This window comes from Roseateles violae (assembly GCF_030410485.1).
In the GTDB taxonomy this organism is placed as follows: Bacteria; Pseudomonadota; Gammaproteobacteria; order Burkholderiales; family Burkholderiaceae_C; genus Roseateles_D; species Roseateles_D violae.
In genome coordinates, this window is sequence record NZ_JAUHHC010000007.1 from 57,038 (window position 1) to 114,410 (window position 57,373).

47 protein-coding genes and 1 other RNA gene (2 of these 48 cut by a window edge) are annotated in these 57,373 nt (G+C 68.5%); 27 read left to right on the forward strand and 21 right to left on the reverse strand.

What is annotated here, in order from left to right:
• The 8 genes from bamA to QWJ38_RS22435 all read left to right on the forward strand — a co-directional run.
• Positions 1-475, forward strand: the end of a protein-coding gene (gene bamA / locus QWJ38_RS22400; protein ID WP_290361361.1) for an outer membrane protein assembly factor BamA. Its footprint begins 1,832 nt before the window's first position; 475 of the gene's 2,307 nt are visible here — the last part of the coding sequence; its start codon lies beyond the left edge, outside the window; the stop codon is at positions 473-475.
• Complete coding sequence (locus QWJ38_RS22405; RefSeq protein WP_290361362.1) at positions 475-984, forward strand: OmpH/Skp family outer membrane protein; 510 nt, start codon at positions 475-477, stop codon at positions 982-984. The genes bamA and QWJ38_RS22405 overlap by 1 nt, the downstream gene beginning before the upstream one ends.
• 14 nt (positions 985-998) lie before the next feature.
• Positions 999-2,054, forward strand: coding sequence for a UDP-3-O-(3-hydroxymyristoyl)glucosamine N-acyltransferase (lpxD, locus tag QWJ38_RS22410; protein WP_290361363.1), 1,056 nt, complete (start codon positions 999-1,001; stop codon positions 2,052-2,054).
• A gap of 66 nt (positions 2,055-2,120) precedes the next feature.
• Positions 2,121-2,561: a 3-hydroxyacyl-ACP dehydratase FabZ gene (gene fabZ, locus QWJ38_RS22415; protein WP_290361364.1), complete on the forward strand. Its 441-nt coding sequence runs from the start codon at positions 2,121-2,123 to the stop codon at positions 2,559-2,561.
• Positions 2,562-2,573: 12 nt separating this feature from the next.
• Complete coding sequence (lpxA, locus tag QWJ38_RS22420; RefSeq protein WP_290361365.1) at positions 2,574-3,344, forward strand: acyl-ACP--UDP-N-acetylglucosamine O-acyltransferase; 771 nt, start codon at positions 2,574-2,576, stop codon at positions 3,342-3,344.
• A complete protein-coding gene (lpxB, locus tag QWJ38_RS22425) occupies positions 3,344-4,465 on the forward strand; it encodes a lipid-A-disaccharide synthase (RefSeq protein WP_290361366.1) in 1,122 nt (373 codons plus the stop codon). Before lpxA ends, lpxB begins: the two co-directional genes overlap by 1 nt.
• Positions 4,437-5,066, forward strand: a complete 630-nt coding sequence (gene rnhB, locus QWJ38_RS22430; RefSeq protein WP_290361367.1) for a ribonuclease HII — start codon at positions 4,437-4,439, stop codon at positions 5,064-5,066. Before lpxB ends, rnhB begins: the two co-directional genes overlap by 29 nt.
• Positions 5,063-5,842, forward strand: a complete 780-nt coding sequence (locus QWJ38_RS22435) for a TrmH family RNA methyltransferase (protein WP_290361368.1) — start codon at positions 5,063-5,065, stop codon at positions 5,840-5,842. The genes rnhB and QWJ38_RS22435 overlap by 4 nt, the downstream gene beginning before the upstream one ends.
• Here the strand turns inward: QWJ38_RS22435 and QWJ38_RS22440 are convergent.
• Together QWJ38_RS22440 and ppsR are read right to left on the reverse strand one after the other, a co-directional pair.
• A complete protein-coding gene (locus QWJ38_RS22440; RefSeq protein WP_290361369.1) occupies positions 5,837-6,718 on the reverse strand; it encodes a DMT family transporter in 882 nt (293 codons plus the stop codon). The two genes, QWJ38_RS22435 and QWJ38_RS22440, sit on opposite strands and share 6 nt — an antisense overlap.
• Before the next feature lie 4 nt (positions 6,719-6,722).
• Complete coding sequence (gene ppsR, locus QWJ38_RS22445) at positions 6,723-7,544, reverse strand: posphoenolpyruvate synthetase regulatory kinase/phosphorylase PpsR (RefSeq protein ID WP_290361370.1); 822 nt, start codon at positions 7,542-7,544, stop codon at positions 6,723-6,725.
• Between the two features lie 224 nt (positions 7,545-7,768).
• Between ppsR and ppsA the strand changes: the two genes are divergently transcribed.
• From ppsA to QWJ38_RS22490, 9 genes are all read left to right on the forward strand, one after another.
• Entirely contained in the window at positions 7,769-10,180 is a 2,412-nt protein-coding gene (gene ppsA / locus QWJ38_RS22450) for a phosphoenolpyruvate synthase (RefSeq protein ID WP_290361371.1), read from the forward strand.
• 69 nt (positions 10,181-10,249) lie between these two features.
• Complete coding sequence (locus tag QWJ38_RS22455) at positions 10,250-12,352, forward strand: VC_2705 family sodium/solute symporter (protein WP_290361372.1); 2,103 nt, start codon at positions 10,250-10,252, stop codon at positions 12,350-12,352.
• 168 nt (positions 12,353-12,520) lie between these two features.
• On the forward strand, positions 12,521-12,883 hold the full coding sequence (rpsF, locus tag QWJ38_RS22460) for a 30S ribosomal protein S6 (RefSeq protein ID WP_290361373.1): 363 nt from the start codon (positions 12,521-12,523) through the stop codon (positions 12,881-12,883).
• A gap of 56 nt (positions 12,884-12,939) precedes the next feature.
• Positions 12,940-13,221 (forward strand): primosomal replication protein N, encoded by a 282-nt coding sequence (gene priB / locus QWJ38_RS22465; RefSeq protein WP_290361374.1) that lies wholly within the window; start codon positions 12,940-12,942, stop codon positions 13,219-13,221.
• 52 nt (positions 13,222-13,273) lie between these two features.
• Positions 13,274-13,564: a 30S ribosomal protein S18 gene (rpsR, locus tag QWJ38_RS22470; protein ID WP_137941787.1), complete on the forward strand. Its 291-nt coding sequence runs from the start codon at positions 13,274-13,276 to the stop codon at positions 13,562-13,564.
• A 13-nt stretch (positions 13,565-13,577) separates the two neighbouring features.
• Positions 13,578-14,030: a 50S ribosomal protein L9 gene (gene rplI, locus QWJ38_RS22475; protein ID WP_290361375.1), complete on the forward strand. Its 453-nt coding sequence runs from the start codon at positions 13,578-13,580 to the stop codon at positions 14,028-14,030.
• 169 nt (positions 14,031-14,199) lie between these two features.
• Positions 14,200-15,627 carry a replicative DNA helicase gene (dnaB, locus tag QWJ38_RS22480; protein WP_290361376.1) on the forward strand — a complete coding sequence of 476 codons (1,428 nt, stop codon included), beginning with the start codon at positions 14,200-14,202 and terminating at the stop codon, positions 15,625-15,627.
• Positions 15,628-15,634: 7 nt separating this feature from the next.
• Positions 15,635-17,593, forward strand: a complete 1,959-nt coding sequence (locus QWJ38_RS22485) for a 3'-5' exonuclease (protein WP_290361377.1) — start codon at positions 15,635-15,637, stop codon at positions 17,591-17,593.
• 43 nt (positions 17,594-17,636) lie between these two features.
• On the forward strand, positions 17,637-18,782 hold the full coding sequence (locus tag QWJ38_RS22490; protein WP_290361378.1) for a PA0069 family radical SAM protein: 1,146 nt from the start codon (positions 17,637-17,639) through the stop codon (positions 18,780-18,782).
• 14 nt (positions 18,783-18,796) lie between these two features.
• On the opposite strand, the gene QWJ38_RS22495 is transcribed toward QWJ38_RS22490, so the two are convergent.
• From QWJ38_RS22495 to QWJ38_RS22515, 5 genes are all read right to left on the reverse strand, one after another.
• Positions 18,797-20,473 carry a phosphoethanolamine transferase gene (locus QWJ38_RS22495; RefSeq protein ID WP_290361379.1) on the reverse strand — a complete coding sequence of 559 codons (1,677 nt, stop codon included), beginning with the start codon at positions 20,471-20,473 and terminating at the stop codon, positions 18,797-18,799.
• Positions 20,474-20,588: 115 nt separating this feature from the next.
• Positions 20,589-21,737 carry a molecular chaperone DnaJ gene (gene dnaJ / locus QWJ38_RS22500; protein WP_290361380.1) on the reverse strand — a complete coding sequence of 383 codons (1,149 nt, stop codon included), beginning with the start codon at positions 21,735-21,737 and terminating at the stop codon, positions 20,589-20,591.
• A 134-nt stretch (positions 21,738-21,871) separates the two neighbouring features.
• Entirely contained in the window at positions 21,872-23,836 is a 1,965-nt protein-coding gene (dnaK, locus tag QWJ38_RS22505) for a molecular chaperone DnaK (RefSeq protein ID WP_290361381.1), read from the reverse strand.
• An 81-nt stretch (positions 23,837-23,917) separates the two neighbouring features.
• Positions 23,918-24,445: a nucleotide exchange factor GrpE gene (gene grpE, locus QWJ38_RS22510; protein WP_290361382.1), complete on the reverse strand. Its 528-nt coding sequence runs from the start codon at positions 24,443-24,445 to the stop codon at positions 23,918-23,920.
• 103 nt (positions 24,446-24,548) lie between these two features.
• The gene (locus QWJ38_RS22515) at positions 24,549-24,974 is read right to left on the reverse strand and encodes an RNA-binding S4 domain-containing protein (protein ID WP_290361383.1); all 426 of its coding nucleotides are present in this window, start codon (positions 24,972-24,974) and stop codon (positions 24,549-24,551) included.
• Between the two features lie 114 nt (positions 24,975-25,088).
• Here QWJ38_RS22515 and QWJ38_RS22520 point away from each other — a divergent pair, with 114 nt between their 5' ends.
• Genes QWJ38_RS22520 through QWJ38_RS22530 form a run of 3 tightly spaced genes read left to right on the forward strand, consistent with a single transcriptional unit; the run spans position 25,089 to position 28,079 of the window.
• Complete coding sequence (locus QWJ38_RS22520) at positions 25,089-26,051, forward strand: tripartite tricarboxylate transporter substrate binding protein (RefSeq protein ID WP_290361384.1); 963 nt, start codon at positions 25,089-25,091, stop codon at positions 26,049-26,051.
• Between the two features lie 5 nt (positions 26,052-26,056).
• Positions 26,057-26,584, forward strand: coding sequence for a tripartite tricarboxylate transporter TctB family protein (locus QWJ38_RS22525; protein WP_290361385.1), 528 nt, complete (start codon positions 26,057-26,059; stop codon positions 26,582-26,584).
• Positions 26,585-26,594: 10 nt separating this feature from the next.
• The gene (locus tag QWJ38_RS22530) at positions 26,595-28,079 is read left to right on the forward strand and encodes a tripartite tricarboxylate transporter permease (RefSeq protein ID WP_290361386.1); all 1,485 of its coding nucleotides are present in this window, start codon (positions 26,595-26,597) and stop codon (positions 28,077-28,079) included.
• Positions 28,080-28,104: 25 nt separating this feature from the next.
• On the opposite strand, the gene hemH is transcribed toward QWJ38_RS22530, so the two are convergent.
• From hemH to argA, 8 genes are all read right to left on the reverse strand, one after another.
• A complete protein-coding gene (hemH, locus tag QWJ38_RS22535) occupies positions 28,105-29,190 on the reverse strand; it encodes a ferrochelatase (protein WP_290361387.1) in 1,086 nt (361 codons plus the stop codon).
• 19 nt (positions 29,191-29,209) lie between these two features.
• Complete coding sequence (locus QWJ38_RS22540) at positions 29,210-30,175, reverse strand: adenylate/guanylate cyclase domain-containing protein (RefSeq protein WP_290361388.1); 966 nt, start codon at positions 30,173-30,175, stop codon at positions 29,210-29,212.
• A 285-nt stretch (positions 30,176-30,460) separates the two neighbouring features.
• Positions 30,461-32,686 carry an RNA polymerase sigma factor RpoD gene (gene rpoD, locus QWJ38_RS22545; RefSeq protein ID WP_290361389.1) on the reverse strand — a complete coding sequence of 742 codons (2,226 nt, stop codon included), beginning with the start codon at positions 32,684-32,686 and terminating at the stop codon, positions 30,461-30,463.
• A gap of 339 nt (positions 32,687-33,025) precedes the next feature.
• A complete protein-coding gene (gene dnaG, locus QWJ38_RS22550; RefSeq protein WP_290361390.1) occupies positions 33,026-34,948 on the reverse strand; it encodes a DNA primase in 1,923 nt (640 codons plus the stop codon).
• Positions 34,949-34,962: 14 nt separating this feature from the next.
• A complete protein-coding gene (locus QWJ38_RS22555) occupies positions 34,963-37,230 on the reverse strand; it encodes a putative bifunctional diguanylate cyclase/phosphodiesterase (protein ID WP_290361391.1) in 2,268 nt (755 codons plus the stop codon).
• 277 nt (positions 37,231-37,507) lie between these two features.
• Positions 37,508-37,804 (reverse strand): H-NS histone family protein, encoded by a 297-nt coding sequence (locus tag QWJ38_RS22560; protein ID WP_290361392.1) that lies wholly within the window; start codon positions 37,802-37,804, stop codon positions 37,508-37,510.
• Positions 37,805-38,107: 303 nt separating this feature from the next.
• A complete protein-coding gene (locus QWJ38_RS22565) occupies positions 38,108-38,380 on the reverse strand; it encodes an oxidative damage protection protein (RefSeq protein WP_290361393.1) in 273 nt (90 codons plus the stop codon).
• Between the two features lie 64 nt (positions 38,381-38,444).
• Positions 38,445-39,785 carry an amino-acid N-acetyltransferase gene (gene argA / locus QWJ38_RS22570; RefSeq protein WP_290361394.1) on the reverse strand — a complete coding sequence of 447 codons (1,341 nt, stop codon included), beginning with the start codon at positions 39,783-39,785 and terminating at the stop codon, positions 38,445-38,447.
• On the opposite strand from argA, the gene hrpA reads away from it, so the two are divergent.
• The 3 genes from hrpA to QWJ38_RS22585 all read left to right on the forward strand — a co-directional run bounded on the left by hrpA (position 39,784) and on the right by QWJ38_RS22585 (position 48,196).
• The gene (hrpA, locus tag QWJ38_RS22575; protein WP_434064022.1) at positions 39,784-43,737 is read left to right on the forward strand and encodes an ATP-dependent RNA helicase HrpA; all 3,954 of its coding nucleotides are present in this window, start codon (positions 39,784-39,786) and stop codon (positions 43,735-43,737) included. The genes argA and hrpA overlap by 2 nt on opposite strands.
• A gap of 167 nt (positions 43,738-43,904) precedes the next feature.
• Entirely contained in the window at positions 43,905-45,743 is a 1,839-nt protein-coding gene (locus tag QWJ38_RS22580) for a serine/threonine protein kinase (RefSeq protein WP_290361395.1), read from the forward strand.
• Positions 45,740-48,196, forward strand: a complete 2,457-nt coding sequence (locus QWJ38_RS22585) for a serine/threonine protein kinase (RefSeq protein WP_290361396.1) — start codon at positions 45,740-45,742, stop codon at positions 48,194-48,196. Before QWJ38_RS22580 ends, QWJ38_RS22585 begins: the two co-directional genes overlap by 4 nt.
• Before the next feature lie 26 nt (positions 48,197-48,222).
• Here the strand turns inward: QWJ38_RS22585 and QWJ38_RS22590 are convergent, their stop codons facing one another.
• The 4 genes from QWJ38_RS22590 to QWJ38_RS22605 form a co-directional block, all read right to left on the reverse strand.
• Positions 48,223-48,825 (reverse strand): 2-hydroxychromene-2-carboxylate isomerase, encoded by a 603-nt coding sequence (locus tag QWJ38_RS22590; protein WP_290361397.1) that lies wholly within the window; start codon positions 48,823-48,825, stop codon positions 48,223-48,225.
• A 68-nt stretch (positions 48,826-48,893) separates the two neighbouring features.
• A complete protein-coding gene (locus tag QWJ38_RS22595; RefSeq protein WP_290361398.1) occupies positions 48,894-50,153 on the reverse strand; it encodes a TAXI family TRAP transporter solute-binding subunit in 1,260 nt (419 codons plus the stop codon).
• 150 nt (positions 50,154-50,303) lie between these two features.
• Positions 50,304-50,400, reverse strand: an RNA gene (gene ffs / locus QWJ38_RS22600) — signal recognition particle sRNA small type.
• Between the two features lie 147 nt (positions 50,401-50,547).
• A complete protein-coding gene (locus QWJ38_RS22605; RefSeq protein WP_290361399.1) occupies positions 50,548-51,672 on the reverse strand; it encodes an AIR synthase related protein in 1,125 nt (374 codons plus the stop codon).
• 67 nt (positions 51,673-51,739) lie between these two features.
• Here QWJ38_RS22605 and dnaX point away from each other — a divergent pair, with 67 nt between their 5' ends.
• The 4 genes from dnaX to QWJ38_RS22625 are packed head-to-tail and all read left to right on the forward strand — an operon-like array spanning position 51,740 to position 55,099.
• Positions 51,740-53,734, forward strand: coding sequence for a DNA polymerase III subunit gamma/tau (gene dnaX, locus QWJ38_RS22610; protein ID WP_290361400.1), 1,995 nt, complete (start codon positions 51,740-51,742; stop codon positions 53,732-53,734).
• Positions 53,735-53,767: 33 nt separating this feature from the next.
• A complete protein-coding gene (locus QWJ38_RS22615) occupies positions 53,768-54,094 on the forward strand; it encodes a YbaB/EbfC family nucleoid-associated protein (protein WP_290361401.1) in 327 nt (108 codons plus the stop codon).
• 4 nt (positions 54,095-54,098) lie between these two features.
• The gene (recR, locus tag QWJ38_RS22620; protein ID WP_290361402.1) at positions 54,099-54,680 is read left to right on the forward strand and encodes a recombination mediator RecR; all 582 of its coding nucleotides are present in this window, start codon (positions 54,099-54,101) and stop codon (positions 54,678-54,680) included.
• A 26-nt stretch (positions 54,681-54,706) separates the two neighbouring features.
• Positions 54,707-55,099, forward strand: coding sequence for an MAPEG family protein (locus QWJ38_RS22625; protein ID WP_290361403.1), 393 nt, complete (start codon positions 54,707-54,709; stop codon positions 55,097-55,099).
• On the opposite strand, the gene QWJ38_RS22630 is transcribed toward QWJ38_RS22625, so the two are convergent.
• Positions 55,089-56,696, reverse strand: coding sequence for a transglycosylase SLT domain-containing protein (locus QWJ38_RS22630; RefSeq protein ID WP_290361404.1), 1,608 nt, complete (start codon positions 56,694-56,696; stop codon positions 55,089-55,091). The genes QWJ38_RS22625 and QWJ38_RS22630 overlap by 11 nt on opposite strands.
• On the reverse strand, positions 56,693-57,373 hold the 3' portion of the coding sequence (gene gloB / locus QWJ38_RS22635; protein ID WP_290361405.1) for a hydroxyacylglutathione hydrolase. The gene runs 99 nt beyond the window's last position; only the last 681 of its 780 coding nucleotides appear in the window; the start codon falls outside the window, past its right edge — the gene reads right to left on this strand; it ends in the stop codon at positions 56,693-56,695. The genes QWJ38_RS22630 and gloB overlap by 4 nt, the downstream gene beginning before the upstream one ends.

A 57,373-nucleotide genomic window follows, 5' to 3' on the forward strand; every position in this document is an offset into this window, starting at 1 on the left:
CAATCTGCAGTACCAGCAGTTCTTCCCGATCACCAACAAGATCTCGCTGGGCGTCAACGGCGAACTGGGCTGGGGCGTCGGCATCGCCGGCAAGCCCTATCCGATCTTCAAGAACTTCTACGCCGGCGGCCTCGGCTCGGTGCGGGTGTTCGAGGCCAACTCGCTGGGCCCGGTCGACGTGACCGGCACCTACACCGGCGGCAACCGGCGCCTGAACGTCAACACCGAGCTCTACCTGCCGGTGCCCGGTGGCGGCAACGACAAGACCTTCCGCCTGTTCGGCTTCATGGACGTCGGCAATGTCTGGGCGCAGCACGAGCAGGTGACGGTCGATTCGCTGCGCGCTTCGGCCGGCGTGGGTATCAGCTGGATTTCGCCGATGGGCCCGCTGCGCCTGTCCTACGGCACGCCGATCCGCAAGCAACCCACGGATAGAATCGAGAAATTCCAATTCCAGATCGGGACTGCATTCTGATGAAGAGCAAGCTGTTGAAGGCGGTGGCGCTGGCCGCCACGATGTCCATGGCGGCCATCGCCGCCCAGGCGCAAGATATCAAGATCGGCTACGTCAATAGCGAGCGCGTGCTGCGCGAGTCCAACCTCGCCAAGGCCGCGCAGGCCAAGCTGGAAGCGGAATTCGGCAAGCGCGAGAAGGACCTGAAGGATCTGGAAGGCCGTCTGCGCGGCGCCGCCGAGAAGCTCGAGAAGGATGCCCCGACCCTGGCCGAGACCGAGCGCAACCGCCGCCAGCGCGACCTGATCGAGCAGGAGCGCGATCTGCAGCGCAAGCGCCGCGAGTGGCAGGAAGACCTGACCCAGCGCAAGCAGGAAGAGCTGTCGGCCGTGGTCGAACGCGCCAACCGCATCATCAAGCAGATCTTCGATGCCGAGAAGTACGACCTGATCCTGCAGGACGCGATCCACTTCAGCCCGCGCGTGGACATCACCAAGAAGGTGATCGACGCGCTGAACGCGCAGAAGTGAGCGGAGGAGATCGGGTGAGCCCGGTTTCCCTCAGTGAGATCATCGCCGCCCTGGGCGGCGATCTTCATGGTGCGCCCGAAACGGCGATCGCCCGCATCGGCCCCCTGGCCAGCGCCGACGCGACGACGCTGGCCTTTCTGTCGAACCCGCGCTACCAGTCGCAGCTGGCCACGACGGCCGCCGCCTGCGTGATCGTCGCGCCGGCCTTCGCCGAGGCGGCGACCCAGCGCGGTGCCGCTGCCGGTGGCAGCGCGGCGGCCATCGTCACCCCCGATCCCTATCTTTACTTCGCCCGCCTGACCCAGTGGTGGGCGGCGCGCGTGCGGCCGCAGCCCGTGGCGCGCATCCATCCGAGCGCCGTCATCGATCCGAGCGCGACGCTGGGCGAGGGCGTCGACATCGGCCCGCTGGCCGTGATCGAGGCCGGCGCGCGCATCGGCGACGGCGCGCGTATCGGCCCGCATTGCGTGATCGAGCGCAATGCCGCGGTCGGCCCCGGCACGCGCCTGGCCGCGCGGGTGACCTTGGGCTACGACTGCCGCATCGGCGCGCGCGGCATCGTCCATGGCGGCGTCGTCATCGGCGCCGACGGCTTCGGCTTCGCGCCGAACAAGGGGGCCTGGGAAAAGATCGAGCAGCTGGGCGCCGTCGTCATCGGCGACGATGTCGAGATCGGCGCCAACACCTGCATCGACCGCGGCGCGCTCGACGACACGGTGATCGAGGACGGCGTCAAGCTCGACAACCAGATCCAGATCGGCCACAACGTGCGCATCGGCAAGCACACGGCCATGGCCGGCTGCTCGGCGATCGCCGGCAGCACGACCATCGGCGCCCATTGCACGATAGGCGGGGCGGCGATGATCATCGGCCACCTGACCCTGGCCGACCATGTCCACATCTCGATGGGCACGGCGATCACGCGCAGCATCAGCAAGCCGGGCCAGTACAGCGGTGTCTTCCCCTTCGACGACAATGCGAACTGGGAAAAGAACGCGGCGACCTTGCGCCAGCTGCATTCTTTGCGAGAGCGCCTGCGGGCGCTTGAGAAAAAAACGAACAGCGACTAGGCCTGAGGCCCGAGAAATCATTGGCGGCGCGCCCTGCGCCGCGAGACAAGCGAACGAATCGACATCATGGACATCCACGACATCCTCAAGCGCCTGCCGCACCGCTACCCGATCCTGCTGGTCGACCGCGTGCTCGAACTGGACAAGGGCCAGCGCATCCGCGCGCTGAAGAACGTGTCGATCAACGAGCCGCATTTTCTCGGCCATTTCCCGCATCGGCCGGTGATGCCGGGGGTGCTGATCCTCGAGGCGCTGGCCCAGGCCGCGACCTTGCTGGCCCTGCACAGCATGGACACGGTGCTGGACGACAAGTCGGTCGTCTATTTCGCCGGCATCGATGGCGCCCGCTTCAAGCGTCCGGTCGAGCCGGGCGACCAGCTCTTCCTCGACGTGACGCTGGACCGCGCTAAGGCCGGCATCTACAAGTTCACGGGCCGCGCCCTGGTCGGCGAGCAACTGGCCGCCGAGGCGCAGCTGATGTGCACGATGCGCCGCATCGCTGAGTAAGAGAAGAAGACCATGAGCCGGATTCATCCCACGGCCATCGTCGATCCGGCGGCCCAGCTGGACGGCTCGGTCGAGGTCGGCGCCTACACGCTGATCGGCCCGCATGTGAAGATAGGCGCCGGCACCGTCGTCGGCCCGCATTGCGTGATCGAGGGCCACACGAGCATCGGCGAGAGCAACCGCTTCTACCAGTTCAGCTCGATCGGGGCAGCCAACCAGGACATGAAGTACGCCGGCGAGCCGACCGAGCTGGTGATCGGCGACCGCAACACGGTGCGCGAGTTCTGCACGCTCAATATCGGCACCGTGCAGGACAAGGGCGTGACCCGCGTCGGCCACGACAACTGGATCATGGCCTACTGCCACCTGGCCCACGACGTCGTGCTCGGCAACCACAATGTGCTGGCCAATGGCGCGACCCTGGCCGGCCATGTCGAGGTCGGCGACCATGTGACCATCGGCGGCCTGACCGGCGTGCTGCAGCGCATGCGCATCGGCTCGCAGGCGATGATCGGCTTCCAGGCCCATGTGGCGCAGGACGTGCCGCCCTTCATGACGGTCGACGGCAACCCGCTGACCGCGCGCGCGGTCAATGTGGTTGGCCTCAAGCGCCGCGGCTTCTCCGACGAGCGCATCGCCACGATCCGCCAGATCCACAAGCTGATCTACCGTTCGGGCCTGACCCTGGCCCAGGCGATTGCCGAGATCGAGACCCTGGGCGGGGAGGATGCCTTGCTGATGCGCGACTTCCTCGCCGCCGCGACGCGCGGGATCGTGCGCTGATGAAGCTCGGAATGGTCGCTGGCGAGGCGTCCGGCGATCTGCTCGGCGGGCTGCTGCTGACCGGATTGCGGCAGCGCTGGCCCGAGCTGCAGAGCGCGGGCATCGGCGGGCCGAAGATGATCGCCCAGGGCTTCGAGACCTGGTGGCCGCACAGCAAGCTGTCCATCTTCGGCTATGTCGATGCGCTCTTGAACATCCGCGAGCTGCTGGCCATCCGCAAGCAGCTGGGCAAGCGGCTGCTGGCCGAGCGACCGGCCGCCTTCATCGGCATCGACGCGCCGGACTTCAATTTCGGCCTCGAGGAACGACTGAAGCAGCAGGGCGTCAAGACCATCCATTTCGTCTGCCCCTCGATCTGGGCCTGGCGCGCCGAGCGGGTCCACAAGATCAAGCGCTCGGCCGACCATGTGCTGTGCCTGTTCCCCTTCGAGCCCGAGATCCTGCACAAGGAAGGCATCGGTGCCAGCTATGTCGGCCATCCGCTGGCCGATGCGATCCCGCTGGAGCCACCGAGAGCCGCCGCCCGTGCGGCACTGGGCCTGGGCGAAGCGGATACCGTCGTCGCCCTGCTGCCGGGCAGCCGGCGCAGCGAGATCAGGTACATCGCGCCGGCGATGCTGGGTGCTGCCCAGCTGATGGCCCAGGCGCGTCCCGGCTTGCGCTTCGTGATGCCCATCGCGCCGGGCCTGCGCGAGATGCTGGCGCCGCTGCTGCCCGCCGGGCTGAATATCGAACTGCTGGACGGCCGCTCGCACGAGGCGCTGGCCGCTTGCGACATCACCCTGGTCGCCAGCGGCACGGCGACCTTGGAGGCGGCGCTGTTCAAGCGGCCGATGGTCATCGCCTACCGCATGCATGCGCTGAACTGGTGGCGGATGAAGGGCAAGAACTACCAACCCTGGGTCGGCCTGCCGAACGTGCTGGCGCGCGACTTCGTCGTGCCCGAGCTGATCCAGGACAGGTGCACGCCGGAGAACCTGGCCCGCGAGGGCCTGGCCTGGCTTGTTGAGCCCGAGCGCTATGCGAAGGCGCAGGCCATCTTCCAAGAGCAACACCTGACGCTGCGCTGCAATACCGCGCAAAGAGCCAGCGATGCGATCGCGCAAGTCATCGCTGCTTGAGTCCGCCCCTGAGCAACTCGGGCTGAGCTGGGACGCGATCGGTCTGATGGCCGGCGTCGACGAGGCTGGCCGCGGCCCGCTGGCCGGCCCGGTCGTCGCCGCGGCGGTGATCCTCGACGACCAGCAACCGATCCGCGGCCTGGCCGATTCCAAGATCCTCAGCGAAAAGAAGCGCGAGCAGCTGTTCGACGAGATCCACGCCAAGGCGCTGTGCTTCTGCATCGCCGAGGCGACGGTCGCGGAGATCGACACGCTGAACATCCTGCAGGCGACGATGCTGGCGATGCGCCGCGCGGTCGAGGGCCTGCGGCTGAAGCCGATCAAGGTGCTGGTCGACGGCAACCGCATCCCGGTGCTGCGCATCCCGGCCGAGGCCATCGTCGGCGGCGACGCGACGGTGCAGGCGATCTCGGCCGCCTCCATCCTGGCCAAGGTGCACCGCGACCGCCAATGCCACGCGATGCACGAGGCGCTGCCGCATTACGGCTTTGCCAGCCACAAGGGCTATGGCACGGCCGAGCATCTGGCGGCGCTGCGCGAGCATGGCCCCTGCGCCTGGCACCGCCAGAGCTTCGCGCCGGTGCGGGAGTGGCAGCGATGAGCAGCGCGACCGTCCTGCATATCACGTCCAAGGACAACCCGGTGCTGCAGCGCCTGCGCAAGCTGAGCCAGGACGGCGGCGCCTACCGCAAGCTCGGCTCGGTCTGGCTGGAAGGCGACCATCTGGTGCGCGCCTGCCTGCAGCGCGGCCATGCGGTGACGCAGGCGGTGCTAACCGAGGCGGCCGCCGCCGATCCGGCGCTGCGCGCGCTGGCCGAGGCCGCGCCGCGCATGCTGGTCGTGCCGCTGGCGCTGTTCAAGACCATCAGCGGCCTGGAGTCGCCGGCGCAGATCGGCTTCGAGGTACCGCATGCCGCCGGGCAAGCTTTGACCCCGGGGCTGGACTCGGTCGTGCTGGACCGGCTGCAGGATGCCGGCAATGTCGGCACCATTCTGCGCAGTGCGGCGGCCTTCGGCTTCAGGCAGGTGCTGGCGCTGAAGGGCACGGCGGCGCTGTGGAGTCCGAAGGTCTTGCGCGCCGGCATGGGCGCGCATTTCGGCCTGCGCCTGATCGAGGGCCTGGCGCCGGCCGATCTCGATGCGCTGGCCGCGCCGCTGATCGCGACCAGCTCGCATGCAGAGAAGCAGTTGCACCAGATCGTGCTGCCGCAGCCCTGCGCCTGGGTGATGGGTCACGAGGGGCAGGGCGTGCAGGCCGAGCTGATGGCGCGCTGTGCGCTGACGGTCGGCATTCCGCAGCCGGGCGGCGAGGAGTCGCTGAACGTCGGAAGCGCGGCGGCGATCTGCCTGTACGAGTCGGCGCGCCAGCGCTTATAGCGCCAGCGCGATCACGCCGGCCGCGATAAAGGCCGCGCCCAGCAGGCGCCAATGGCGCTCGCCCTCCTGCAGCAACTGGCCGCCGAGCAGGGCGGCGACCAGCATCGACAGCTCGCGCATCGGCGCGACCCGCGAGACCGGCGCCAGCTGCATCGCGTAGAGCACCAGGATGTAGGCGGCCGGCGAGCAGACCGCCATCAGCAGCACATAAGGCCATTGGCGGCGCAGCGCGGGCATGAAGCCGGCGCGGTCGCGCAGCACGGCGGGCAGCGAGAAGGGCACGCGCAGCACATTGCCGACCCAGTCGATCAGCAGCGGCGAGACCAGCAGCACCTTGACCGCATAGCCGTCCACCAGCGTGTAGCTGGCGATCAGCAGGCCGGTCAGACCGCCCCATAGCACGCCCAGGCGTCGCTTCTCGCGCGCCGCGGCATCGCCGCCGGCGCGGAAGAACAAGGCGGGGCCGCCGGCGATCAGCACGATGCCGCCGACGATGGCGGTCAGGCCCGCCAAGCCGGCCAGGCCCAGCCGCTCGCCGAAGACCAGCACCGCGGCCAAGCTGGAAACCAGCGGGCCGCTGCCGCGCGCGACCGGATAGACGACGTTCAGGTCCGATACCCGGTAGCCCTTCAGCAGGCAGCTGAAGTACAGCATGTGGATGGCCGCGCTGGCCAGCGCGCAGACCCAGGCGGTCGGCGGCCATTGCGGGATCTGCCGCCAGCCGAGGTAAAGCGCCGCCGGTCCCCACAAGAGGCTCACGCCGATCGCGCTGGCCAGCACGAAGTGATGGTTGCCGCCGGCCTTCTTGGCGCCGAGGTTCCAGACGGCATGCAGCAGCGCGGCGCACAGCACCAGCGCCAGGGCGGTGATCGGCACGGCTTCAGTAGACCAGGCGGTCCGGGCGGATGTCGCGCAGGATCGTCGTCGCGATCTCCTCGATCGACTTGTGCGTGGACGACAGCCAGGCGATGCCCTCGCGCTTCATCATCTTCTCGGCCTCGTTGATCTCGTAGCGGCAATTGAGGATGTCGGCGTACTTGCTGCCCGGGCGGCGCTCGTTGCGGATCTGCGAGAGCCGATCCGGGTCGATGGTCAGGCCGAAGCACTTGCCCTTGTGCGGCGCTAGCGAGGCCGGCATCTTGTTGCGCTCGAAGTCCTCGGGGATCAGCGGGTAGTTGGCGGCCTTGATGCCATGCTGCATCGCCAGGTACAGCGAGGTCGGCGTCTTGCCGCAGCGCGACACGCCGACCAGGATCACGTCGGCCGCGTCCAGGTTCTTGGCCGACTGGCCGTCGTCATGGGCCAGCGAGAAATTGATCGCCTCGATGCGGTCGTGATATTCCTGGCTGCGCGCAACGTCGGAGAAGCGGCCGACGCGGTGGTTGCTCTTGACCTGGAACTCCTCTTCCAGCGGCTCGATGAAGGTGGCGAACATATCGATCACCCGGCCCTGGCAATGGTCGCGCACGATCTTCAGCACCTCGCGGTCGACCAGGGTTGCGAACACGATCGCGCGCTTGCCCTCGCGCTCGCCGGTCTCGTTGATCTCGCGCACCACGGCATAGGCCTTCTCGGTCGTGTCGACAAAGGGCCGGCGCACATGGCGGGGCTTGATCGGGAACTGGGCCAGGATGGAGTTGCCGAAGGTCTCGGCCGTGATGCCGGTGCCGTCGGAGATGAAGTACACGGTGCGATCAGTCATGGCGGCGTCCGAAGAAGTCTTTTCTTGCCCTGTTGCACCTTGCACTGCAACAAGCCTTTTCATCATAAGCGGGCTTACCCGTAGAATCGGCCGCAATTTCCTGCCATGGCCATGCCGATCCCCAAGCGACAACCAGAATCGACAAGTCTTGCGGACCCGGCCGGCCCGACGCTTAGCAGCGCGGTGGCGGAAGCGCGGAATTCACAACATCACGGAGTTTTCCCATGTCTGCATCCCGCTTTGAGCCGACCGCCCTGGTCGTTCCTTTTGAGCAGCTGAGAATGAGCGACGTCGAGGTCGTTGGCGGCAAGAACGCCAGCCTCGGCGAAATGATCTCGCAGCTCGCCGCCTCCGGCGTGCGCGTGCCCGGCGGCTTCGCCACCACCGCGCATGCCTTCCGCGAGTTCCTCAAGCATGAGGGCCTGGATCGCCGTATCCAGGACCGCCTGGCCACGCTGGACACCGACGACGTGCGCGCGCTGGCCGAGGTCGGCGCCGAAATCCGTGGCTGGGTCGAGGCCCAGCCCTTTCCGGCCGATCTGGAAGCGGCGATCCGTTCCTCCTTCGCCCGCCTGACCGCCGACAATCCGGGCGTCTCCTTTGCCGTGCGCTCCTCGGCCACCGCCGAGGACCTGCCGGACGCCTCCTTTGCCGGCCAGCAGGAAACCTTCCTCAACGTCGTCGGCATTGAGGACGTGCTGCACAAGATGAAGGAGGTCTTCGCCTCCCTCTACAACGACCGCGCGATCAGCTACCGCGTGCACAAGGGCTTCGCCCATGCCGATGTGGCGCTGAGCGCCGGCGTGCAGCGCATGGTGCGCTCCGACCTCGGCTCGGCCGGCGTGATGTTCACCATCGACACCGAGAGCGGCTTCAAGGACGTGGTCTTCATCACCTCCAGCTACGGCCTGGGCGAGACGGTCGTGCAGGGGGCTGTCAACCCGGACGAGTTCTACGTCCACAAGCCGGCGCTGAAGGCCGGCAAGTCGGCCGTGATCCGCCGCAATCTGGGATCGAAGCTGCTGCGCATGGAATTCGCCTCGGCCGAGGAGAAGGCGGCCAGCGGCAAGCTGGTGAAGACGGTCGACACCATGCCCGAGCAGCGCAACCGCTATTCGCTGGCCGACGCGGAGGTGATCGAGCTGGCCAAGTACGCGCTGATCATCGAGCAGCATTACGGCCGCGCGATGGATATCGAGTGGGGTCGCGACGGCATCGACGGCCAGCTCTACATCCTGCAGGCCCGGCCCGAGACGGTGAAGAGCCAGGCCGAGGGCCAGGTCGAGATGAGCTACAAGCTCAAGGGACAGAGCGCCGTGCTGGCCGAGGGCCGCGCGATCGGCCAGAAGATCGGCACCGGCCCGGTGCGCCTGGTCTCCAGCGTGGCCGAGATGGAGCGCGTGCAGCCCGGCGACGTGCTGGTCACCGACATGACCGACCCGAACTGGGAACCGGTGATGAAGCGCGCCAGCGCCATCGTCACCAACCGCGGCGGCCGCACCTGCCACGCGGCCATCATCGCGCGCGAGCTGGGCATCCCGGCCGTGGTCGGCTGCGGCGACGCGACCGAGACGCTCAAGGACGGCCAGCTGGTGACGGTGGCCTGCTCCGAGGGCGACACCGGCTATATCTACGACGGCCTCTTGGAGACCGAGATCAGCGAGGTGCACCGCGGCGAGCTGCCCTATTGCCCGATCAAGATCATGATGAACGTCGGCAACCCGCAGCTGGCCTTCAACTTCGCGCAGATGCCGTCGGCCGGCGTCGGCCTGGCGCGGCTCGAGTTCATCATCAACAACAATATCGGCGTCCACCCGAAGGCCATCCTCGACTATCCGAACATCGACGCCGACCTGAAGAAGGCGGTCGAGTCGGTGGCCCGTGGCCATGCCTCGCCGCGCGCCTTCTATGTCGACAAGCTGACCGAGGGCATCGCGACGATCGCGGCGGCCTTCTTCCCGCGGCCGGTGATCGTGCGCCTGTCGGACTTCAAGAGCAACGAGTACCGCAAGCTGATCGGCGGCTCGCGCTACGAGCCGGACGAAGAGAACCCGATGCTGGGCTTCCGCGGCGCCTCGCGCTATATCAGCGGCGAGTTCTCGGACGCCTTCGCGATGGAGTGCGAGGCGCTGCGCCGCGCGCGCAACGAGATGGGTCTCAGCAATATCGAGATCATGGTGCCCTTCGTGCGCACCGTGCGGCAGGCCGAGCGTGTCGTCGCGATGCTGGCCGAGCGCGGCCTGAAGCGCGCCGCCACCGGCGGCCAGGACGGCCTGCGCGTGATCATGATGTGCGAGGTGCCCAGCAACGCCATCCTGGCGGACCAGTTCCTCGAGCATTTCGACGGCATGTCGATCGGCTCCAACGACCTGACCCAGCTGACCCTGGGCCTCGATCGCGACTCGGGCCTGGAGCAACTGGCCGGCGATTTCGACGAACGCGATCCGGCCGTCAAGGCGATGATCTCGCGCGCGATCACAGCCTGCCGCGCCACCGGCAAGTACATCGGCATCTGCGGTCAGGGCCCCAGCGACCATCCTGACTTCGCCGACTGGCTGGCCGGCGAGGGCATCGTCTCGATCTCGCTCAATCCGGACACCGTCGTCGACACCTGGCAGCGTCTGGCCAAGCGCTGATCGACCTCGCCCTGGCCGCCCGGGTTCGTCGCTATCGACAGGCCCGGGTCGGCCCCGGATGATCCGGCCGTGCCGAAACCGAGCGCTTCTTCCTCCTCCTCGTCGCCCGCAGCCGCCGGCCTCGGCCCGCGGCTGAACCGCATCTATGCCTGGTACACGCTGGGTTTCGGCCTGTTCGTGGGGGCGCTGGCGCTGCTGGAGAAGTTCGGCCTGTCCAAGAACTGGATCGGCTTCTGCTTCCTCGCGGCGACGGTGGGCGTCTATGCGGTGATCGGCGTGCTGAGCCGCACGACCGACACCGAGGAATACTATGTGGCCGGCCGCCGCGTGCCGGCCTTCTACAACGGCATGGCGGCCGGCGCCGACTGGATGAGCGCCGCCAGCTTCATCGGCATGGCCGGCACGCTGTACCTGAGCGGCTATGGCGGCCTCGCCTATGTGCTGGGCTGGACGGGGGGCTTCTGCCTGGTCGCCCTGTGCCTGGCGCCCTATCTGCGCCGCTTCGGCCAGTTCACCATTCCCGACTTCCTCGGCGCGCGCTACGGCAGCAACGGCCTGCGCCTGCTGGCGGCGCTGGCGGCGATCCTGATCTCCTTTGTCTACCTGGTCGCGCAGATCTACGGCGTCGGCCTTATCACGACGCGGCTGACCGGCATGGCCTTCGAGATCGGCGTCTTTGTCGGCGTCGGCGGCGTGCTGGTCTGCTCCTTCCTCGGCGGCATGCGCGCGGTCACCTGGACCCAGGTGGCGCAGTACATCATCCTCATCGTCGCCTATGTGGTGCCGGTCGTCTGGCTGAGCGTCAAGCAGACCGGCTCGCCGCTGCCGCAGGCGGTCTACGGCTACCAACTGCAAAAGCTCAGCGAGCGCGAGCAGGAGCTGCTGCACGACCCGCGAGAACTGCAGGTGCAGCAGATCTTCCAGCAGCGCGCCGAGGCCAGCGCCGCCAAGCTGCGCGATGTGCCGGCGACCCTGGCCGAGGAGCGCATCAAGGCGGCGCGCCAGGTCGCCGCGCTGAAGGCCGACGATGCGCCGCTGGCGCAGATCCAGGCGGCCGAGAAACAGCGCGCCGCGCTGCCCCGCACGCCGGCCGAGGCGCGCGAGCAATGGCAGCGCCAGCAGGCGGCCGACGAGGCGCGCGCACAGCCGCTGGCCGGCATGCCGCCGCATGCGCAGGCCTTTGCCGGCGATCCGGACGGCACGCCGGCCGAGCGCCAGGCCTTCGACGATTCGCGGCGCAACTTCCTGGCTCTGGTGTTCTGCCTGATGGTCGGCACGGCCGGCCTGCCGCATCTGCTGATGCGCTACTACACGACGCCCTCGGTGCGCGAGGCGCGCGAGTCGGTCGCCTGGTCGCTGTTCTTCATCAGCCTGCTGTACTTCACCGCGCCGGCGCTGGCGGTGATGGTCAAGTACGAGGTCTTCAACCATCTGGTCGGCATCCCCTTCGATCAGCTGCCGGCCTGGATCGGGCAATGGACCCGCGTCGATCCGGGGCTGCTGTCGGTCGGCGACGTCAATGGCGACGGCGTGCTGCAGCTGGGCGAAATGCGCATCGGCGGGGACATCATCATGCTGGTGACGCCGGAGCTGGCCGGCCTGCCCTATGTGGTCTCCGGCATGGTCGCGGCCGGCGGCTTGGCCGCGGCGTTGTCGACGGCCGATGGCCTGCTGCTGACGATCTCGGCGGCGCTGTCGCACGATGTCTATTTCCGCGTCATCAACCCGGGCGCCATCGCCAACCGCCGTGTCACCCTGGCCAAGGCGCTGGTGCTGGCGGCGGCGCTGATCGCGGCGGCGGTGGCGGCGCAGAAACCGGCCGACATCCTGATCCTGGTTGCGGCCGCCTTTTCATTCGCCGGCGCGGCCTTCTTCCCGGCCCTGGTGCTGGGCATCTTCTGGCGCCGCGCCAATGCCTGGGGCGCGATCGCCGGCATGCTGGTCGGCCTCGGCGTGACCGGCTACTACATGGTCTGCGCCCACCCCTGGCTGCGTGCGGCCCTGGGCGTGCCCGGCCCGGCCGAGCTGTGGTGGGGGGTGCAGCCGATCTCGGCCGGCGCCTTCGGCGTGCCGGCCGCCTTCGCGGTGCACTGCATCGTCAGCCTGCTGACGCCGGCGCCACGTCGCGCGCAGATGGAAACGCTGGACCGGCTGCGCTCGCCGCTGGCCTGAGCGCGTCGACGACCGCGCGGCGAGGGCAGCCCGTCTCCTAGGCAAAGCGCTGATTCCGTATTACAATCGCTGGTTCCCCTTGCCGGGCCACGAGTTTGACGCTGTGGCGCGGCTTCCGCAGGTCCTTGGCCGCTTCGTGGCCGGGCCTGGAATCCACAAGGAGTTTTTATGCGTCACTATGAAATCGTTCTGCTGATCCATCCGGATCAAAGCGAACAAGTTCCGGCCATGCTGGAGCGTTACAAGGGCCTGATCACCGCCAGCGGCGGTGTCGTGCACCGCGTCGAAGATTGGGGCCGCCGCCAGATGGCTTACCTGATCCAGAAGCTGGCCAAGGCTCATTACCTGTGCCTGAACATCGAAGTCAGCCCGGCTACCCTGGCAGAAATCGAGACCGGCTTCCGCTTCAACGACGCCGTGCTGCGTCACCTGACCGTCGTCAAGTCCAAGGCCGAGACGACCCCGTCGGTGATGATGAAGAGCGTCGAGCGCGAAGAGGCCCGCAAGGCGCCTCAGCAAGAAGCAGCCTAAATCGCGCTGGCGATAGGCGCATGGCTCCTTCGGCGCTGCCGCAATCCTGATCGGCTGTGAATCAGCTGATCTTGCAGGCGACGCTGCTGGAGCTGGGATTGGTCCGGTACACACCGGCCGGCCTGATGGCCCTGGACCTCGGCTTGAAGCACGAGGGGCAGGCGCTGGAAGCCGGCAGACCCCGCAAGGTCTCGATGGAGATCAAGGCGGTGGCGATCGGTGAAACCGCCAAGCGACTGCAGGCGCTGGGTGTCGGTGCAGAGGCCCGTTTCTCGGGTTTCCTCACCAACCAGCGCAACGGACGTGGGACGATTTTCCACGTCACGGCGGTCGACTGATCCGCGCGATGCCAGACATGTTCGTTCCGGATAGAAATTAACGAGGTTCAATATGCCCCCGCCACGTGGTAAAGGTCGCTTCTCGAAGGACAAGAAGCCCAAGCGCAACCAACAATCGCTGCTGTTCCGCCGCAAGCGTTTCTGCCGCTTCACCGTCACCGGTGTCGAGCAGATCGACTACAAGGACATCGACACGCTGCGCGATTTCGTCGGTGAAAACGGCAAGATCACGCCGGCTCGTCTGACGGGCACGCGCGCTTTCTTCCAGCGTCAGCTGACGGTTGCCATCAAGCGCGCGCGCTTCCTGGCCATGCTGCCGTACAGCGACCAGCACAAGGTCTGAGGAGTCACCCATCATGCAAATCATCCTGCTTGAAAAAGTGGCCAACCTCGGCAACCTGGGCGACGTCGTCAAGGTCAAGGACGGCTATGCACGCAACTTCCTGATCCCGACCCGCCAGGCACGCCGTGCCACCGCGGCCGCGATCAAGGAATTCGAAGCCAAGCGCGCCGAACTGGAAAAGGCCGCCGCCGAGAAGCTGGCTGCTGCCCAGACACTGGGCGAAGGCCTGGCCGGCAAGACCGTGCGCATCAGCCAGAAGGCTGGCGTGGACGGCCGCCTGTTCGGTTCGGTCACCAATGCCGATATCGCCGAAGCGCTGACGAAGCTGGGCTTCGCCATTGCCAAGTCGCAGGTTCGCCTGCCGCTGGGCCCGCTGAAGGCCGTCGGCGAGTTCCCGGTCAATGTCGCTCCGCACACCGACGTCGTCGTCGAGGTGACGGTGCAGGTCGTTGCCGAAACCGAGTAAGCCCTAATGGTCGGCAGCCTTGATGGCTGCTCAGATCGGAAAAGCCGATGACTGCCCAGTCGTCGGCTTTTTGTCTTCTGGGGGCTGCAGTTATCCCGCTGTAACCCCAGATCGTGAACATCTTTTCCACAGCCTTCTGCACAGGGGCTGTGGATAGCCGTAGTCAGCCATGTCAGCGATCTTTTCCGCGCCCGGTTCCTCCAACGGCGCCCAGGACGACGAAGTCGCCCGCCTGCGCGTGCCGCCGCATTCGGTCGAGGCCGAGCAGAGCGTGCTCGGCGGCCTGCTGATCGACAACAGCGCCTGGGATCGCGCCGGCGATCTGCTCAGCGAGACCGACTTCTACCGCTTCGAGCACAAGCTGATCTTTGCCGCCACGGGCAAGCTGATCAATGCCGGCAAACCGGCCGATGTGGTGACGGTATTCGAGGAGCTGACCTCGCTGGGCAAGGCCGCCGATTGCGGCGGCCTGGCCTATCTGAACGCGCTGGCGCAGAGCGTGCCCAGCGCCGGCAATCTGCGCCGCTACGCCGAGATCGTGCGCGAGCGCGCCGTGCTGCGCAAGCTGGTCAGCGTCAGCGACGAGATCGCCAGTGCGGCGCTGAACCCGCAGGGCCGTCCGGTCAAGGACATCGTCGACGAGGCCGAGGGCAAGATCTTTCGCATCAACGAGGAAGGCAACAAGGGCGGCCAGGGCTTCCAGAGCATGGACAACCTGGTCGTGCAACTGATCGACCGCGTCAACGAGCTGGCCGAGAATGGCGCCGAGGACGTGACCGGCGTGCGCACCGGCTTCTACGACCTGGACCGAATGACGGCCGGCCTGCAGCCGGGCGACCTGATCATCCTGGCTGCGCGTCCGTCGATGGGCAAGACCGCCTTCGCGATCAATATCGGCGAGAACGTCGCCATCGACGAGGGCCTGCCGGTCGTCATCTACTCGATGGAAATGGGCGCGGCCCAGCTGGCGCTGCGTATGGTCGGCTCGATCGGCCGCATCGACCAGGGCCATCTGCGCACCGGCCGCCTGGCCGACGACGAATGGGGTCGCCTGTCCGAGGCGGTCGACAAGCTCGGCAAGGCCAGCATCTACATCGACGAGAGCCCCGGCCTGTCGCCGTCCGAGGTGCGTGCGCGCGCGCGCCGCCAGGCCCGCATCAGCGGCCAGCTGGGTCTGATCATCATCGACTACCTGCAGCTGATGAGCGGCAATGGCGGGGCCAACGAGGAAAACCGCGCCACCGTGGTCGGCGAGATCTCGCGCGGCCTGAAGGCGCTGGCCAAGGAACTCAAGTGCCCGGTGATCGCGCTGTCGCAGCTCAATCGCTCGGTCGAGACGCGGCCCGACAAGCGGCCGATGATGTCCGACCTGCGCGAGTCCGGCGCCATCGAGCAGGATGCCGACATCATCATGTTCATCTACCGCGACGAGTACTACACCAAGGACCAGTGCCAGGAGCCGGGCGTGGCGGAGATCATCATCGCCAAGCAGCGTAACGGCCCGGTCGGCACGGTGAAGCTGGCCTTCCAGCGCATGCACACCAAGTTCGAGAACCTGGCGCCCGGCTACTCGGGCGGCGGTGGCGGCGAGTACTGAGACGCCGGTGTCCGAGGCGATCTTCGAGCCGGCGCAGATCGCGCCGAGCGCCGAACAGCTGGCGATCCAGCTGACGCGCGCCCGCCATGTGCTGGTCGAGGCCAATGCCGGCGCCGCCAAGACGACGACGCTCGCCTTGCGCATCGCGCAGGCGCTTTGGCGCGGCGCCGAGCCGGCGATGATTCTGGCGCTGACCTACACGGCGCCGGCGGTGCAGGCCTTGCGCACGCAACTGCGCCTGATCGGCCTCGCGCCCGAGCAGATCGCGGCGCTGCGCATCGCCAGCTTCGAGGCCTTCAGCACCGCGCTGCTCGAGGCGATCGAGGGGCCGGGCACCCTACAGCTGACAAGCCTGGAGCAGGTGCGGCCCTATGTCTTGCGCGCGATCGAGCGCGCGCAGAGCTGGCCCGAGGAGCGTCATCCGGAGGAGCTGGTTGTCGCCGGCCCGTCGACGGCCCTGGTCGAGGGCCTGCTGAAGTCCTTTGCGGTGCTGAAGGGCCGCATGGCCATCGAGCAGCTCGATGCCGACAGCACGCCGAGCCCGGCGCTGGCCGAGGAACTGGGGGTCGACTACCTGACGCTGCGGGTGCGCGGCGCCTACGAGGCGATACGCCGCGGCGGCCATCCCGACCATCCGCAGTTCCGCCACGACGGCGATGCCTGCTACGACCTGGCGCGGGCGCTGCTGCGCGAGGAGTTCGTCGGCGAGCGCTCGCCCTTCGCGCTGGGCCTGGCGCTGATCGTCGTCGACGAGATGCACGACACCAACCGCGCGATGTTCACCATCCTGAAGGCCTTGCTGGCGCACAACCGGCGCGCCGCCTTCGTCGGCGTCGGCGACCGCGACCAGGTGATCCATTCGCAGGCCGGCGCCGAGGCCGGTTTCATGCACGAGTGCTTCGTCCAGGAGATCGGCGCGCCGCTGCGCCTGCCGCTGACGGCCAGCCACCGTTTCGGCGCCGGGTTGGCCCAGGCGGTCGGCGCGCTGGCGCGCAAGCCCTATGCGGCCGCGCTGCCGCTGCAGGCGACCGAGCTGCAGCTGCTGCCGGCCGAATCGCCGCGCGTGATGGCTCAGCTGGTCGCGCGCGCGGCGCAGGCGCATCTGGCGCAGTCCGAATGCCGCGAATTGCGCATCCTCTTGCGCCAGCCGGCGCATTCCATCCTGATCGAACGCGAGCTGCTGAAGCTGGGCATCGGCTATGGCGTCCAGGGCATGCAGGCCTTTCTGCAGCGCCGCGAGATCCTGCTGGTGCGCGGCCTGCAGGCCTATGTGGTCGACGACTTCGATGGCTTCGCCAGCAAGGCGCAGCGCGCGCAGATGCTGGAGGCGCTGATGCTGTTCGCCGGCGCCTGGATCGAGAGCAGCGAGCTGCGCCATCTCGATGCGGTGAGCGCGCAGCGCCGCGCGATCGACGAGGCGGCGGCGCAGCCGGGCTGGCTGCGCGACTTCATCGAGGGTCAGGTCTTGCGCAATGCCTCGGCCTTCGCGCTGCCGCGGCTGCAGGCGGCGATGGAGGTGCTGCGCAGCGGTGATCTCCAAGCCTTCGAGCAGCGCTTTATGAAGGCGCTCGACCCCGCCGGCCTGGCCGGCGCGGTGCTGGTCCGGCGTGCGGACATCGAGCAGCTGCGCGACAACATCGCCCAGCTGGTGCAACTGGTGGTCGGCGAGGGCGAGGGCCTGGACGGCGTGTTCGAGCTGCTGCATGCGCTGGAGCTGGCGCAGGCCCGGCTACGCGGCAACCCCCGGGTCACGCTGTCCAGCATCGAGGCTGCCAAGGGCCTGGAATTCGACCATGTGCTGATTCCGTATCTGTCGCGCGGCGAGTTCGTCGGCGAGGGCAGCACGGCCGAGAACCGCAATCTGCTCTATGTGGCGATGACGCGCGCGCGGCGCCGGCTGAGCCTGGCCTTCGACCCGGCCAAGCCCTCGCGCTATCTGATCGAGGCGGGCCTGCTGTCAAATTGAAACGGCGCTGGAAATCCGAACGAATACTGTATAAATTAACAGTATGCCGTTCAAGCCCAGCACCAATGCGACGCCCGCCCAGGCGCAGCCGCTCTATGTCCAGGCCGACAGCCTGAAGGGCCGCGGCAGCGGCTGGGCGATCGCGCACCGCTACCAGAACGAGCTGCGCGAGCAATACGACGACGGCTGGGGTTCGCTGGTGCAGGAGGCCGGCGAGGAGCATCTGCCGCCGAGCACGCAGATCATCGAGGAGCGGGCCAAGAGCATCATCTCGAGCAACCAGTCGCCGGACATCAGCTTCGATACCTCGATCAATCCCTATCGCGGCTGTGAGCACGGTTGCATCTACTGTTTCGCGCGGCCCACGCACAGCTATCTGAACCTGTCGCCGGGCATCGATTTCGAGACCAAGATCATCGCCAAGGTCAATGCGGCCGAGCGCCTGCGCGCTAGCTTCGCCAGCCCGAGCTACCAGCCGCGTTCGCTGTGCATAGGCACGGCCACCGATGCCTACCAGCCGGTGGAGCGCAAGCTGGGCATCACCCGCGCGCTGATCGAGGTGCTGGCCGAGCATGGCCATCCGTTCTCGATGGTGACCAAGTCTTCCGGCATCGAGCGCGATCTGGACCTGATCGCGCCGATGGCCGCCCGCAATCTGGCTTCGGTCTATCTGTCGGTGACGACGCTGGACCCGGCGCTGGCGCGCATCCTCGAGCCGCGCGCCGCCGCCCCGCATCGGCGCCTGCGCACCATAGAGACGCTGGCCCAGGCCGGAGTGCCGGTGGGCGTCAGCGTCTCGCCGCTGATCCCCTTCCTGAACGAGCCGGAGCTCGAGCGCATCCTCGAGGCGGCCGCTGCGGCCGGCGCACGCGCCGCCTTCAGCATCCCGCTGCGCCTGCCTTGGGAGGTCAATCCGCTGTTCCAGGACTGGCTGCAGCGCCATTACCCCGATCGCGCTGCGCGGGTGATGGCGCGGCTGCGCGAGATGCGCGGGGGGCGCGACAACGATCCGCGCTTCGGCTCGCGGATGAGCGGCGAAGGCCTGTGGGCGCAACTGATTGCCCAGCGCCTGAAAAAGGCCAGCCAGCGCTTCGGCCTAACGCGCGAGCGCGTCGTGCTGGACCTGAGCCAGTTCCGCCGGCCCACGGCCATGCCGGCCGGCGGTGGTCGGCAGGGCGAGTTGTTCTGAGGATCTGCGTCGGATCAGCGCGCGCGACAGGGCGCGATCATGTCCATGGCGGGCCGATAGACGCTGGTCTGCACGCCTGCCATGCCCAGCACCGTGTGGAAGAGGTGGTCGTGCGAGTAGGGCTGGTCCAGACGCTGCGCCATGCACTGTGCCTGCGGCCCCTTGCCGACCACATCGCCGGCCGCTGCGCCCTCGGACATCCACAGGATCAGCGGCACATGGGTCTGCTCGCGCGGCGCGAAGGCGTAGGGCACGCCATGCAGATAGAGATTGTTCTCGCCGAGCGACTCGCCGTGGTCGGAGACGTAGAAGAGACTGGCATCAAAGCGCTGCTGCTGGCCCTGCAGCCAGCGCACGGCGCCGGCCAGCACATGGTCGGTATAGGCGATCGTGTTGTCGTAGGCGTTCACGACCTGCTCGCGCGGGCATTGCTGCAAGGCATTGCTCGTGCATTCGGGCTGGAAGGGCTTGCGCGCGGCCGGCGAGCGCTTGTAGTAGGCCGGGCCATGGCTGCCCATCTGGTGCAGCACCAGGACGACGCCCTGGGTCGTCCGCGCCGGGTCGAGCGCGGCCAGGCGCTCGTCGAGACCGTGAAGCAGCGCCTCGTCCAGGCATTCCTCGCCGTCGCAGAGCCCGGCCGGCAGCGGCTTGGCTCCGGCCGGCAACTGGGTCGTCATGCTGTTGGGCACGCGCTCGCAGACGCCCTTGCAGCCGCTCTGGTTGTCCAGCCATAGCACGGCCAGGCCGGCGCGCTGCAGCACGTCGAGCAGGTTCTGCTGCGGCTTCTTCTGTTCGCCGTACTGCTCGCGGCCCAGCGGCGAGAACATGCAGGGCAGGGAGGCCGCCGTGCTGGTGCCGCAGGACGTGACGTTCTTGAAGCTCAGCACCGGCAGCTTGGCCAGTTCGGCATTGGTCGGCCGCTCGTAACCGTCCAGCGAGAAATTGGCCGCGCGGGCCGTCTCGCCGACGACCAGCAGCAGCAGCGGCGGCTTGGCGCCGGCCGGGCGCGGCGCCAGGCGGGCATCGGCGCCGATCACCTCGGGCGGGCCCTTCGGCTGGGCGCCGGCCCGCGCAGCCACGGCACCCAGCGAGTAGAAGGCATTGACCGGGCTGATCATGTAGCGCAGCGACTTGTAGTTGCGCATCGTCGCTGCCAGGTCGGCAAAGCAGCTCAGGCCCAGGGCCACCATCAGCAGGATGCCGCCCAGGAATCCGAGCAGATTGAAGCCCAGGCGGCGGCCGAAGGGGGCATCGGCCAGCGGGCGCCGCCACAGCCAGACGATGGGCGGCAAGGCAATCAGCAGCAGGCTCAGGGCCAGGCGCAGGCTGAGCAGGTCTCGGGCCTCGCGCACATCGGTCTGTACGATGTTGACGACCATCGTCGGGTCGATGACGGTGCCGTAGCTGCCGATGAAATGGGCCAGCGCCGCGGTGGCGATCAGCATCAGCACCAGCACCGGCTTGATCAGGCGCCGCCAGGCCAGCAGGCTCAGAAGGGCTCCCTGCAGCGCAATGACGATGCCGATGAAGACGAGGACGAAGACATGGCCGCGCGCGTTGTCCAGCTCGGGCAGCGCGATCATGCGCTGCCACAGCGGCCAGTTGCCCAGCACGCCGATCCAGACGGCCGCCAACCAGGCCAGGGTCAGCGGGGATGCCAGCGAGGGTTTGAAGGGGGCCAGGAGTCGCATGGACGTGCTCGTTTCGACGGGAGCCGCATTGTGGCTCAGCGCCAGGGCAGGGCATGAAAAAAGCGCCAGCCTCCCGGAGGTGGCTGGCGCCGTGCTCTTGCCGAGTGGCCGGGGCTTACTTGAACAAGTCCTTGACCTTGTCGGTCCAGCTCTTGGCATTCGGCGAGTGGCGCTCGCCGCCCTTCTTCAGCGACTCGTCGAGTTCCTTGATCAGCTTGCGCTGGTGCTCGGTCAGCTTGACCGGCGTCTCGACGGCGATATGGCAGTACAGATCGCCGGGGTAGCTGGAGCGCACGCCTTTGATGCCCTTGCCGCGCAGGCGGAAGGTCTTGCCGTGCTGGGTGCCCTCGGGCAGTTCGATCTCGGCCTTGCCGCCCAAGGTCGGCACCTCGATCGAGCCGCCCAGCGCCGCCGTCGTCAAGCCGACCGGCATCGTGCAGTGCAGATCGTCGCCATCGCGCTCGAAGATCTCGTGCTGCTTGACGCGGATCTCGATATAGAGGTCGCCGCTGGGGCCGCCATTGACGCCCGGCTCGCCGTTGCCGGCGGAGCGGATGCGCATGCCCTCGTTGATGCCGGCGGGGATCTTCACCTCCAGCGTCTTGCTCTTCTTGACCTTGCCCTGACCGTTGCAGGCGGTGCAGGGGTCCGGAATGATCTTGCCGGTGCCGTGGCAATGCGGGCAGGTCTGCTGGATCGAGAAGAAGCCCTGGCGCATGTGCACGGTGCCCGAGCCATTGCAGGAGCCGCAGCTCTTGGCGCTGGTACCGGGCTTGGCGCCGCTGCCGTGGCAGACCTCGCAGCCTTCCCAGGAGGGGATGCGGATCTGCGTTTCCTTGCCGCGGGCCGCTTCCTCCAGCGTGATCTCCATCGCATAGCTGAGGTCGCTGCCGCGGTAGACCTGCTGGCCGCCGCCGCCGCGCCGGCCGCCCCCCTGGCCGCCGAAGATGTCGCCGAAGATGTCGCCGAAGGCCTCGGCAAAGCCGCCGAAACCTTCCGCGCCCGGGCCGCCGCGGAAGCCGCCCGCGTTCGGGTCGACGCCGGCATGGCCGTACTGGTCGTAGGCCGCGCGCTTTTGCGCGTCGGACAGCATCTCGTAGGCCTCCTTGGCCTCCTTGAACGCCTCCTCGGCCTTCTTCGCCCCATCGCCCTGGTTGCGATCGGGATGGTGCTTCATGGCCAGCTTGCGGTAGGCCTTCTTGATCTCCTCTTCGCTGGCGTTCTTGGCGACGCCGAGGACTTCGTAATAGTCACGCTTTGCCATGGGCAGTTTCCGGACAGATGCTAAAAACAGCGGCGCCGCGCAAGAGCATCAGGCTTGGCAAAGCCCTGGGCTCCGGCGCGGCGGCGATGACGGCCGGCAACTGATCGATCAGGGCCGGCCATCGTGCCTCGGACTTACTTCGTGTCCTTGACTTCCTTGAACTCGGCATCGACGACGTTGTCGTCGGCCGGCTTGCCGGCGGCCTGCGCCGAAGCCTGTTGCGGCTGCTCGGCCGCACCCGCGCCGGCGGCTGCCGCCGCGGCAGCCTGCGCGCCCTGGGCATCGGCGTAGATCTTCTCGCCGAGCTTCTGGCTGGCCGTCATCAGCGCCTCGGTCTTGGCCTCGATCGCGTCCTTGTCGTCGCCCTTGATGGCTTCTTCCAGTTCCTTGATCGCGGCCTCGATCTTTTCCTTCTCGCCGGCCTCGAGCTTGTCGCCATGCTCGGCCAGCGACTTCTGCACCGAGTGCACCATGCCGTCGGCCTGGTTCTTGGCCTGCACGATCTCGACCTTCTTCTTGTCCTCGGCCGCGTTCAGCTCGGCGTCCTTGACCATCTTCTGGATCTCTTCCTCGGACAGGCCGGAGTTCGCCTTGATGGTGATCTTGTTCTCCTTGCCGGTGCCCTTGTCCTTGGCGCCGACGTGCAGGATGCCGTTGGCGTCGATGTCGAATGAGACCTCGATCTGCGGCGTGCCGCGCGGGGCCGGCGGGATGCCTTCCAGATTGAACTCGCCCAGGCTCTTGTTGCCCGAGGCCATCTCGCGCTCGCCCTGGTAGACCTTGATCGTCACGGCCGGCTGGTTGTCGTCGGCGGTCGAGAAGGTCTGGCTGAACTTGGTCGGGATGGTCGTGTTCTTGGCGATCATCTTGGTCATCACGCCGCCCAGGGTCTCGATGCCCAGCGACAGGGGGGTCACGTCCAGCAGCAGCACGTCCTTGCGCTCGCCGCCCAGCACCTGGCCCTGGATGGCGGCGCCGACGGCGACGGCCTCGTCCGGGTTGACGTCACGGCGCGGCTCCTTGCCGAAGAACTCCTTGACCTTCTCCTGCACCTTGGGCATGCGGGTCATGCCGCCGACCAGGATCACGTCGTCGATCGCCGAGACGGCGACGCCGGCGTCCTTGATCGCGGTGCGGCAGGGGGCGATCGTGCGCTCGATCAGCTCGTCGACCAGCGACTCCAGCTTGGCACGGGTCAGCTTGACGTTGAGGTGCTTGGGACCGGTCGCGTCGGCGGTGATGTAGGGCAGGTTGACGTCGGTCTGGGCCGAGTTCGACAGCTCGATCTTGGCCTTCTCGGCGGCTTCCTTCAGGCGCTGCAGGGCCAGCACGTCCTTGGTCAGGTCGACGCCCTGGTCCTTTTTGAACTCGGCAATGATGTAGTCGATGATGCGCTGGTCGAAGTCCTCGCCGCCCAGGAAGGTGTCGCCATTGGTCGACAGCACCTCGAACTGCATCTCGCCGTCGACATCGGCGATCTCGATGATGGAGATGTCGAAGGTGCCGCCGCCCAGGTCATAGACGGCGATCTTGCGGTCGCCCTTGCCATGCTTGTCCAGGCCGAAGGCCAGTGCGGCCGCGGTCGGCTCGTTGATGATGCGCTTGACGTCCAGGCCGGCGATGCGGCCGGCGTCCTTGGTCGCCTGGCGCTGGGCGTCGTTGAAGTAAGCCGGCACCGTGATCACGGCCTCGGTGACTTCCTCGCCGAGATAGTCCTCGGCGGTCTTCTTCATCTTGCGCAGCACCTCGGCGCTGACCTGGGGCGGCGCCAGCTTCTTGCCGCGCACCTCGACCCAGGCGTCGCCGTTGTCGGCGGCCGTGATCGTGTAGGGCATCAGGTCGATGTCCTTCTGCACTTCCTTCTCGGTGAACTTGCGGCCGATCAGGCGCTTCACCGCGTACAGCGTGTTCTTCGGGTTGGTGACGGCCTGGCGCTTGGCCGAGGCGCCGACGAGGATCTCGCCGTCTTCCTGGTAGGCAATGATGGACGGGGTGGTGCGAGCGCCCTCGGCGTTCTCGATCACGCGCGTCGTGTTGCCTTCCATCACGGCCACGCACGAGTTCGTGGTGCCGAGGTCAATGCCGATGATTTTTCCCATGTTCTCTACTCCTAGTCCGGAAATCTGATAGTTCTAAGCTGTGGATAACTTGCCGCTTTTCAAGCGTCGCAAGCCAGGCAATTACTTCGGTGCGGCCACCGTGACCAGGGCCGGGCGCAAGACGCGCTCGGCGATCGAGTAGCCTTTTTGCAGCACGGTCACGACGGTGTTGGCGTCCTGCTCGGCAGGCACCATGCTGATCGCCTGGTGCTGGTGCGGGTCGAACTTGGTGCCGGCGGCCGGGTTGATCTCCAGCACCTTGTTGCGCTCCAGTGCGGCGGCCAGCTGGCGGCGGGTGGCGTGCACGCCCTCCAGCACGGTCTCGACCTTGGCCTCGGGCTGGGCAATGGCCGCTTCCATCGAGTCCATCACCGGCAGCAGGCTTTCGGCAAACGATTCGACGGCGAACTTGCGCGCCTTGCTCATTTCCTCGTCGGCGCGGCGGCGCACGTTCTCGACTTCGGCCTTGGCGCGCAGATAGGCGTCCGACATCTCGGCCAGGCGGTTCTCCAGGTCGGCGATCTTGTTCTCGGCGCCGTCGGTGGCGGCATCGGCGGCGGCCGGCGCCTGCGGGTCTTGCTGATCTTCGGGCTTGTTGTCTGTCGTCATGATGCGGGGGCAAAACAAGGCAATCGCGCCCAGATGGGCACGCTATCCAGGAATTCAAGAGGGAGATTTCGGAAAATCTACGAATTAGAGAACCGGCCGGGCCTCAGGAATCGCTGCTGGCGCTCCAGCGGTCCCATTCGGCCAGGCGGCGCCGGTCCTGCTTGGTCGGCCGGCCCTGGCTGATCGCCTGGGCCGGTTCCGGCGCCAGCCGTCGCTGCTCGGCCGCGCGCTGGCGCGCCTCGAGGCTGGCCGGCGTCTCCTCGTACAGCGCCTGCGCCTGCGGTGCAGGCCCGCGCACATGCGAGAGGCCGCGCACCCAGACCTCGCGCTCGACGACGCCCTGGCGCAGCCGCACCCGGTCGCCCAGCTTCAGTTCGCGCGAGGCCTTGGCCGCCTGCTCGTTGACCTGCACGCGGCCCTTGCCGATCTCCTCGGCCGCCAAGGAGCGCGTCTTGAAGAAGCGCGCGGCCCACAGCCATTTATCCAGGCGCAGACCCGCTTCGGGCCCGGGCCCCTGATCCGATTTCATGCCCCCGATTTTAGCCGGCGGCGTGCCGGTGATGCGTCGGCACCACTTGCCCTGGAGGCCCGGGCCGGCGACGATGCGGCATCGAAGGCAAGAACGCACGAAGGAGACGGCAATATGCGGCGTGAACAATTCCTCAAGGCAATGGCGGCGCTGGCCGCCGCGGGTCTGGCACCGGCGCTGGCGCGCGCGGCCGGCGCCAATATGAAGATGATGATCCCGGCCAACCCGGGCGGCGGCTGGGACACGACCGGCCGCGCGCTCGGCAAGGCCCTGCAGGACGCCGGCGTTGCCAGCTCGGTGCAGTACGAGAACAAGGGTGGCGCCGCCGGCGCGTTGGGCCTGGCCCAGTTCGTCAATGCCAGCAAGGGCGATCCGCACGCGCTGATGGTGATGGGCGCGGTGATGCTGGGCGGCATCATCACCGGCAAGCCGCCGGTGACCTTGTCGCAGGCGACGCCGATCGCGCGGCTGATCAGCGAGTACAACGTCTTCGTGCTGCCGGCGGCCTCGCCGCTGCAGACCATGCAGGACGTCGTCGCGCAGATGAAGAAGGACGTCGGCAGCGTCAAATGGGGCGGCGGCTCGCGCGGCTCGACCGAGCACATCGCCGCGGCGATGATCGCGCGCGAGGTCGGCGTCGACGCGGCCAAGATCAATTACGTGCCCTTCCGCGGCGGCGGCGAGGCGGTGGCGGCCATCCTCGGCGGCAATGTCACCGTGGGCGGCAGCGGTTTCAGCGAGTTCCAGCAATACATCGACAGCGGCAAGATGCGCGCCATCGCCGTCACCTCGCCGCAGCGCATCAAGGGCCTGAACGCGCCGACGCTGAAGGAGCTGGGCATCAATGTCGAGATCGGCAACTGGCGCGGCATCTATGCGCCGCCGGGCATCAGCGCCGAGCAGCGCAAGGCATTGACCGAGATGATCGTGCAGGCGACCAAGAGCAAGAGCTGGGCCGAATCGCTGGAGAAGAACGGCTGGACGCCGGCCCTGCTGGCCGGCACGGCCTTCGACGAGTTCGTCGACCGCGAGTTCGCCACCTTGCGGGCGATCATGGTCAAGTCGGGCATGGTCTGAGCCCCATGAGCGGCGATCCGCGCATGGGGCAGCGCTCGCAGCGGCGCTTCCAGATGGGGGTGGGCCTGGGCGTGCTGCTGATCGGCGCGATGCTGGCCTGGGGCGCCAGCTACATCTCCTCGGATGCCGGCTATGCCGGCGTGGGCCCGAATGCCTTGCCCTGGCTGGTGTCGGTGGTGCTGATCATCTGCGGCCTGTGGCTGATCTGGGAGGCGCGCAGCGGCGGCTTTCGCGAGATGGAGGCGCCCTCCGGCGCGGTGCGCGGTGACTGGCGGGCGGTCGCCTGGGTGATCGCCGGCGTGGTCGTCAACGCGGCGCTGATCACGACGCTGGGCTTTGTGCTGGCCTGCGCGCTGTGCTTCGCGCTGGCCGTACGAGGCTTGCGCATTGCCGAGGGGCGCCCCGGCGGCGACCTGCGGCAAAGCCTGATCGATCTCGCGACCGGGCTGGCGATCGCCGCCCCGGTGTTCTGGATGTTCGGCCAGCTGCTGGCCATCCATCTGCCCGGACTGACGGCCAGCGGCTGGCTCTGAGGACGCACCCATGGAACTCTGGAATCAGTTGCTGCAGGGGTTTGCAACCGCCGGCACGCCGATCAATCTGCTCTGGGCCTTTCTGGGCTGCGTGATCGGCACCGGCATCGGCGTGCTGCCGGGCCTGGGACCGGCGGTGACGGTGGCCATGCTCTTGCCGATCACGGCCCAGGTCGAGCCGACCGCCTCGATGATCTTCTTCGCCGGCATCTACTACGGCGCGATGTACGGCGGCTCGACGACCTCCATCCTGCTCAACACGCCGGGCGAGACCGGCACCATGGTGACGGCGCTGGAGGGCTTCAAGATGGCCCGCAACGGCCGGGCGGGCGCGGCGCTGGCGACCTCGGCGATCGGCTCCTTCGTCGCCGGCACGATCGCGACGGTGCTGGTCACCCTGTTCGCGCCGGTGGTCGCGGAGTTCGCTGTCACCCTGGGCCCGCCGGAGTACTTCTGCCTGATGCTCCTGGCCTTCACGACCGTCAGCGCGGTGCTGGGCAAGAGCACCTTGCGCGGCATGACGGCGCTGTTCATCGGCCTGGCGATGGGCCTCGTGGGCCTGGACCAGATCACCGCCCAGGTGCGCTACACCATGGGCGTGCCCGAGCTGATGGATGGCATCGAGGCGGTGCTGGTCGCCGTCGGCCTGTTTGCCGTCGGCGAGACGCTCTATATGGCGCTCTACGAGGGCCGCAGCACGCAGGACCTGAACCGGATGAGCAAGGTCCATATGACGGCGGACGAATGGCGGCGCTCCTGGCCGGCCTGGCTGCGCGGCACCTTCATCGGCTTTCCCTTCGGCACCATCCCGGCCGGCGGCTCCGAGATCCCGACCTTTCTGAGCTATGCGGCCGAGCGCAAGCTGTCTAAGCACAAGGAGGAGTTCGGCCGTGCCGGCGCGATCGAGGGCGTGGCCGGCCCCGAGGCGGCGAACAACGCGGCGGTGACGGCGACCCTGGTGCCGCTCCTGACCCTGGGCATCCCGACCTCGGTGACGGCGGCCATCCTGCTGAGCGCCTTGCAGAACTACGGCATCCAGGCCGGCCCGCAGCTGTTCCAGACCTCCTCGACTCTGGTCTGGGCGCTGATCGCCTCGCTCTACATCGGCAATGTGATGCTCTTGGTACTGAACCTGCCGATGGTGGGCCTGTGGGTGAAGCTGCTGAAGATCCCGCGGCCGCAGCTGTACGCGGGCATCCTGATCTTTGCCACCGTCGGCGTCTACGGCATGCGCCAGAGCGCCTTCGATCTGTTCCTGATGCTGGCACTGGGCCTGATGGGCGTCGTCATGCGGCGCTTTGACTTCCCGACCGCGCCGGTCGTCGTCGGCATGATTCTGGGCCCGCTGGCCGAGGCGCAGATGCGCAATGCGCTGTCGATCGGCGAGGGCCATTGGGGCGTGTTCGTGCAGCGGCCGCTGTCGGCGGTCATCCTGGCCGTGGTCGTGGCGGTGCTGGTGCTGCCGCGGCTGATGCGCCTGTTGCGACGGCCCTAGGAGTCTGCCGCGCGGACTCTAGTCTCTAGTCGCTCGCCCCGGCGGCCAGGGCGCGCTCGCGCTGCGCCGCATCGGGCTGCGGCGCCTGCTGCGTCGGCCAGCCCTGCAGATGACGCTCGATCAGCGCCGTCCAGGCGCGCAGGCCCGGCTCGCTGTCGTTCAGGCAAGGGATGTAGCCGAAGCGCTGGCCGCCGGCGGCGAGAAAGGCCGCGCGCGCCTCCTGGTCGATTTCTTCCAGCGTCTCCAGGCAGTCGGCGGCAAAGCCGGGGCAGATCACGTCGACCGAGCGGACGCCCGCGGTGGCCAGCTTGATCAGGCTGGGCTCGGTATACGGCTCCAGCCATTTGGCCTTGCCAAAGCGGCTCTGGAAGGTGATCAGGTATTGGTCCGCACCCAGGCCCAGCGCCTCGGCCAGCAGGCGGCCGGTCTTCAGGCATTCGCAGTGGTAGGGGTCGCCCAGCGCCAGCGTGCGCGCGGGCATGCCGTGAAAGCTCATCAGCAGGCGTTCGGCGCGGCCGTTCGCCGCCCAATGCCGGCGCACGCTGTCGGCCAGCGCGGCGATGTGCAGCGGGTCATCGTGATAGCGGTTGATGAAGCGCAATTCGGGCAGGTGGCGGGTGCCGAGCGCCCAGCGGGCGACATCGTCAATGACGCTGGCCGTCGTCGCGCCGGAGTACTGCGGATAGGCCGGCAGCACCAGCACGCGTGTCACGCCCTCGGCGCGCAAGGCGTCCAGCGTCGCGGCGATGGCCGGCTCGCCATAGCGCATCGCATGGCGCACGATCAGTTGGTGGCCGCGCTCGCCGAGCCAGCCCTGCAGCAGCTTGGCCTGCTTCGCGGTCCAGACCTGCAGCGGCGAGCCCTCCGGCAGCCAGATGGACGCGTATTTGGCCGCCGACTTGGCCGGCCGCGTGCGCAGGATGATGCCGTGGAGGATCAGCTTCCAGACCAGCTTGGGGATCTCGACCACGCGCGGGTCGCCGAGGAATTGCGCCAGATAGCGGCGCAGCGCGGCCGGTGTCGGCGCATCGGGCGTGCCCAGATTGCACAGCAGCACGGCGGTCTTGCTGGCGCTGCCATGACGGTAGGCCGGTTCGGGTTTGCGGAACATCGGGGAAGGGAACAGGAGGTCAGCGGCGCGAGCGCGACTGGCCCAGGGCCAGCGGTTCGGTATCGGCGAAATGCAGCACCTCGAAGCGCACCGTCGGCGAGGCCGCGTCGACCGGCGGGCTGCCCAGGCCGATCACGCCGCTGCCGTGCAGGGTGCAGCCGCCGCGCTTGAGCGCGACGATCTCGTCGGCACTGCCGAAACGCACATAGGTGCCGTTGTAGCTGAGGTCGGTGACCGAGAAGCTGCCGCCATGCCAGTCGATGCGGGCATGCGAGCGCGAGACGCGGCCGTCGGTGATGCAATAGGTCGCCTGCACGCTGCGGCCCAGCACGATGGGCATGCTGTCGATGTCGAACACCCGGTCCAGGTCCATCCAGACCAGGCGGATGCCATCGGGCTCGACGCCGGGCACCACCTCGCCGAACTGCGTGGCGGCCATATCGCCTTGATTCGGTTGATCCAGCAAATGGACATGGACCGGCTCGGCGCGGCCGCGCACGGCGATGCGGTCGAGGCTGCGAAAGCGCGACTTCAGCGTCGAGGTCAGGCCGGCCAGCACCTCGGCGGTGATCAGGGTCTCGTTGTCGCCGGCATGGTCGAGCAGGCGGGCGGCCACATTGACCGCATCGCCGAAGCAGTCGCCGCCCATCTCGACAACCTCGCCGCGCGCCAGCGCCACCTGCATGCGCAGCGCGCGCAGGCCCGGCGAGGCGCCATGCTGCTTGCCGCGTGCGACGACGCGCTCCAGCAGTTCATGCATGCGGATCGCCGACTTGACCCCATCGCGCGGCGTGTTGAACACGGCCATCAGGCCGTCGCCCAGCGTCTTGATCAGCCGGCCGTTGCAGGTGTCCACCGCCTGGCCGATCAGGCTGACCGTGTGCGTGACGACCGAGGTCGCCTCGGCATTGCCCAAGGTCTCGAACAACGCCGTGCTGCCGCGCAGGTCGGCAAACAGGACAGTACGCTCGCGAATTTCGGTCATGGGCGGCTGGACGGCGCGGTGTGAGGAATTCCTCAGTGTAGCCCGGTGCCGCGGCCTCCGATGGCCGCAATAACGCCAACAAATGACGTCGCTGTTCACATCGCGATACAGATTGGGCGGGTGGCGGACGACGCCATGAAAAAGGCCGGGATGATCCCGGCCTTCGTGCGCGTGTCGACGAGCTGTTTACAGATTGTCCAGATAGGTGCGCAGCTTGTGGCTTTGCCGCAAGCCGCGTTGCCGCTACGCGGCAGCTCGCTCACGCGAGCCCCGGTCCGACCCAGCTTACAGATTGTCCAGATAGGTGCGCAGCTTGTCCGAGCGGCTCGGGTGCTTGAGCTTGCGGATGGCCTTGGCCTCGATCTGGCGGATGCGCTCGCGCGTCACGTCGAACTGCTTGCCGACTTCCTCCAGCGTGTGGTCGGTCGACATCTCGATACCGAAGCGCATGCGCAGCACCTTGGCCTCCCGCGGGGTGAGGCTGTCGAGGATGTCCTTCACCACATCGCGCAGACCGGCCTGCATCGCGGCCTCGATCGGCGCGGTGTTGTTGGTGTCCTCGATGAAGTCGCCCAGATGCGAGTCGTCGTCGTCGCCGATCGGCGTTTCCATGGAGATCGGCTCCTTGGCGATCTTCATGATCTTGCGGATCTTGTCCTCGGGGATCTCCATCTTCTCGGCCAGGGTCGGCGCATCGGGCTCGAAGCCGAACTCCTGCAGATGCTGGCGCGAGATGCGGTTCATCTTGTTGATCGTCTCGATCATGTGGACCGGGATGCGGATCGTGCGTGCCTGGTCGGCGATCGAGCGCGTGATCGCCTGGCGGATCCACCAGGTCGCGTAGGTCGAGAACTTGTAGCCGCGGCGGTATTCGAACTTGTCCACCGCCTTCATCAGGCCGATATTGCCTTCCTGGATCAGGTCGAGGAACTGCAGGCCGCGGTTGGTGTACTTCTTCGCGATCGAGATCACCAGGCGCAGATTGGCCTCGATCATCTCCTTCTTCGCGTCGCGCGAGGCCTTCTCGCCCTCGTTCATCTTCTTGTTGATGTCCTTCAGGTCCTCGATCGGCACGACGGCCTTGGCCTGGATGTCGATCAGCTTCTGCTGCAGTTCCTGGATGGGCGGCAGATTGCGCGACAGCACGGCCGAGTAGGGCTTGCCGGCCGCCGCTTCCTTCTCGGCCCACTGGCGGTTCAACGCATTGGGCGGGAAGGTCTTGATGAAATGGTCCTGCGGCATGCCGCACTTGTCGACCACGATCTTGCGCAGTTCGCGCTCGTAGCGGCGCACGTCATCGACCTGCGAGCGCAGGATGTCGCACAGCTTCTCGATCGTCTTGACGGTGAAGCGGATCGTCATCAGCTCCTGGCTGATGGCGCTCTGGGCCTTGTTGTAGGAGCCCGACTTGTAACCGTCCTTCTCGAAGGCCTTGCGCATCTTGTCGAAGTTGCTCGACAGCGAATCGAGCTTGACCAGGGCCGCCGTCTTCAGCTCCTCGAGCTTCTTGGTCAGCGCCTTGGAGCCGCCATTGCCGTCGTCGTCGTCTTCCTCGTCGAACTCGTCGAAGTCTTCCTCGGCCACGTAGTCGTCGGCCTCGTCGGCGGCGACGAAGCCGTCGACGACCTCGGAGATCTGCATCTCGCCGGCGCGGATCTTGGTCGCGAATTCGAGGATGTGGGCGATCGTCGTCGGCGAGGCCGAGATGGCCAGCATCATCGCCTGCAGGCCGCCTTCGATGCGCTTGGCGATCTCGATCTCGCCTTCGCGGGTCAGCAGCTCGACCGTGCCCATCTCGCGCATATACATGCGCACCGGGTCCGTCGTGCGGCCGAATTCGGAGTCCACCGTGGACAGCGCCGCCTCGGCCGCTTCCTCGGCCTCTTCCTCGGTCGCGGTCGGCGAGGAGTTGCCCTGGATCAGCAAGGTCGCCGCGTCGGGCGCCTGCTCGTACACGGCGATGCCCATGTCGTTCAACATGGAGATGATCGCCTCAAGGATTTCCTCGTTGACCAGCTTCTCGGGCAGGTGGTCGTTGATTTCCTGGTGCGTCAGGAAGCCGCGCGTCTTGCCCATCTTGATGAGCGTCTTCAGCTCATGGCGGCGCTTGGCGGCTTCCTCTTCGGTCAGTGCGGTCTCTTCCAGGCCGAACTCGCGCATCAGCGCGCGCTCCTTGGCGCGGCTGACCTTCATGCGCAGCGGCTTGGCCTTGGGCTTGTCGACCTCGACCTCCTCGCTCTCCGCCTCGACCTCCGGCTCGCCTTCCAGATCCTCTTCCAGATCGGACAGGTCGACGTCTTCCGCTTCCGGCTTGGCCGCCTTCTTCGAAGCCGTCTCGGTGGCCGCCTTGGGCTTGCGGCCGCGCTTGGGCTTGTCCTCGCCGGTGGCTGCCGTGGCAGCCGCCTTCGGCGCCTTGGCCGTCTTGGCGGCGGCCTTGACCGTCTTGGCCGCCTTGGCGGCGGGCTTCTTGATGTCTTCGGCTTCGGCGGCAGTGGGCTTCTTGGCGGGCATGTAGATCCTCGGAGGTTTTATCGGGGCGACGACGCGGAGAGAGCGGTTTTTGATCGGCAATGCAGCAGCCACCTGGGGCCGTTTACGACGCTTTTCAAGCGGAGCTCGGCCCAGGTGGCGTTCAAAACGTCCCGCCGCCGCCGAGCGGGTCGGCGGTCTTCGGGGCGTGGCGCGTGCAAGCTGGCGTGAACGTTTGCAATTGCAAGCCTTGGCGGATAGAGGTGGCCTTGATACCGCTGTGGGTGCCCAGTGTCTGCTGGGTGGCCGGGTCCGGAAGTGCTTGCCGTCACTCTTGACGCGCGCGAAAACCCTTAATTATCGTCCAAATTCTTTAGAAGGTCAAAGTGCCGGGCTGCCGGCCGTGTTCAGCTGGCGGATCTGCTCCAGCAGACGCTTGAACTGCTCGAGCTCCTCGCCCTGCGGATTGCGGGCCGCCAGGCGCTCGCTCTGCGCCTTCAGCTCGGCCAGCCAGAGCTTGCGCAGCACCTCCTGCAGATCCTCGAAGGCCGGCTCGTCCTCGGGCCGCAGGCCGCCGCTGACGCGCTGCGCCTGTTCCAGCAGACCGTCCTCGATCAACGCCGCCTCGATGACGACCCAGGCACCCGCGCCATGGTTGACCAGATGGCGCTCCAGCCAGGCAATCAGCTCGCCATGCGGCGCCGGTAGCTCGTGCAGCAGCTGATGGTCCTCGGCACCGAGCCGTTCCCACCATGCGCTGTGCAGCAGCAGCATGCGCAGCGCATGGTCGGCCGGGCCGGCCGGCTGGCGCCGCGGCGTGCCATAGGTTTCATCGACCGGCTCGCGGCGGCGCTGCTTCCAGTCGCCGCTGGGCTTCCAGTCCTTCTTCCATTCCTTCTTGGCCCTGAGTGGCCGCGCGCCGCCGGCCTCGTCGGGCGGTGGCGGCTCGGGACCATCGTCGGGGTAGAAGCCCTCAGGTGCAGCGGCCGAGGTGGCCGCCGCCGAGGGCTTGCTGCCCAGCTGCCACAGGCCCATCAGCTCCTGCTCGGGCAGCTGCGCGCGGCGCGCCAGATCGCCCAGCACCTGGCGCTTGAGCAGGCCGGCCGGCAGCGCGCTCCACAGCGGCCGGGCATTGGCGAGCAGGCGCGCGCGGCCCTCGGCGCTGCCCAGATCGCAGCCCTCGGCTGCCGTCTCGACCAGCTGGCGCGACAGCGGCACCGCCTCGGCGACATAGCGCTCGAAGGCCTCGGCACCGAACTCGCGCACATAGGAATCCGGATCATGCTCGGGCGGCAGGAACAGGAACTTGACCGTGCGCACATCGGTCGCATGGGGCAGGGCGGCCTCCAGCGCGCGGCCGGCGGCGCGGCGCCCGGCGGCGTCGCCGTCGAAGCTGAACACCACCGACTCGGTGAAGCGGAACAGCTTCTGCACATGCTCGGCCGTGCAGGCGGTGCCCAGGGTCGCGACCGCGTTGCCGAAGCCGCTCTGCGCCAGCGCGACCACGTCCATATAGCCCTCGACCACCAGCGCATAGCCGCGTTGGCGCAGGCCGGCGCGCGCCTCGAACAAGCCGTAGAGTTCGCGGCCCTTGCTGAACACCGGCGTCTCCGGCGAGTTCAGGTACTTCGGCTCGCCCTTGTCCAGCACCCGGCCGCCGAAGCCGATGGTCTCGCCCTGCACATTGCGGATCGGGAACATGATGCGGTCGCGGAAGCGGTCGTAGCGCTTGTCCTCTTCGCCCTTGATGACCATGCCGGATTCCTCCAGCAGCGGGTCGTCGTAGGAGGGGAAGGCGCTGGCCAGGGTGCGCCAGCCCTCGGGCGAATAGCCCAGCGCGAACTGGGCGGCGATCTGGCCGGTCAGGCCGCGGCCCTTCAGATAGTCGATCGCCCGCGGGCTCTTCTTCAGCTGCGTGCGGTAATGGCTGGCGGCGCGTTCCAGCAGCTCGGTCAAGGTCGCCTGGCGCGCCTTCTGCTCCTTGGCGCGCTCGCGCTCGGCCGGCGAGCGCTCGTCCTCGGGCACCTGCATGCCGACCTGCTGGGCCAGGTCCTCGACCGCCTCGACGAAGCCGGCGCCGGTGTGCTCCATCAGGAAGCCAATCGCATTGCCATGCACGCCGCAGCCGAAGCAGTGGTAGGTCTGGCGCGTCGGGCTGACGATGAAACTGGGCGACTTCTCGCCATGGAAGGGGCACAGGCCCTTGTGGTTGATGCCGGCCTTCTTCAGCTCGACATGGCGACCCACCACCTCGACGATGTCGACGCGGGACAGCAGGTCCTGGATAAAGCCGGGTGGAATCACCCCGTCAGTCTAAGTCAGGCTTGCTCACGGCCACCCAGTTGCAGCAGCCAGGGGGAGCGGGAAAAAGCCTCGATCCAGCCCGGCACCTCGGCCGACGGCATGGCCGCCGCGATGCCATTGCCCTGGCCCAGCTGGCAGCCCAGGCGCAAGAGCGCCCGGGCATGGGCGGCCGACTCGACGCCTTCGGCGATCACGCTGCAGCCGAAGTGGCGGGCCAGACCGATCACACCCTCCACCAGGGCCATGTCCTGGGCATCGATCAGCATGTTCTGCACGAAGGAACGGTCGATCTTCAGCATGTCGACCGGCAGCTTCTTCAGATAGGTCAGGGTCGAGTAGCCGGTGCCGAAATCGTCCAGCGCGAAGCGCACGCCGAAGGCGCGGCAGCGCTGGATCAGCTGATTGCTGGCCGCCACATCGGCCAGCGCGGCCGATTCCAGCACCTCCAGGCTCAGGTGGCGGGCCACCGGCTCCTGGTGGCGGTTGATCAGCTCCTGCAGGCGCTGCGCGAAGTCGGGCATCTGCAGCTGCCGCGCGGTCACGTTGACGCTGACGGTGAGGTCGAGCCCCTGGGCCAGCCATTGTGCGCTCTGCTTCAGCGCCTGATCGATCACCCAGTCGCCGACCTGCACGGCGAGGCCGGTCTGCTCGATCAGCGGCAGGAATTGCGAGGGCGGCAGCAGGCCGCGCTCCGGATGCTGCCAGCGCAGCAGCGCCTCCATGCCCAGCACGCGGCCGGCCTGCATATCCAGCTTGGGCTGGTAGAACAGGCGCAGCTCGCCGGCGTCCAGCGCCTGCTGCATGCGCGCCAGCGCCAGCAGGCTGGCCTCGTCGCGCAGGCGCTTGGCGCTGTCGAAGAAGCGCAGGCCGTTGCGGCCGCTGTGCTTGGCCCGGTACAGCGCATGGCCGGCATGGCGCAGCAGGGTTTCCGCATCGGAGTTGTCGAGCGGGAACAGCGTCGCGCCGATGCTGGCCGTCAGTTCCAGGCTCAGCGGCTCGCCGGCCGGGCCGAGGTGGTAGCTGGCGCGCAGCACGTTCAGCAGCCGCTCCAGCGCCCGCTGCGCCTCCTCGGCATCGGCGACGCGCAGCAGCAGCGCGAACTCGTCGCCGCCCAGCCGCGCCGCCACATCCGACCATTGCGGCGCGCTGCGCAGCGCCGCGCCGAGCCGCTGGGCGACCTGGTGCAGCAGCTCGTCGCCGATCTCGCTGCCATGGCGGCTGTTGATCTGCTTGAACTGGTCCAGGTCGAGCCGGCAGATCGCGATCCGGAAGCCCTCGCGCTCGCTGGCCGCCAGCGCCTGGGTCAGCAGCCGCATCAGCTCCTGCTGGTTGGCCAGGCCGGTCAGGGCATCGAAGCGCTGCTGCTGCCGCAGCTGCTGCTGCCGGCGCGTGTCCTCGGTCAGGTCGGACACGGTGACGACACGGTAGCGCAGCGGCCCGTCCGGTTCCGGAATCGTCGCCACCGTCAGCTGCAGCACGCAGGGCGAGCGGTCGGCCCGCTCGCCGCTGACCCGGCCCTGCCAGACGCCCTGTTCCTGCAGCGCCTGCTGCAATTGCTCCGGCCGCAGGCCCGAGCGGTGCAGCACCGTCGTCAGCAGCGGCGCGGCCGGCTGGCCGAGCAGGGCCTCGCGGCTCAGACCCATGATCCGGCAATAGGCCGGATTGGCATCGAGCACGCGCAGCTGCAGATCGGTCACCAGCACGCCCTCATGCAGATGGGCGAACAGCGCGACGCTGATGCGCTGGCGCTCCTCGGCGCCATGCTGGCGCTCGACATCGGCCAGCGTGGTCAGCAGGCGCCGCACCCGACCGCCGCGGCGCTGCTGGACCCGGGCCTGCAGCTCATACCAGCGCCATTGCCCATCGGCCTGTGGCAGGCGCAGGCTGGCGCGCAGGCGGTCGCCGCCGTCCGGGGCCAGCAGGCCCTCGAAATCGGCGAGCAGGCGCTCCTGGTCCAGCGGATGCGCCAGTTCCAGCCATTGCGTCGGCCGCGCGCGGCGCGCCGCGATCGGTCCCGCCAGCGCCTGCCACAGCGGCGAGCCCTCGCCGTCGCCGCGCTCGGGCCGCCATTCGGCCGCCGCGATGCCGCAGGCGTCCAGGGTGTCATGCAGATGCCGGCGCCGGCGGCCTTGAATGCCCGCAAGCCCTTGCTGCAGCAGTATCGGAAGCAGGGCGATGCCGGCCAGTGCCGCCCAGGGCGGGGTGGCCGGCAGCATCGCCAGCCCGGTGGCGAGCCCGGCGCCGGCGAGCAGCGGCAGGCGCAGCCCGCCCAGCCGACGCAAAGCCAGAGCGGCAGGAGAGGCTGGGGCGGGGAAGGGCGTGGCGGACGGGTCCAAGGCGCAGCGATGCTAGCAGCGCGCCGGCTGCCCAACCCTCGGGCGGCCCCTTCATCTGGGGTGGACGAAAACCCGGGTGGGACTGGCAGATTCCTGGGCGCGCCGTGCGCCGGTTTTTCGATTCGACCGCTTCGAGAAATGCGGCCGAAAATGGAAAAGGCCGCCCGACGGCGGCCTTGTGCTGCAATTCATCGCCCCGGGAAACCCGCGGGGCAGCGGCGCATCAAACGTGGAAATCTTCCAGCTTGGCGCCGCCGCTAATGGCGGCCTTCAGCCATTTCGGCTGCAGGCCGCGGCCGCTCCAGGTTTCACCGGTGGCCTGGTTGCGGTACTTGACGGCGACCTTGGAGGTTTTTGCTGCCTTCGGCACACGCGCGCTCAGATCGGCGATGGTCAGGCCATATTCGGCCATCAGCGATTTGACCTTGGCGACGGCGTCGGCGCGCTCACGCTCCTTGGTTTGGGAAATCTGTTCGTCGAGCGCGGCCCTTTGGGCCAGAAGATCCTTCAGCGATGCCATCTTTGCAAATCCTCGCGATGTTTGGTTTCGACCAACTTATGACGAGCCAATTATAGGCATGTCATTCGAAAACCATCCAGCACGGGGAATGGCTGCGGATTTGGCGCAACAGTATGTGAAATCCGCCCGGGAATATTAGACGGGGATATTCTGTCAGGCGCTCGGCGGGACGTGGCCCGTTGGCCCTTGGTGTCTTCCAGCTTCGCTCACTCCGCCGGCGGGACATAGCCGCCGGTTGCTGGTGTCTTCTCACTTGCGCTGCGCGCAAATGAGCAGACCCCGCAATTCCCTCATTCGCTGCGCTCATTCGGCCGGCGGGACATAGCCCGCCGGTTGCTCGGCGCCGGCGCCGAAGAAAAACTGCTCCATCTGCCGGGCCAGATACTGGCGGGCGCGCTGGTCGGCCAGGTTCAGCCGGTTTTCATTGACCAGCATGGTCTGGTGCTTCATCCAGGCCGCCCAGGCTTCCTTGCTGACGTTCTGGTAAATGCGCTTGCCCAGTTCGCCGGGGTAGGGAGCGAAGTCCAGGCCTTCGCCTTCTTTCTTCAGATAAACACATTGGACGCTGCGGGCCATGACAAACCTCGGATATGGGTAATGAATTCAGGGGACGTGCGACGGCACGCCGGCGAAAGCCTTTTCAGGCGAGTTTTTTAACAAGGACCTGCGAGCGTCGGTCCCAGTTGTATTTGCGTTTGCGTTCCTCGGGCAGCCATTCGGGATCGACCGGCTGGAAACCGCGCTTGATGAACCAGTGCATCGTGCGCGTGGTCAGCACGAATATGCTGGACAGGCCCATCGCCTTGGCGCGCTGCTCGACGCGCTTCAATATACGGTCGCCGTCGCCCTGGCCCTGCACCTCGGCCGATACGGTCAGCGCGGCCATTTCGGCGGTGCGGGCCTCCACATAAGGGTAAAGCGCGGCGCAGCCGAATATCACGCCGTCGTGCTCGATCACCGTATAGGCCTCGACATCGCGCTCGATTTCATTGCGGTCGCGCTTGACCAGGGTGCCGTCGCGCTCGAAGGGCTCGATCAGCGCGACGATGCCGCCGACATCGTCCGGCGTGGCCTCGCGCAGGCTCTCCAGCTTCTCGTCGACGACCATGGTGCCGATGCCGTCGTGGGTGTAGACCTCCTGCAGCAGCGCGCCGTCGACGGCGAAGGGCAGGATGTGCGAGCGCTCGACGCCGGCCTCGCAGGCGCGCACGCAATGGCGCAGATAGAAGGCCGCGTCGGTCGGCTCGACGGGGCCGCTGCGGCCGGCCAGCAGGCGGCGTGCGTCGGCCAGGGTCAGCTCGGTATCGATGCCGCCGTCCGGGTCCTGCGGGTTCTCCGGCACGCCGGCGGCCTCGCAGACGAACAGCAGCTTGTCGGCCTGCAGCGCGATCGCGGTGCTGGTGGCCACGTCCTCCATCTGCAGATTGAAGGCCTCGCCGGTGGGCGAGAAGCCGAACGGCGACAGCAGCACGATGGCGCCGGTGTCGATCGCGCGCTGGATCGCCGCGCCATCGACCTTGCGCACCAGGCCGCTGTGCTGGAAATCGACGCCGTCGACGATGCCGACCGGGCGCGCGGTCAGGAAATTGCCGGAGACCACGCGCACGGTGGCATTGGCCATCGGCGTGTTCGGCAGGCCCTGCGAGAAGGCCGCCTCGATCTCGAAGCGCAGCTGGCCGGCGGCCTCCTGCGCGCAGTCCAGCGCCACCGCGTCGGTGACGCGGATGCCATGGCTGTACTGCGGCTTCTGGCCCTTGGCGGCCAGCTGCTCGTTGACCTGCGGCCTGAAGCCATGGACCAGCACGATCTTGATGCCCATCGCGTGGACGATGGCCAGGTCCTGCACGAAGGCATTCAGCTTGCCCGCCGCCACCAACTCGCCCGGCATGCCGACGACGAAGGTCTCGCCGCGGTAGGCATGGATGTACGGCGCGACCGCGCGGAACCAGGGCACGAAGGTGTGGGGAAAGACGAGACTCATGGCCGGAATTGTGCCGCAGGCTCCGGCGGCCTCGCCGGGCGCGGATAATCCGCGCCTCGTGAATTCAAAGCCGTCCTCCTCTCCGTCCTCGCCGGTGCCCGAGCGGCCGCCGCGCGGCCCCCGCGCCACCGCCGCCACTCCGGCCAACCCGCTGCCGCCGATCGACTTCCCCGAATCGCTGCCGGTCTCCAGCCGGCGCGAGGACATCGCGCGCGCGCTGGCCGAGCACCAGGTCATCATCGTCTGCGGCGAGACCGGCTCCGGCAAGACCACCCAGCTGCCCAAGATCGCGCTGGCGCTGGGCCGCGGCCGCGCCAATACCGGCAAGCTGATCGGCCACACGCAGCCGCGGCGCATCGCCGCCTCGAGTGTGGCCAAGCGCATCGCCGAGGAGCTGAAGACGCCGCTGGGCGAGGTGGTCGGCTACAAGGTGCGCTTCCAGGACCGCCTGCAGCCGGGCGCCTCGGTCAAGCTGATGACAGACGGCATTCTCTTGGCCGAGACGCAGACCGATCCGCTGCTCAAGGCCTACGACACCTTGATCATCGACGAGGCGCACGAGCGCTCGCTGAACATCGACTTCCTGCTCGGCTATCTGCGCGAGGTCTTGCCGCGCCGGCCGGACCTGAAGGTGATCGTCACCTCGGCAACCATCGATGCCGATCGCTTCGCCAAGCACTTCGAGTCGGCCAAGGGCCCGGCGCCGGTGCTGATGGTCAGCGGGCGGCTCTTCCCGGTCGAGCAGCGTTACCGACCCTTCGAGGAATCGCGCGAGTACGACCTCAACGACGCGATCGGCGACGCGGTCGACGAGCTCTGGCGCGAGGGCCCCGGCGACGTGCTGGTCTTCCTGCCCGGCGAGCGCGAGATCCGCGAGGCGGCCGAGCATCTGCGCAAGCACCATCCGCCCGGCGTCGAGGTGCTGCCGCTGTTCGCGCGCCTGTCGCAGCAGGAGCAGGATCGCGTCTTCGAGCCGCACGGCGCGCGCCGCATCGTGCTGGCGACGAACGTCGCCGAGACCTCGCTGACGGTGCCGGGCATCCGCTATGTGATCGACCCGGGCCTGGCGCGGGTCAAGCGCTACAGCTACCGCAACAAGGTCGAGCAGCTGCAGATCGAGCCGATCGCGCAATCGGCCGCCAACCAGCGCGCCGGCCGCTGCGGCCGGGTCAGCAACGGCATCTGCATCCGCCTCTACGACGAAAAGGATTTCAACGAGCGGCCGAAGTTCACCGATCCCGAGATCCTGCGCAGCTCGCTGGCCGGCGTGATCCTGCGCATGAAGGCGCTGCACCTGGGCCAGGTCGACGAGTTCCCCTTCATCGAGGCGCCGCCAAGGAAGGCGATCGCCGACGGCTACCAGCTGCTGGCCGAGCTCGGCGCGGTCGACGAGCTGAACGAGCTGACGGCCATGGGCAAGGAGCTGTCGAAGCTGCCGCTGGACCCCAGAGTCGGCCGGATGATCCTGGAGGCCAAGTCGCGCGAGGCGCTGGCCGAGGTGCTGATCATCGCCAGCGCGCTGTCCGGTCAGGACGTGCGCGACCGGCCGCTGGAGCAGCAGCAGGCGGCCGACGAGAAGCACAAGAAGTTCGACGACGAGAAGTCGGAGTTCATCGGCTATCTGAAGCTGTGGAAATGGCTGGGCGAGAGCCGTGGCGGTGACGGTGAGCACAAGCTCAGCAATCGCCGCCATGAACAGCTTCTGCGCGAGAACTTCGTCAGCCCGCGCCGGGTGCGCGAATGGCGCGACATCTACTCGCAGCTGCACACCGTCGTCGCCGAGCATGGCTGGCGCCTGAACGGCAGCCCCGCGACCTACGAGCAGATCCACCTGTCGATGCTGGCCGGCCTGCTGGGCAATATCGGTCTGAAGAGCGACGAGGACGACTGGTACCTGGGCGCGCGCGGCATCAAGTTCTGGCGCCATCCGGGCGCGCATCTGAGCAAGAAGCCGGGCCGCTGGATCGTCGCTGCCGAGCTGGTCGACACCACCCGCCTGTTCGGCCGCGGCATCGCCAACATCGAGCCGCAGTGGCTGCCGACGATCGCCGGCCATCTGCTGAAGACCCAGCTGGCCGAGCCGCATTGGGAGAAGAAGGCGGCCGAGGTGATCGCGCTGGAACGCGCGACCTTGTACGGCATCGTCGTCTACAGCAATCGGCGGGTGAACTTCGGCAAGATCGAGCCGCGCGCCGCGCGCGAGATCTTCATCCGCGAGGCCCTGGTCAATGGCGAGTGGGAGACCAAGCTGCCCTTCCTGGCCCACAACCAGAAGCAGATCGCCAAGGTCGAGGAGCTGGAGCACAAATCGCGCCGCCAGGACGTGCTGGTCGACGACGAGCTGATCCATGCCTTCTACGAGAGCCAGCTGCCGGCCGACATCGTCTCCGGCGCCACGTTCGAGAAGTGGTACCGCCAGGCCAGCAAGGCCGAGCCCAAGCTCTTATTCCTGACGCGCGACGAGCTGATGCGCCACGAGGCGGCAGGGATCACCAGCAATGCCTTCCCGAAGACGATACGTCTGGGCGGCGTCGACTGCTCGGCCTCCTATCTGCACGAGCCCGGTGATGTGCGCGACGGCCTGAGCGTCACCGTGCCGATCTATGCCTTGAACCAGGTCAGCGAGGAGCGCTGCGAATGGCTGGTGCCGGGCATGCTGGAGGCCAAGGTGACGGCGCTCTTGAAGAGCCTGCACCAGAAGCCGCGCGCGCGCCTGGTGCCGCTGCCGGATTTCGTCGCCGAGTTCGTCGAACTCAATCCCTTTGCCCAGGGCAGCCTCATCGAGGTGCTGCTGAAGGCGGTGCGCGAGCGCACCCAGCTTGCGATCCAGAAGAACGACTTCAAGCTCGAACAGCTGCCGGCGCATCTGTTCATGAACGTCCGGGTCGTCGACGAGCATGGCCGTCAGCTGGGCCTGTCGCGCAATCTGGCGGCACTGAAGGCCGAACTGGGCGGCCAGGCCCGCTCGGCCTTCCAGGCGCTGGCCGCGCTGAAGCTGCCGACGGCGGCTGCATCTGCGCCAGCACCCGCGCCCGCGCCGGTCGCGCCAGGTGGCATCCGCGCCGAGATCGTCCAGAAGCCGCCTAAGCCGGCGGCCGACGCCGCCGCGCGCTATACGGCCTGGAGCTTCGGCGAGCTGCCCGAGCTGATGGAGGTCAGGAAGGGCGGCCAGACCCTGATCGGCTTCCCGGCGCTGATCGACCGCGGCACGCATGTGGAGATCGAGGTGTTCGACGAGCCCGAACTGGCCGCCGCCAGGCACCGGCTGGGCCTGCGCCGGCTGCTCGCGCTGCAGCTGAAGGAGCCGCTCAAGTACCTGGAGAAGAACATCCCCGATCTGCAGAAGATGTCCGTGCTGTTCATGGGCCTGGGCACGGCCGAGGAGCTGCGCGAGCAGATCATCGGCGTCGCGCTGGACCGCGCCTTCCTGGCCGATCCGCTGCCGCAGGACGAGTTCGCCTTCAAGGCGCGCATCGAGGAGGGCCGCAGTCGGCTCAATCTGATCGCCCAGGAGGTCGCGCGGCAGACCGGCATCGTGCTGGCCGAGTATGCGGCGGCGGCGCGCAAGCTGAAGGATGCGCGGGCGCCCAAGGAAGTCGCCGAGGACATCGCGGCCCAGCTGGCCCGGCTGATGACCAAGCACTTCGTCAGCGCGACGCCCTGGTCGCAGCTGCAGCATCTGCCGCGCTATCTGAAGGCCATCACCGCGCGCTTGGACAAGCTGCGCGCCGATCCGGCGCGCGATGCCAAGCTGATGAGCGAGCTCAGGCCGCTGGAGCAGCGCTTCCAGCGCCGCCTGGTCGAACTGAAGGGCGCGCAGGACGCGCGCCTGGCCGACTTCCGCTGGCAGCTGGAGGAGTTGCGCGTCAGCCTGTTTGCCCAGGAACTGCGCACGCCGCAGCCGGTCAGCGTGAAGCGCTTAGACAAGGTATGGGCTCAGCTGCTCGGCTGATGAACTGAACGGCGCCAAAGCTTGCTGCCGGCTGTCGGCGGGCCCGCCGCAATCGGAAATCCCGGGTGAATACCGCACAGTTCCCGGCAATGCGGCGGCGCCAAATTGTGTCAAATAGGTACAAACTGAATTCCCCCATTTCCCGGCCCCGTTCGCCAGCCTTCTCCGTGCCTGACGCTCATCTGTCCGCCGATCAAACCCCGCATGCCGGCAGCGCCGCCGGGGTGCCGTTGCGCATGTTCGGCCGCTTCGAGTTGCGTGCCTTGCTGAACAAGAGCACGCGCGGCATGCTGTGGCTGGTGCGCGATCCGCGCCTGGGCCAGGAGCTGATGCTCTGCCTGCCGCGGCAGGCGCCGAACAGCGCGCAGGCGATGGAGCATTGGCAGCGCACGGCGCAGGCCGTGGCCCGCATCCAGCATCCGAACATCGCGCCGGTTGTGGAGATCGGCCAGGTCGAGCAATGGCCCTTCGTCGCCTACGAGCGTTCGCTCGGCGAGACCCTGGACGAGCGCCTGGCGCGCCAGGCCGCGCCGCTGCCGCTGGAGGCGGCCGACTGGATCGCCCAATATCTGGAAGGCCTGGCCTTCGCTCATGAGGCCGGCCATGCGCATCGCGATGTGCAATGCGCGAGCCTGATCATCAATGCCGCCAACCAGGTCCGCGTGCTGGGCCTGGAGGTGGCGCAGGAGATCGTCCCGAGCAGCAGCGACTTCAGCACGGTGACGCGCCGCGCGCTGCGCGAGGCGGCCGAGGAAGACCTGCTGGGCGTCGGCCTGGTCCTGCACCGCATCCTGGGCGGCCGGCCGGTGCTGGATCAGCCGGATCTGCAGCTGGCCATGCAGCAGATGCAGCCGCTGGGCCGCGAACTGGTGCGCCTGGGCTGGGAGACGCCGCATCCGATCCCCGATCCGCTGCGCGCGATCGGCAACCGCGCGACCGCCTCACAGCCGCGCCAGCGCTATCACATCGCCCGCAGCTTCCTACGCGCGCTGGAGGGCTGGCGCCTGTCGGCCGCGCAGGATGACGGCGGCCCGATCCCGATCCTGATGGACAAGCTGCAGCGCATCGGCCATCTGCCGATGGCCGGCACCGGCCTGGCGCGGCTGCTGCAGTCCTCGGGCCTGGAGACCCAGCATGGCAGCCTGCTGTCGGAGCTGGTGCTGAAGGACATGGCGCTCAGCCTGGAGCTGCTGCGCCGCGTCAACAATTCGCTCAAGCAGCAGGGCGCGCCGGTCGACGGCACCGTGCTGAACATGCAGCGGGCGATCGCGATGCTGGGCCTGAACGGGGTCGAGGCGGCGGCGCGCGCGCTGAAGCCCTGGCCCGGCCCGCTGAACGAGATCGCCGCGGCGCTGCTGGGCAGTCTGATGAAGCGGGTGCAGCGCGCCGGCCAGATCGCGCAGGCGCTGCGCCCGGCCGGCTACGACGCCGAGGTTGTCTACCTCATTGCGCTGATGCAGAACCTGGGCCGGCTGCTGGTGCAGTACCACTTCCCCGACGATGCGCAGCAGATCCGCCAGCTGATGCAAGCGCCCGAGCCGACGGCCGAGCAGCCGAACCCGCGCGGCCTGTCCGAGCAGGCGGCCGCCTATGCGGTGCTGGGCTGCGATCTGGATGCGCTGGGCGTGGCGGTGGCGCGCTACTGGAGCCTGGGCGACGAACTGCTGCACATGATCCGCCGCCAGCCGCCCGATGCGGCGGTGCGCGGCGCCGACAACGATGCCGATCTGTTGCGCCTGACTTGCAGCCTGGCCAATGAACTGGTCGACGCGCTGGGCCTGCCCGAAAACAAGCGCCAGGCCGGTATCGAGCTGGCGACGCGCCGCTATGCGCGCAATCTGGGCCTGGGCCTGCGCGAGGTCTACCAAGCGCTGCAGGCGCCGGCCGGCGAGGCCGGCGCGTCCGCCGAGCCGGGCCAGCCGACCTCCTCGGCCCAGCCCTCGGCGCTGCGCGGCAAGGCGATGGCCGCCAAGCCCGACGCGGCCGACGAGGCGGGTGGCCGATGAGCTTGCGCGGCAAGACGCAGGGCGGCGACGCGGCAGCGGGCCGCATGCCGCTGCCGCCGCCCGATGTCGGCCGCTTCCGGCTGTTGAAGAGCCTGGGCGAGGGCGCGCAGGCGACCGTCTGGCTGGCGCATGACCCGCGGCTCGATCGCGAGGTCGCCGTCAAGCTGCTGAAACCCGGCACCGACCGCCAGGCGGTCGACGAATGGCTGCACGAGGCGCGCCTGGTCAGCCGGCTGACGCATCCGAACATCGTGCCGGTCTTCGAGGCCGATACGCACAACGGCCAGTCCTATCTGGTCTTCGAGTACGTGCCCGGCGGCACCCTGGCCGAGCGCCTGCGCGAACGCCGCCAGCTGCCGGCGCGCGAGGCGGTGGAGCTGATGCTGGGCGTGCTGGACGGCCTGCAGGCGGCCCAGCAGGCCGGCGTCGTCCACCGCGACCTGAAGCCCAGCAACATCCTGCTCGACGCCAAGGGCCGCCCCCGCGTGATGGACTTCGGCATTGCCGCGCGCATGGCGCAGGGCGGCGATGCGGCGCGGCCGCAGCGCATCGTCGGCACGCCCGGCTATATCTCACCCGAGGCGGCGCGCGGCGAGGCGCCCAGCGCGGCGATGGATGTGGTCGCCTGCGCGATCATGCTGGCCGAGATGCTCAGCGGCAAACGGATGAACCAGGATCCGGATCCCTGGCGCGCGGTGCGCCGCGTGCTCGAGCAGGATCTGATCCTGCCCTCGGGCCTGGCCGCCGATGTGGACGATGCGCTGCGCGGCCTGATCCAGCGCGGGCTGGCGCGCGATCTCGCGCAGCGCTGGGCGAGCGCCAAGGCCTTCCACGACGCGCTGGCCGCCTGGCTGCATCCCGCCCACGAGCCCACGCCCGAGGTGGCCGACGGCGCGACCCTGGAATTCCTGCTGCGGCGGATGCGCCACAAGAGCGATTTCCCGGCCATGTCCGAGGCGGTCGGCCGCATCCAGCGGCTGACGCACTCGGAGAGCGAGAGCATCAGCGGCCTGTCCAACGAGATCCTCAAGGACGTGGCGCTGACGCACAAGCTCTTGCGCCTGGTGAACACGGTGCAGTTCAGCCATGCCGGCGGCGGCAGCATCAGCACCGTCTCGCGTGCGGTGGCCCTGGTCGGCTTTGCCGGCATCCGCAATCTGGCGCTCTCGCTGATCCTGCTCGAGCGCATGGAGAACAAGGCCCATGCGCAGCAGCTGCGCGAGGAATTCCTGCGCTCGCTGATGGCGGCCTCGCTGGCGCGCGAGCTGTGCACGAATCCGCGCGAGAACGAGGAAGCCTTCCTGTGCGCGATGTTCCACAACCTGGGCCGCGCGCTGACCGAGTTCTACTTCCCCGAGGAAGCGCAACAGATCCGCCGCATCACGCGGCCCGAGCGTGCCGCCAGCGGCGACAAGCCGGCGCCGCCGCTGAGCGAGGCGGCCGCCTCGGCCCAGGTGCTGGGCATGAGCTATGAGCAGCTGGGCCTGGGCGTGGCCAAGCAATGGGGGCTGCCGCAGAGCCTGCAGCGCAGCATGTGCCGCCCCGAGGGCGAGCCGCCGAGCCGCCCGCCGGATACGCCGGCCGAGCGCATGCGCTGGCTGGCCCGCGCGGCCAACGACGTGGCCGATGTGATCCTGCAGGCCACGCCGGTCGAGGCGCATGCGCGCATGCGCGCGATGGGCCAGCGCTATGCGCGCACCCTGGGCGTCAGCGGCGAGGCCTTCGATGCCGCGGCCGACCAGGCGCGCCAGCGCCTGGCGCAGATGGCGCAGGCGATGGACATCACCCTGCCCAAGGATTCGCCGGCGCAGCGCCTGCTGGCGCCGCTGGAGCCCTCGGCCAGCGATTCGCTGTCGCCGCACCAGCTGCAGGCCACCCAGGTGTTCGAGCCGACGCAGGTCCTCAGCGAGCAGCAGATCAGCCGCGAGCAGGCGGCCGAGACCCTGGCCGCCGGCATCCAGGACATCACCGACGCGATGGTCGAGAACTTCAAGCTCAATGAAGTGCTGCGCATGATCCTGGAGACGATCTACCGCGGCCTGGGCTTCCGCCGCGTGGTCTTCTGCCTGCGCGACCCCAAGACCGACACGCTGACCGGCCGCTTCGGCCTGGGCCAGGACGTCGAGGCGGTCGTGCCGCTGTTCAAGGTGCCGCTGAAGAGCTCGCCGGGCGGCCAGGCCGATCTGTTCACCGCGGTCTGCCAGAAGGGCGTGGACACCCTGATCGCCGATGCCTCGATCGCCAAGATTGCCGAGCGCCTGCCGGCCTGGTTCCTGGGCCCGCCGAAGGCCGTCACCTTCCTGCTGCTGCCGATGCAGTTGCGCGGCGCCTCCTTCGCAATGATCTATGCCGACAAGACCGAGGCCGGTGCGATCGATCTGGGCGAGAAGGAACTGTCGCTGCTGCGCACGCTGCGCAACCAAGCGGTGATGGCCTTCAAGCAGGCCAGCTGAGCCTGCCGCCTCAATCGATCAATCAATCAATAGGTGCCGGCGTCCAGCCAGCGCTCCAGCAGCGGCAGGCGGTCATTGCCCCAGAAACGCTCGCCTTCGACGATGAAGAAGGGCGAGCCGAACACGCCGCGCGCCTCGGCCATGTCGATCTCGGCCTTCAGCCGCGCGCGCGTCGCGCTGTCGCCGGCGACGCTGGCCACGTCGTCGGGCGTCATCTGCAGCGGGCAGCACAGCTGCTGCAGCACCTCGAGCTGAGCGATATTGCGGTCCTCGACGAAATAGGCCTTGAACACCGCCTGCGCAAAGGCCCGGCTCTGTTGCGGATCGCGGTCGTTGAACCAGTAGAACAGCCGGGCCGCCAGCTCTGTGTGCAGGCCCAGCGAAGAGGGCGCCTTGTACGGCAGCTTCATGAAGCTCGCCACCCGCTCGACGTCGCGGCGGATGTAGTCGCTGCGCATCACGCTGCTGGGGATGCGGATGCGCTCCAGCGACTGGAAGTTGGCGTCAAGCACGATCGCATGCCAGTTGACCGTGCGCTGGTAGCGCGCGCCCAGCGCGTCGATGGCCCCGGCGGCGAAATAGCCATAGGGCGAGGCGAAGTCGAAATAGAAATCGATCGGGCCGGACATGCGCTGCTCCCTCCATCGTCGACGCCATGGCGGCGTGGACAAATTGTAGGGGTGTCGCCCGCCGCCGCTCAGGCGCGAGCGGCGCGGCAAGCGGCGCGCGCCTGCTTCAGCGAATCGGCGTAGGGGCGGCCGGCCGGCCGCGCGATCTCCGGCCGCACGGCCGACCAGTTCAGGGCATCGACATCGCGCAGCGCCGGCAGCGCGGCGCACAGACGTCCCATTGCCTGCGCCGCCAGCCGCTCGCGCTCGGCCGCCGTGCCGCCGGCCACCAGCAGGAAACTGCTCAGGCCCAGGCCGCCATCGGCCAAGCGGCTGTAGCCGGGCGGAGGCGGGCGCCCCTGCAGCGACAGCGCACGCAAGGTGCCGCTGCCTGCGGCGGCGGCGGCGTCCACCGTCAGGTCCGAAGCCCTCACGCGAAACAGCGCATCGACCTCACGGCCCAGCAGCGCGATCAACGCCTCGTCGTCGGCCATCTGGCGCTGCATGGGCCGGGCCGCCGCCCGCCGGCCGGACAGCGCGCGCATCAGATGAGCGGCGGTCTGCGCATCCCCGGCGGCCGGGCCGGTATCGATCACGGCCTGGTCCAGATCCCGCAGCCCGCGCAGCGAGGAGTCGGCCCGCACCCAGATCTGCAGCGGCTCGGTAAACAGCGGCGCGACCAGGCGCGTGCCGGCCAGCGCGCGCGTGCGCGGCAGCGCCCGCAGCGCATCCTGCCGCAGCAGGGCCAGCCGGGCCGGACCGGGGGCGGCCAGTTGCGCATTGACGCGCGGCTGCGCCTCGCGCAGGTCGAGCAGCGGCAGTGGAGCCAGGGCCTGGATCAGCGCCAGCCCGGGCTCCACCCGGGCCGGCTTGGGGGCGGGTGGCGGTGGTGGCGGTGGTGGCAGTGCTGGCGCTGGCAGCGTTGGCATGGCGAGCTGCGGCGCGCTGGCTCCGGTCTCCGCTTGCTGCGGCTGCTGCCGGTCGCTGAGCCACCACCAGCCGGCCGCGGCCAGCGCCGCGCCGCCCAGTGCACCGATCAGCGCCGGCCATAGATAGCGGCCGATCGCGCTGCCGCGGACCGGGGCGGGCGCCGGCATCGCGTGGTCCACGGCCGGCCTTGCGGCCTGCGCGGCGCGAGCGGATGGTGGCGGCGCGGGAGCCGGTTGCGCCGCCGCATCGGGCTCGCGCGCCTGGGCGGCAACACGCTCCAGCGCCGCCTGCACGCCGTTCAGCCAGTCCTGATCGCCGGGCGGCGCGCGCTTGGGCCCACCATCACCCTGGGCGGCGGTGGCGCTTCGCGTGGAATCCGGCCTTTTCCTTGGCGCCGGGCGGTCTGCGGGCTGGGCCATCGGCAACATGCTCTCGAGCAGTCGGACTGCCTCCATCCTGCGCCTTTTGTGCGCCGGAAGGCGTGAGCAATTGGAACGAGCGCATGTAGGCGGCGCGGAAGGCGCAGCGGAACGCGAAAGGGGAGAAGGGAGAAAAGGCGGGGGAGGGAGGTTGACGAGCCTGACCCCGGCACTGGTTGCAACGGTTGGGGCTGCTTCGTTCCCGACCTGACCCGGTTGGCCGCGCTTCCATGCGAGGAGGCCCGTCAGGCGGGATTATAGCCCCCGGCCCAGGATTGCCTGGTCCGCCCCTCGAGGGGCGCCGATCGATGCCGGGCTTACCCGGCATCGACATCGGCTTGAGTCGCCCTTGGGAGCGGCCCGGCAGGCGACTCAGGTCAAATGCGGACGTGCATCAGCGCAGCTGCAGGTCGTCGTCGTTGAAGCGGATGCCCAGCGGTTCGATCAGCAGCTGCTTTTCGCCGTCCTCGAGCGCGCCGGCGACCCAGGCGTCGATGCCGCAGGCCTTCGCGACCTCGACGGTGCGGGCGGCGTCGGCGGCCGGCACGAAGATGGCGAAGCCGGCGCCCATGTTCAGGGTCGAGTAGGCCTCGCGGTCGTCCTGCTTGGCCTGCTGCTGCATGAACTTGAGCACCGGCGTCACCGGCGGCACCGTGTGGATGCGGTAGGTGAAGCGGCCCGGATGGCGCAAGAGCTTGCGCCAGCCATGGCCGGTGATGTTGGCGCAGTAATGCGGCTGGATGCCGGCCTTGTAGAGCGCCTCGGTGACCGGCGAATACAGGACGGTGGGCGCCAACAGCGCCTCGCCATAGGAGAGGCCCGGCGCTATCTCGGTCAGATAGCCCTGGGGCAGACGCTCGACCAGCTTGCGCGCCAGGCTCAGGCCATTGGCGTGGATGCCGCTGGAGGCCAGCAGCACGATGGCATCGCCGGCACCCAGCTTGTCGCCGACCGAGAGCCGCTCCTTCGGGTTGATCAGACCGGTGCAGGAGGCGGCCAGATCGATGCGGCCCTCCTCGACGATGCCGGCCAGCGCCGGCGTTTCGCCGCCGCCCCAGGCGACCTGGCAGGTGTCGCAGGCCTTCTTCCAGCCGGCGACGAGCTCCTGCGCGCGCTGCTTGTCGCCGAACCAGTCCGAGCCGCCGGCGGCCCAGTAGGCCTGCACGACCAGCGGCGTCGCGCCGACGGTGATCAGGTCGTTGATCGCCATCGCGATGGTGTCCTGCGCGATGCCGGCGTAAAAGCTCCTGCCGGTCAGCTTGCTCATCTCGTCGGCGACCAGGGTCTTGGTGCCCAGGCATTCGACGATGGAAGCGATGTAGAACGGCCCCACGTCGACCACATAGGCCGACTCGCCGCGCGAGGCCAGCACCTCGCTGAAGCCATGGGCGCCCAGGTGGGCGCCGGTAGCGGCCGCGGCGCGCTGGGCCGAGATCTTGAGCGGATCGATCAGGTCGTAGTTGACCCCGGCTTGCTCGTAGCTGAGGGTGTCGGAAGAGGAGGGGGCGTGGGTGCTCATGGCCGCGGATTATCGTTCACCCCGTCCCGACAAACCCGGGGAGGAGGCGCTCGTAGAATGCCGGCCCATGAGCTACCAGGTCCTCGCACGCAAGTACCGCCCCCACAGTTTCGAAGAGCTGGTGGGCCAAGAGCATGTCGTGCAGGCTTTGGCCAATGCGCTGACCCAGCAGCGCCTGCACCACGCCTATCTGTTCACCGGCACGCGCGGCGTCGGCAAGACGACGGTCTCGCGCATCCTGGCCAAGAGCCTGAACTGCACCGGCCCGGACGGCAAGGGCACGATCACCGCCCAACCCTGCGGCGTCTGCGAGGCCTGCCGCGACATCGATGCTGGCCGCTTCGTCGACTATGTGGAGTTGGACGCCGCCTCTAACCGCGGCGTCGAGGAGATCTCGCAGCTGCTCGATCAGGCCGTCTACAAGCCGGTCGTGGGCCGCTTCAAGGTCTACATGATCGACGAAGTGCACATGCTGTCGAACACCGCCTTCAACGCGATGCTGAAGACGCTGGAGGAACCGCCCGAATACCTGAAGTTCGTGCTGGCGACGACCGATCCGCAGAAGGTGCCGGTCACCGTGCTGTCGCGCTGCCTGCAGTTCAATCTGCGGCCGATGGCGCCGCAGAACGTGCTCTCGCACCTGACGCGCGTGCTGCAGATCGAGAACGTGCCGGCCGAAGCGGGCGCGCTGCGCCTGCTGGCGCGCGCGGCGCGCGGCTCGATGCGCGATGCGCTGTCGCTGACCGACCAGGCGATCGCCTTCGGCGCCGGTCAGCTGAGCGAGGCCGGCGTGCGCCAGATGCTGGGCAGCGTCGACCGCGGCCATGTGGTCGCCATCGTCGACGCGCTGATCGCCGCCAGCGGCGCCGAGGTGGTCGCCCAGGCCGACGGCCTGCGCAGCCAGGGCCTGTCGGCCTCCGGCACGTTGGAAGACCTGGCCGGCCTCTTGCAGCAGATGGCGGTCGCCCAGGCGGCGCCGAACGCGCTGGACGAGCAGGATCCCGACACCGCCGAGGCGCGCCGCCTGGCCACGGCCCTGCCGGCGGATGAGATCCAGCTGATGTACAGCATGGCCCTGCATGGCCGGCAGGAGCTGGCGCTGGCGCCCGATGAATACGCGGGCCTCTTGATGGTGCTGCTGCGCATGCTGAGTTTCCGCCCGACCGGCAGTGCGGCCCAGCAGGCCGCCAAGCCGGCCGCGCGGCCCGCGCCCGCGCCGGCACCGGCACCGGCACCGGCACCGGCACCGGCACCGGCACCGGCACCGGCCGCCGCGCCGCTGCTGCGGCCCATGCCGGCCGTGAGCTCGGTGCCCGTGGCTGCGGCGCCCGTTCCGGCACCGGTCGCGGTGCCTGTAGCGGCGCCCGCTCCGGCGCCGATGCCGGTCGCCGTCGAGCAGCCGGCACCTGCACCTGCGCCTGCCCCGCTCGTTCTAGCGCCGCCGCCGGCTGCCGCACCGGCCGCCGACGCCGGCAGCCACAGCGCGCGTCTGCGTCCGCGCGCGGTCGTGCACAAGCTGGAGGAGGCCGACGACGAGCCGCCGCCCTGGCTCGATGCGCCGCCGGCCGAGGACGAGGCGGGCGAAGCCGGCGCGGCCGACGAGATCGAGTCCGGCGCGGCCGAGCGCATTGCCTATGCCTCGACCGCCGGCGCCGACGTCCAGCTGGAGCCGACGCCGCTGGGCGAGCGCTGGCATGCGCTGATCATGCCGCTGGGCCTGACCGCGCTGACGCGCGAGCTGGCGATGCAGGCGCAATGCCTGGGCTGCGAGGAAGGCGAGGGTCGGCAGCTCTGGCGCCTGCGCGTCGAGCGCGAATCGCTGCGCCAGCCGGCCCTGAAGGACAAGCTGCAGGCCGCGCTGAGCGCCGCGCTGCAGGGCGAGGTCTTGATCGAGCTGGAGGCCGGCGTCGCGCAGGACTCGCCGGCGCTGCGCGAGATGGCCGCGGCCCAGGCCCGCCAGCGCGCGATCGAGCAGATCGTCGTCGACGACCCGCTGGCCCAGGCGCTGCTCGCCCAGTTCAAGACGGCACGCATCGTGCCGGGCTCGATCAAGCACCACTGAACACATCCACGAATCCGCGAAGGAAGCCCCATCATGATGAAGAACCAACTCGCCGGCCTGATGAAGCAGGCCCAGGCCATGCAGGACAACCTGAAGAAGGCGCAGGACGAACTGGCGACCGTCGAGGTCGAGGGCCAGTCGGGCGCCGGCCTGGTGAAGGTGCAGATGACCTGCAAGAACGTCGTCAAGCGCGTCAGCATCGACCCCAGCCTGCTGGCAGACGACAAGGACATGCTGGAAGACCTGGTCGCCGCCGCCTTCAACGACGCGGTGCGCCGCGCTGAAGCAGTCAGCACCGAGAAGATGAGCAAGCTGACCGCCGGCATGCCCATGCCGCCCGGCATGAAGTTCCCCTTCTGAGCCGGTGACGGCGCTCGAACAGCTGATCGAGGCGCTGAAGCGCCTGCCCGGCGTCGGCCAGAAATCGGCGCAGCGCATGGCTTATCACCTGCTGCAGCATGAGCGTCAGGCGATGGGCCAACTGGCGGCGGCCCTGACGGCGGCCGGCGAGCAGATCGGCCATTGCCAGCGCTGCCACACCTTCAGCGAGACGGCGCTGTGCGCGATCTGCGCCGATGCGGCGCGCGATGCGCGGCTGCTGTGCGTGGTCGAGACGCCGGCCGACCAGGCAGTGCTGGAGCGCACCGGCTCCTACCGCGGCTACTACTTCGTGCTGCTGGGCCGCGTCAGCCCGCTGGACGGCGTCGGCGCGCGCGAGATCGGCGCGGCGCAGCTGCTGCAGCGGGCCGCCGACGGCGGTGTCGAGGAGGTGATCCTGGCGACCAGCTTCACCGCCGAGGGCGAGGCAACCGCTCATGTGCTGGGCGATGCCCTGCGCGCGCGCGGCATCAAGGCGACCCGGCTGGCGCGCGGCGTGCCGGTCGGCAGCGAGCTCGAATACGTGGACCTGGGCACGATCGCCCATGCGCTCAGCGACAGGCGCTGAGCGGAAAACAAGAAGGAGACCCGACGATGACGCTGGCCCATCTCTGCATCCTGATCGCCTGCGCGCTGCCGGTGGTCTGCGCCGGCCTGGCCAAGTCCAAGGGCTTCGGCAAGCGGCGCCGCGAGGGCGGCTTCGACAACCACGACCCGCGCGCCTGGCTGGCGCGGCAAGGCGGTTGGCAGGCGCGCGCGAACGCGGCGCAGCAGAACAGCTTCGAGGCGCTGCCGCTGTTCATCGCCGGCGTGCTGGTCGCGCAGCAGCTGCAGGCGCCGCAGGGCCGCATCGACGCGCTGGCGCTGGCCTTCATCGCCGCGCGCCTGGCCTATATCGCGCTTTACCTGGCCGATCAGGCCTGGCTGCGCTCGCTGGTCTGGACGGCCGGCGTGGCCTGCTGCGTCGCGCTGTTCTTCAGCGCCTGACGACGCCCGGCGCGCTCGTCGCGACGACCGCGCGGCCGCTCCTGACCTTGTTGCCGGCGCTCGGCCGGGCCGCCGGCGCCTTGGCGACGCGGCGCGTCTCGGCGGTGTAGACGACGATGGACTGGCCGGGCTTGAAGCTGGCCTTGCCGCCGACCTTGTTCCACTGCGCGAGCTGCGCGGCGCTGACCTTGTAGCGCGCCGCCACGCTGGCCACCGTCTCGCCCTTGCCGGCCTTGACCGTGATGCGGCGCAGCGGCGGCACATCGGGGGCCAGGCTGATGCTGGCGTTGTCGGCCAGGTAGTCGGAGACGTCCTCGGCGCGCTGCGCATTGCGCGGCACCAGCAGGGTCGAGCCCTTGTTGACCAGCATCTTCGGCGGGATGCGGTTGATCTCGCGCAGCGCCGCCTCGTTCATGCCGACCTGCTTGGCCGCATCGGCCGGCTTCATCGTGCGCGGCACGACCCAGGCGGTCCAGGTGGCCAGCGGCCCGCGATGGGCGGCCAGATTGATCGCGAAGGCGCTGGCGTTGTCGTAGGGCAGCAGCACCTGCGCGGTGCTGGCGGCCAGGATCACCGGCTTGTTCATCTGCGGGTTGAACTGCTTGAACTCGTCCTCGCTGATGCCGGCCAGCCGCGCGGCGATATTGACGTCCATATCGCGGTCGATATTGACGCTCAGGAAATAGGGGTGGTTGGCCACCGCCGGCAGCGCGAGGCCGAAGTCCTGCGGCGCCAGCACGATGTTCTTCACCGCCTGCAGCTTGGGCACGTAGTAGCGCGTCTCCTCGGGCATGCGCAGGCTCTCGTAGTCGGTCGGCAGACCCAGCTTCTCGTTGCGCGCGATCGCCTTGGCCACATTGCCCTGGCCCCAGTTGTAGGCGGCCAGCGCCAGATGCCAGTCGCCGAACATCTTGTAGAGCCGGCCCAGATAGTCGAGCGCGGCGCGCGTCGAGGCCAGCACGTCGCGGCGATCGTCGCGGAAGATGTTCTGCTTCAGATCGAAGTCGCGGCCGGTGGCCGGCATGAACTGCCACATGCCGACCGCCTTGGTGCGCGAGGTCGCGTCGGTGACGAAGGCGCTTTCGATGAAGGGCAGCAGGGCCAGCTCGGCCGGCATGCCGCGCTTCTCCACCTCCTCGAGGATGTGGAACAGATAGCGGCTGCCGCGCGTCGTCATGCGCTCGACATAGTCGGGCCGGGCGCTGTACCAGGCCTCGGCCTTGCGCACCCAGTCGTCGTCCAGATCGCCCAGCACGAAGCCCTTGCGCATCCGCTGCCACAGATCGGCGCGCACCTCGACCGCGCTCAGGTCGACCTTGACGCCGGGGCGCAGGCTGTCCTCCAGCAGCACCTCGGCGGCCGTGGTCAGCGCCTGGGCTTCGGCCGGCGTCTGCGCGATGGCGCTGGCCGCGGCCGGCGGCGTGGCTTCGGCCGGGGCGGCCGGCGCCGGGTCGGCCGGCGCGGCGGCCTGCACACCGGCTTCGAGCTGGCGCTCGGACGGCGGCGCCGTGCTGGCGCAGGCGGCCAGCAGGCAGGACAGCATCAGGATGCTCAGGCGGGACAGGGGCAGGTGTTGCGGTCGGGTCGGGACGCTCATCGGAATTCGTTCTTCCACTGCCGCAGGCTGGCAAACACCGCAACGGGGTCGGCCTCGGCGCCGGGCAGCGCTTGGTGGGTCGCCGCGGCGGCGGCGACGGCCGGCTCGCTGCAGCGCAGGAATGGATTGATCTGGCGTTCGGTCGCGATGCTGGACGGCAGCGTCGGCAGCGCGCGCTCGCGCTGCCCCTGGCACCAGGCCTGGTAGTCGCGCAGCGCCGCATTGTCCGGCTCGACCGTCAGCGCGAAGCGCAGATTCGACAAGGTGTACTCATGCGCGCAGCAGACCCGCGCCGTGCCGGGCAGGGCGGCCAGGGTCTGCAGCGAGGCGTACATCTGCGCCGGCGAGCCCTCGAACAAACGGCCGCAGCCGCCCGAGAACAGCGTGTCGCCGCAGAACAGCAGCGGCGCCTCACCCACGGGTTCGGCGTAGTAGGCGATATGGCCGGCCGTGTGGCCGGGCACGTCGATGACGCTAAAGCGCAGGCCCAGCAGCTCGACGCTGTCGCCGGCCCGGCAGGGCGTGAACGGGGTGGGGATGTCTTCGCGCGCCGGGCCGTAGACGGGGCCTCGCAGATGCGGGCGCAGGCCGGCGAGGCCGCCAACATGATCGCCATGGTGATGGGTCACTAGAATGCCAGCCAGATGCAGCCGCTGCGCGGCCAGCGCCTCCAGCAC

Bases quoted from the DNA above. Each gene is read 5' to 3' on its own strand.
- argA (WP_290361394.1), bottom strand. From the start codon at position 39,785: ATGAGTCTCGTCTTTCCCCACACCTTCGTGCCCTGGTTCCGCGCGGTC.
- QWJ38_RS22520 (WP_290361384.1), top strand. From the start codon at position 25,089: ATGCGGCGTGAACAATTCCTCAAGGCAATGGCGGCGCTGGCCGCCGCG.
- lpxB (WP_290361366.1), top strand. From the start codon at position 3,344: ATGAAGCTCGGAATGGTCGCTGGCGAGGCGTCCGGCGATCTGCTCGGC.
- rpsF (WP_290361373.1), top strand. From the start codon at position 12,521: ATGCGTCACTATGAAATCGTTCTGCTGATCCATCCGGATCAAAGCGAA.
- QWJ38_RS22525 (WP_290361385.1), top strand. From the start codon at position 26,057: ATGAGCGGCGATCCGCGCATGGGGCAGCGCTCGCAGCGGCGCTTCCAG.
- QWJ38_RS22530 (WP_290361386.1), top strand. From the start codon at position 26,595: ATGGAACTCTGGAATCAGTTGCTGCAGGGGTTTGCAACCGCCGGCACG.
- rpsR (WP_137941787.1), top strand. From the start codon at position 13,274: ATGCCCCCGCCACGTGGTAAAGGTCGCTTCTCGAAGGACAAGAAGCCC.
- QWJ38_RS22615 (WP_290361401.1), top strand. From the start codon at position 53,768: ATGATGAAGAACCAACTCGCCGGCCTGATGAAGCAGGCCCAGGCCATG.
- dnaX (WP_290361400.1), top strand. From the start codon at position 51,740: ATGAGCTACCAGGTCCTCGCACGCAAGTACCGCCCCCACAGTTTCGAA.
- ppsR (WP_290361370.1), bottom strand. From the start codon at position 7,544: ATGACTGATCGCACCGTGTACTTCATCTCCGACGGCACCGGCATCACG.
- fabZ (WP_290361364.1), top strand. From the start codon at position 2,121: ATGGACATCCACGACATCCTCAAGCGCCTGCCGCACCGCTACCCGATC.
- QWJ38_RS22625 (WP_290361403.1), top strand. From the start codon at position 54,707: ATGACGCTGGCCCATCTCTGCATCCTGATCGCCTGCGCGCTGCCGGTG.
- hrpA (WP_434064022.1), top strand. From the start codon at position 39,784: ATGGCCGGAATTGTGCCGCAGGCTCCGGCGGCCTCGCCGGGCGCGGAT.
- QWJ38_RS22605 (WP_290361399.1), bottom strand. From the start codon at position 51,672: ATGAGCACCCACGCCCCCTCCTCTTCCGACACCCTCAGCTACGAGCAA.
- QWJ38_RS22585 (WP_290361396.1), top strand. From the start codon at position 45,740: ATGAGCTTGCGCGGCAAGACGCAGGGCGGCGACGCGGCAGCGGGCCGC.
- rplI (WP_290361375.1), top strand. From the start codon at position 13,578: ATGCAAATCATCCTGCTTGAAAAAGTGGCCAACCTCGGCAACCTGGGC.
- dnaK (WP_290361381.1), bottom strand. From the start codon at position 23,836: ATGGGAAAAATCATCGGCATTGACCTCGGCACCACGAACTCGTGCGTG.
- dnaB (WP_290361376.1), top strand. From the start codon at position 14,200: ATGTCAGCGATCTTTTCCGCGCCCGGTTCCTCCAACGGCGCCCAGGAC.
- QWJ38_RS22560 (WP_290361392.1), bottom strand. From the start codon at position 37,804: ATGGCATCGCTGAAGGATCTTCTGGCCCAAAGGGCCGCGCTCGACGAA.
- QWJ38_RS22405 (WP_290361362.1), top strand. From the start codon at position 475: ATGAAGAGCAAGCTGTTGAAGGCGGTGGCGCTGGCCGCCACGATGTCC.
- lpxA (WP_290361365.1), top strand. From the start codon at position 2,574: ATGAGCCGGATTCATCCCACGGCCATCGTCGATCCGGCGGCCCAGCTG.
- QWJ38_RS22490 (WP_290361378.1), top strand. From the start codon at position 17,637: ATGCCGTTCAAGCCCAGCACCAATGCGACGCCCGCCCAGGCGCAGCCG.
- grpE (WP_290361382.1), bottom strand. From the start codon at position 24,445: ATGACGACAGACAACAAGCCCGAAGATCAGCAAGACCCGCAGGCGCCG.
- dnaJ (WP_290361380.1), bottom strand. From the start codon at position 21,737: ATGGCAAAGCGTGACTATTACGAAGTCCTCGGCGTCGCCAAGAACGCC.
- QWJ38_RS22515 (WP_290361383.1), bottom strand. From the start codon at position 24,974: ATGAAATCGGATCAGGGGCCCGGGCCCGAAGCGGGTCTGCGCCTGGAT.
- QWJ38_RS22435 (WP_290361368.1), top strand. From the start codon at position 5,063: ATGAGCAGCGCGACCGTCCTGCATATCACGTCCAAGGACAACCCGGTG.
- QWJ38_RS22590 (WP_290361397.1), bottom strand. From the start codon at position 48,825: ATGTCCGGCCCGATCGATTTCTATTTCGACTTCGCCTCGCCCTATGGC.
- QWJ38_RS22595 (WP_290361398.1), bottom strand. From the start codon at position 50,153: ATGGCCCAGCCCGCAGACCGCCCGGCGCCAAGGAAAAGGCCGGATTCC.
- rpoD (WP_290361389.1), bottom strand. From the start codon at position 32,686: ATGCCCGCCAAGAAGCCCACTGCCGCCGAAGCCGAAGACATCAAGAAG.
- QWJ38_RS22540 (WP_290361388.1), bottom strand. From the start codon at position 30,175: ATGACCGAAATTCGCGAGCGTACTGTCCTGTTTGCCGACCTGCGCGGC.
- rnhB (WP_290361367.1), top strand. From the start codon at position 4,437: ATGCGATCGCGCAAGTCATCGCTGCTTGAGTCCGCCCCTGAGCAACTC.
- QWJ38_RS22565 (WP_290361393.1), bottom strand. From the start codon at position 38,380: ATGGCCCGCAGCGTCCAATGTGTTTATCTGAAGAAAGAAGGCGAAGGC.
- QWJ38_RS22630 (WP_290361404.1), bottom strand. From the start codon at position 56,696: ATGAGCGTCCCGACCCGACCGCAACACCTGCCCCTGTCCCGCCTGAGC.
- hemH (WP_290361387.1), bottom strand. From the start codon at position 29,190: ATGTTCCGCAAACCCGAACCGGCCTACCGTCATGGCAGCGCCAGCAAG.
- QWJ38_RS22495 (WP_290361379.1), bottom strand. From the start codon at position 20,473: ATGCGACTCCTGGCCCCCTTCAAACCCTCGCTGGCATCCCCGCTGACC.
- ppsA (WP_290361371.1), top strand. From the start codon at position 7,769: ATGTCTGCATCCCGCTTTGAGCCGACCGCCCTGGTCGTTCCTTTTGAG.